The organism is Janthinobacterium sp. PSRC1-1 (assembly GCF_049897525.1).
Classification (GTDB): domain Bacteria; phylum Pseudomonadota; class Gammaproteobacteria; order Burkholderiales; family Burkholderiaceae_D; genus Janthinobacterium; species Janthinobacterium tructae.
Genome location: NZ_JAFCWK010000010.1, coordinates 170,784 through 216,745, shown reverse-complemented (window position 1 = coordinate 216,745; position 45,962 = coordinate 170,784). Strand labels below are relative to the sequence as shown.

General features: G+C 62.0%; 42 protein-coding genes (1 of these 42 only partly in view). 26 read left to right on the top strand and 16 right to left on the bottom strand.

Features of this window, described 5'->3' with window-relative positions:
- Positions 1–374: 374 nt before the first annotated feature.
- From ACP7DW_RS21360 to ACP7DW_RS21315, 10 genes are all read left to right on the top strand, one after another.
- A complete protein-coding gene (locus tag ACP7DW_RS21360) occupies positions 375–1,883 on the top strand; it encodes a DUF4080 domain-containing protein (RefSeq protein WP_426056400.1) in 1,509 nt (502 codons plus the stop codon).
- 57 nt (positions 1,884–1,940) lie between these two features.
- Entirely contained in the window at positions 1,941–3,074 is a 1,134-nt protein-coding gene (locus ACP7DW_RS21355) for an MlaE family ABC transporter permease (RefSeq protein WP_426056517.1), read from the top strand.
- Complete coding sequence (locus tag ACP7DW_RS21350; RefSeq protein ID WP_426056401.1) at positions 3,074–3,970, top strand: ABC transporter ATP-binding protein; 897 nt, start codon at positions 3,074–3,076, stop codon at positions 3,968–3,970. Before ACP7DW_RS21355 ends, ACP7DW_RS21350 begins: the two co-directional genes overlap by 1 nt.
- Positions 3,970–4,929, top strand: coding sequence for an MlaD family protein (locus ACP7DW_RS21345; RefSeq protein WP_426056402.1), 960 nt, complete (start codon positions 3,970–3,972; stop codon positions 4,927–4,929). The genes ACP7DW_RS21350 and ACP7DW_RS21345 overlap by 1 nt, the downstream gene beginning before the upstream one ends.
- Before the next feature lie 12 nt (positions 4,930–4,941).
- Positions 4,942–5,556 (top strand): ABC-type transport auxiliary lipoprotein family protein, encoded by a 615-nt coding sequence (locus ACP7DW_RS21340; protein WP_426056403.1) that lies wholly within the window; start codon positions 4,942–4,944, stop codon positions 5,554–5,556.
- Between the two features lie 10 nt (positions 5,557–5,566).
- Positions 5,567–6,754, top strand: coding sequence for a VanZ family protein (locus ACP7DW_RS21335; RefSeq protein ID WP_426056404.1), 1,188 nt, complete (start codon positions 5,567–5,569; stop codon positions 6,752–6,754).
- Between the two features lie 40 nt (positions 6,755–6,794).
- Positions 6,795–7,112, top strand: a complete 318-nt coding sequence (locus ACP7DW_RS21330) for a (2Fe-2S) ferredoxin domain-containing protein (RefSeq protein WP_034781335.1) — start codon at positions 6,795–6,797, stop codon at positions 7,110–7,112.
- Positions 7,113–7,147: 35 nt separating this feature from the next.
- Positions 7,148–7,801 (top strand): alpha/beta hydrolase, encoded by a 654-nt coding sequence (locus tag ACP7DW_RS21325; RefSeq protein ID WP_426056405.1) that lies wholly within the window; start codon positions 7,148–7,150, stop codon positions 7,799–7,801.
- Between the two features lie 113 nt (positions 7,802–7,914).
- Positions 7,915–9,060, top strand: a complete 1,146-nt coding sequence (locus tag ACP7DW_RS21320) for a D-alanyl-D-alanine carboxypeptidase family protein (protein WP_426056406.1) — start codon at positions 7,915–7,917, stop codon at positions 9,058–9,060.
- A 147-nt stretch (positions 9,061–9,207) separates the two neighbouring features.
- On the top strand, positions 9,208–10,134 hold the full coding sequence (locus ACP7DW_RS21315) for an aldo/keto reductase (RefSeq protein WP_426056407.1): 927 nt from the start codon (positions 9,208–9,210) through the stop codon (positions 10,132–10,134).
- A gap of 3 nt (positions 10,135–10,137) precedes the next feature.
- Here the strand turns inward: ACP7DW_RS21315 and pssA are convergent, their stop codons facing one another.
- Positions 10,138–10,908 carry a CDP-diacylglycerol--serine O-phosphatidyltransferase gene (pssA, locus tag ACP7DW_RS21310; RefSeq protein ID WP_289952685.1) on the bottom strand — a complete coding sequence of 257 codons (771 nt, stop codon included), beginning with the start codon at positions 10,906–10,908 and terminating at the stop codon, positions 10,138–10,140.
- Positions 10,909–11,146: 238 nt separating this feature from the next.
- Here pssA and ACP7DW_RS21305 point away from each other — a divergent pair, with 238 nt between their 5' ends.
- Both ACP7DW_RS21305 and ACP7DW_RS21300 read left to right on the top strand, forming a co-directional pair.
- Positions 11,147–12,100 carry a CAP domain-containing protein gene (locus ACP7DW_RS21305; protein WP_426056408.1) on the top strand — a complete coding sequence of 318 codons (954 nt, stop codon included), beginning with the start codon at positions 11,147–11,149 and terminating at the stop codon, positions 12,098–12,100.
- Between the two features lie 93 nt (positions 12,101–12,193).
- Positions 12,194–12,829, top strand: a complete 636-nt coding sequence (locus ACP7DW_RS21300) for an Hpt domain-containing protein (RefSeq protein WP_426056409.1) — start codon at positions 12,194–12,196, stop codon at positions 12,827–12,829.
- A 9-nt stretch (positions 12,830–12,838) separates the two neighbouring features.
- Here the strand turns inward: ACP7DW_RS21300 and ACP7DW_RS21295 are convergent, their stop codons facing one another.
- The 7 genes from ACP7DW_RS21295 to rpmH form a co-directional block, all read right to left on the bottom strand.
- Positions 12,839–13,039, bottom strand: coding sequence for a hypothetical protein (locus ACP7DW_RS21295; RefSeq protein WP_298400893.1), 201 nt, complete (start codon positions 13,037–13,039; stop codon positions 12,839–12,841).
- A gap of 92 nt (positions 13,040–13,131) precedes the next feature.
- On the bottom strand, positions 13,132–13,437 hold the full coding sequence (locus tag ACP7DW_RS21290; RefSeq protein WP_426056410.1) for a hypothetical protein: 306 nt from the start codon (positions 13,435–13,437) through the stop codon (positions 13,132–13,134).
- 10 nt (positions 13,438–13,447) lie between these two features.
- A complete protein-coding gene (gene mnmE, locus ACP7DW_RS21285) occupies positions 13,448–14,827 on the bottom strand; it encodes a tRNA uridine-5-carboxymethylaminomethyl(34) synthesis GTPase MnmE (RefSeq protein ID WP_096238198.1) in 1,380 nt (459 codons plus the stop codon).
- A 185-nt stretch (positions 14,828–15,012) separates the two neighbouring features.
- The gene (gene yidC, locus ACP7DW_RS21280) at positions 15,013–16,743 is read right to left on the bottom strand and encodes a membrane protein insertase YidC (protein WP_298400881.1); all 1,731 of its coding nucleotides are present in this window, start codon (positions 16,741–16,743) and stop codon (positions 15,013–15,015) included.
- Between the two features lie 11 nt (positions 16,744–16,754).
- The gene (gene yidD, locus ACP7DW_RS21275; RefSeq protein WP_071075105.1) at positions 16,755–17,015 is read right to left on the bottom strand and encodes a membrane protein insertion efficiency factor YidD; all 261 of its coding nucleotides are present in this window, start codon (positions 17,013–17,015) and stop codon (positions 16,755–16,757) included.
- The gene (gene rnpA, locus ACP7DW_RS21270; protein WP_072457608.1) at positions 17,012–17,464 is read right to left on the bottom strand and encodes a ribonuclease P protein component; all 453 of its coding nucleotides are present in this window, start codon (positions 17,462–17,464) and stop codon (positions 17,012–17,014) included. Before rnpA ends, yidD begins: the two co-directional genes overlap by 4 nt.
- A gap of 8 nt (positions 17,465–17,472) precedes the next feature.
- Entirely contained in the window at positions 17,473–17,607 is a 135-nt protein-coding gene (rpmH, locus tag ACP7DW_RS21265) for a 50S ribosomal protein L34 (protein WP_010401996.1), read from the bottom strand.
- A gap of 513 nt (positions 17,608–18,120) precedes the next feature.
- On the opposite strand from rpmH, the gene dnaA reads away from it, so the two are divergent.
- The 4 genes from dnaA (at position 18,121) to ACP7DW_RS21245 (ending at position 24,980) form a co-directional block, all read left to right on the top strand.
- Entirely contained in the window at positions 18,121–19,515 is a 1,395-nt protein-coding gene (dnaA, locus tag ACP7DW_RS21260; protein ID WP_034781304.1) for a chromosomal replication initiator protein DnaA, read from the top strand.
- Between the two features lie 272 nt (positions 19,516–19,787).
- Entirely contained in the window at positions 19,788–20,894 is a 1,107-nt protein-coding gene (gene dnaN, locus ACP7DW_RS21255; RefSeq protein ID WP_426056411.1) for a DNA polymerase III subunit beta, read from the top strand.
- Positions 20,895–21,047: 153 nt separating this feature from the next.
- A complete protein-coding gene (gene gyrB / locus ACP7DW_RS21250) occupies positions 21,048–23,546 on the top strand; it encodes a DNA topoisomerase (ATP-hydrolyzing) subunit B (protein WP_071075103.1) in 2,499 nt (832 codons plus the stop codon).
- 372 nt (positions 23,547–23,918) lie between these two features.
- On the top strand, positions 23,919–24,980 hold the full coding sequence (locus ACP7DW_RS21245) for a GGDEF domain-containing protein (RefSeq protein ID WP_426056412.1): 1,062 nt from the start codon (positions 23,919–23,921) through the stop codon (positions 24,978–24,980).
- Here the strand turns inward: ACP7DW_RS21245 and ACP7DW_RS21240 are convergent.
- Entirely contained in the window at positions 24,959–25,327 is a 369-nt protein-coding gene (locus ACP7DW_RS21240; protein WP_426056414.1) for a hypothetical protein, read from the bottom strand. The two genes, ACP7DW_RS21245 and ACP7DW_RS21240, sit on opposite strands and share 22 nt — an antisense overlap.
- Before the next feature lie 122 nt (positions 25,328–25,449).
- Between ACP7DW_RS21240 and ACP7DW_RS21235 the strand changes: the two genes are divergently transcribed.
- The gene (locus ACP7DW_RS21235) at positions 25,450–26,367 is read left to right on the top strand and encodes a hypothetical protein (RefSeq protein WP_426056415.1); all 918 of its coding nucleotides are present in this window, start codon (positions 25,450–25,452) and stop codon (positions 26,365–26,367) included.
- 160 nt (positions 26,368–26,527) lie between these two features.
- Positions 26,528–27,679 (top strand): AI-2E family transporter, encoded by a 1,152-nt coding sequence (locus ACP7DW_RS21230; RefSeq protein WP_298400828.1) that lies wholly within the window; start codon positions 26,528–26,530, stop codon positions 27,677–27,679.
- 13 nt (positions 27,680–27,692) lie between these two features.
- On the opposite strand, the gene ACP7DW_RS21225 is transcribed toward ACP7DW_RS21230, so the two are convergent.
- From ACP7DW_RS21225 to ACP7DW_RS21215, 3 genes are all read right to left on the bottom strand, one after another.
- Positions 27,693–29,411: a methyl-accepting chemotaxis protein gene (locus ACP7DW_RS21225; RefSeq protein ID WP_426056416.1), complete on the bottom strand. Its 1,719-nt coding sequence runs from the start codon at positions 29,409–29,411 to the stop codon at positions 27,693–27,695.
- Positions 29,412–29,814: 403 nt separating this feature from the next.
- Entirely contained in the window at positions 29,815–31,014 is a 1,200-nt protein-coding gene (locus ACP7DW_RS21220; RefSeq protein WP_426056417.1) for a toxin-antitoxin system YwqK family antitoxin, read from the bottom strand.
- A 40-nt stretch (positions 31,015–31,054) separates the two neighbouring features.
- On the bottom strand, positions 31,055–31,972 hold the full coding sequence (locus ACP7DW_RS21215) for a DMT family transporter (protein ID WP_426056418.1): 918 nt from the start codon (positions 31,970–31,972) through the stop codon (positions 31,055–31,057).
- 102 nt (positions 31,973–32,074) lie between these two features.
- Between ACP7DW_RS21215 and ACP7DW_RS21210 the strand changes: the two genes are divergently transcribed.
- The 5 genes from ACP7DW_RS21210 to ACP7DW_RS21190 all read left to right on the top strand — a co-directional run bounded on the left by ACP7DW_RS21210 (position 32,075) and on the right by ACP7DW_RS21190 (position 39,729).
- Positions 32,075–32,863: an AraC family transcriptional regulator gene (locus tag ACP7DW_RS21210; RefSeq protein ID WP_426056419.1), complete on the top strand. Its 789-nt coding sequence runs from the start codon at positions 32,075–32,077 to the stop codon at positions 32,861–32,863.
- Between the two features lie 116 nt (positions 32,864–32,979).
- On the top strand, positions 32,980–33,579 hold the full coding sequence (locus ACP7DW_RS21205) for a MarC family protein (protein ID WP_099764369.1): 600 nt from the start codon (positions 32,980–32,982) through the stop codon (positions 33,577–33,579).
- 33 nt (positions 33,580–33,612) lie between these two features.
- A complete protein-coding gene (locus ACP7DW_RS21200; protein WP_426056420.1) occupies positions 33,613–34,158 on the top strand; it encodes a DinB family protein in 546 nt (181 codons plus the stop codon).
- 324 nt (positions 34,159–34,482) lie between these two features.
- Positions 34,483–36,189 (top strand): methyl-accepting chemotaxis protein, encoded by a 1,707-nt coding sequence (locus tag ACP7DW_RS21195; protein WP_426056421.1) that lies wholly within the window; start codon positions 34,483–34,485, stop codon positions 36,187–36,189.
- A gap of 201 nt (positions 36,190–36,390) precedes the next feature.
- On the top strand, positions 36,391–39,729 hold the full coding sequence (locus ACP7DW_RS21190; RefSeq protein ID WP_426056422.1) for a DEAD/DEAH box helicase: 3,339 nt from the start codon (positions 36,391–36,393) through the stop codon (positions 39,727–39,729).
- A 156-nt stretch (positions 39,730–39,885) separates the two neighbouring features.
- Here ACP7DW_RS21190 and ACP7DW_RS21185 read toward each other — a convergent pair whose 3' ends face one another.
- Both ACP7DW_RS21185 and ACP7DW_RS21180 read right to left on the bottom strand, forming a co-directional pair.
- The gene (locus ACP7DW_RS21185; protein WP_426056423.1) at positions 39,886–41,286 is read right to left on the bottom strand and encodes a heavy metal sensor histidine kinase; all 1,401 of its coding nucleotides are present in this window, start codon (positions 41,284–41,286) and stop codon (positions 39,886–39,888) included.
- Positions 41,283–41,993, bottom strand: a complete 711-nt coding sequence (locus ACP7DW_RS21180) for a heavy metal response regulator transcription factor (protein WP_426056424.1) — start codon at positions 41,991–41,993, stop codon at positions 41,283–41,285. Before ACP7DW_RS21180 ends, ACP7DW_RS21185 begins: the two co-directional genes overlap by 4 nt.
- 141 nt (positions 41,994–42,134) lie before the next feature.
- Between ACP7DW_RS21180 and ACP7DW_RS21175 the strand changes: the two genes are divergently transcribed.
- Together ACP7DW_RS21175 and uraH are read left to right on the top strand one after the other, a co-directional pair.
- Positions 42,135–42,629, top strand: coding sequence for a GlcG/HbpS family heme-binding protein (locus ACP7DW_RS21175; protein WP_426056425.1), 495 nt, complete (start codon positions 42,135–42,137; stop codon positions 42,627–42,629).
- An 11-nt stretch (positions 42,630–42,640) separates the two neighbouring features.
- A complete protein-coding gene (gene uraH, locus ACP7DW_RS21170; RefSeq protein ID WP_426085164.1) occupies positions 42,641–43,051 on the top strand; it encodes a hydroxyisourate hydrolase in 411 nt (136 codons plus the stop codon).
- Between the two features lie 7 nt (positions 43,052–43,058).
- On the opposite strand, the gene ACP7DW_RS21165 is transcribed toward uraH, so the two are convergent.
- Positions 43,059–43,757, bottom strand: coding sequence for a glutathione binding-like protein (locus ACP7DW_RS21165; protein ID WP_426056427.1), 699 nt, complete (start codon positions 43,755–43,757; stop codon positions 43,059–43,061).
- 179 nt (positions 43,758–43,936) lie between these two features.
- On the opposite strand from ACP7DW_RS21165, the gene ACP7DW_RS21160 reads away from it, so the two are divergent.
- On the top strand, positions 43,937–44,350 hold the full coding sequence (locus tag ACP7DW_RS21160) for a hypothetical protein (RefSeq protein ID WP_426056428.1): 414 nt from the start codon (positions 43,937–43,939) through the stop codon (positions 44,348–44,350).
- Position 44,351: 1 nt separating this feature from the next.
- Here ACP7DW_RS21160 and ACP7DW_RS21155 read toward each other — a convergent pair whose 3' ends face one another.
- Positions 44,352–45,962: the 3' portion of a methyl-accepting chemotaxis protein gene (locus ACP7DW_RS21155; protein WP_426056429.1), read on the bottom strand. It continues 36 nt past the right edge of the window; the window shows 1,611 of its 1,647 coding nt (coding positions 37–1,647); its start codon lies beyond the right edge, outside the window; it ends in the stop codon at positions 44,352–44,354.

Sequence of the window (45,962 nt, the reverse complement as noted above, 5' to 3'; positions counted from 1 at the left end):
TCATTATTTCTTGTGAACATTTGATATTTTAAGTTAGACGCCAATCCGAAGATTGACGCTGCACTTACATCAAATGCCCACACTTATCGACTGTTAATTGTTAAAGAACGGTATTCGGTTACTGCTTTCGCGCTATCGACAAAGCGTTGTGTTTGTCAGCTGCGAAGAAGGAAGAGTATGAAGCATTTCACTACATCCGTCAACTCCTTCTTTTCCTGCTCATCGCCGTTTCCGGTGATCCTCAACTGCCGCATTTGACTGCGTCTCATTGGGGAGGCGAACTATAGCCAACTCCAGCCCAGGAAGCAAGCTTTATCCAGAGAAATCGTCGCGTGCAGCGTAAAATGGCTGTTTTTCCTCGATCCGCACCTGTCATGACCATCCTGCTCTCCACTTTGAACGCCCGCTACACCCACGCTTCGCTGGGATTGCGCTATCTGCTGGCCAATATGGGCCCGCTGCAAGCGCAGACGCGGTTGCAGGAATTCGTCATCGGCACGAAAACCACGGAACTGGTCGAGCGCATCCTCCTCAACAAGCCGCGCATCATCGGTTTTGGCGTATATATATGGAACGTCGAGGAAACCACCAAGCTGGTGGCCATGCTCAAGCGCGTGGCGCCCGAGGTCATCATCGTGCTGGGCGGGCCGGAAGTGTCGCACGAGGCGGGCGAGCAAGAGATCGTCAAGCTGGCCGACTACCTGATCACGGGCTGGGGCGACGTCACCTTCCCCAAGCTGTGCGGCGAGATCCTCAACGGCCCCAAGCCGCTGATGAAGATCCATGCCGGCGTGCAAGCCCCGCTGGCGGAACTGCAGCTGCCCTACGCTCTATATACAGACGACGATATCCGCCACCGCACGATTTACGTGGAAGCGTCGCGCGGCTGCCCGTTCAAGTGCGAATTTTGCCTGTCGGCGCTGGACAAGACGGCCTGGCCCTTCGCGCTGGAGAACTTCCTGGCCGAGATGGAATCCTTGCATGCGCGCGGCGCGCGCCTGTTCAAGTTCGTCGACCGCACCTTCAACCTGAACATCAAGACCAGTTTGAAGATCATGCAGTTCTTTCTGGACAAGATCGAGGCCAATCCGGACGACCCGATCTATGCCCACTTCGAGCTGGTGCCCGACCATCTGCCCGATGCCTTGAAAGAAGGCATCAGCAAGTTCCCGCCCGGCGCACTGCAGTTCGAGATCGGCATCCAGAGCTTCAATCCGGACGTGCAAGCGCTGGTCAGCCGCAAGCAGGACAATCAAAAGGCGGCCGATAACATCCGCTGGCTGTGCGAAGAATCAAACGCCCACTTGCACGTGGACTTGATCGCCGGCTTGCCGGGCGAGGATGAAGCGAGCTTTGCGGCCGGCTTCAACAAGCTGGTGGCCTTGAAACCGCATGAAATCCAGTTCGGTATCCTGAAACGCCTGCGTGGCACGCCCATCATCCGCCATACGGAAAATTACGGCATGGTGTTCGACCCGCACCCGCCGTACACCATCCTGGCGAATAAACAGCTCGATTTCATGAGCATGCAGCGCCTGGTGCGCTTCGCCCGCTACTGGGACCTGGTCGCCAACTCGGGCCGCTTCGCCAATACGGTGCAATGGATGCTGGGCGATGCGCCATTTGAAAACTTCATGGACTTTTCGAACTGGCTGTACGCCCACACGGACGCCACGCACCGCATCGCCATGGAGCGCCTGGCCAAGCTGGTGGCGCAATGGCTGCAGACGCGCGGCATGAGCACGGTCGAGGCCAATGCCCTCGTGGCCAGCGACTATGCGGGCGGCGCGCAAGCGGCCAACCACGCCAAAACCAGCGACCAGCCGAAGGCGCACCTGGAGGCGGCAATACCGCAGCGGCAGGCGCGCCATCTGGCCTCCTGAAAGCGTGACGATTGAACATCGGTGGCGGTCTGCGCCATTCTCCCTTAAACTGGCATGATGCCGACTGTACAATCGCCGAAACTGACCCTCTCCCAGACCAGCTCCCAACAGGGAGCCCTTGTCACTGCCAGCGGCACCTGGCAGGTGCACGCGCTGGCGCATGACAATGCCATCAAGGCCATCGACGCCCAGCTCAAGCCCTTGCAGGGCGACACCACCGTGCAATGGGACCTGTCGTCGATCGACAGCATGGACCATATCGGCGCCCAGCTGTTCTGGAATGCCTGGGGCAAGCAGCGCCCCGCGCAGCTGACCCTGGCGCCGTCGCAGGAAGAGTTTTTCCGGCGCATCGAAGAGACGGGCCCACTGGAGACGCCGCCTTCGCGCGCCAACCGCCTCACGCCCGTGATGAAGCTGGGCATGGCCATCCTGCTGTTTTTCGAACATTTGAAGGGGTTTATTGCCCTCGTGGGCCAGGTAACGCAGGATATCGGCCGCTTTGCGCGCCATCCGATGCGCGGGCCGTGGCGTGAAATTTCCGCCAATATCTTCCATGCGGGCTTCCAGGCGCTGGGCATCACGGCCCTGGTCGGCTTTCTGATCGGCGTCGTGCTGTCCTATCTGTCGGCGCAGCAGCTGCGCGCCTTTGGCGGCGACATTTATCTGGTCAACCTGCTGGGCATGAGCGTCATCCGCGAACTGGGGCCGTTATTGGCGGCCATCCTGGTGGCTGGCCGTTCGGGTTCGTCCATCACGGCGCAGTTGGGCGTCATGCGCGTCACGGAAGAGCTCGATGCCATGCTGGTGATGGGCATTTCACACGGTTTCCGCCTGATCATGCCGAAAGTGCTGGCCCTGGCCATTTCCATGCCCCTGCTCGTCATCTGGACGGATACGGCCGCGCTGATCGGCGGCATGGTGGCGGCCAAGGTGGAATTGAATCTGTCGGCGCGCTACTTCATCCAGAAGCTGCCGGACGCCGTGCCGCTGGCCAATTACATGATCGGCCTGGGCAAGGGCGTGATTTTCGGCATGCTGATCGCCCTTGTCTCCTGCCACTTCGGCCTGCGCATCAAGGCCAATACGGAAAGTCTGGGGCACGGCACCACCACCGCCGTCGTCACGGCCATCACCGTGGTCATCCTGGCCGACGCCGTGTTCGCCATCGTCTTCAATGGAGTGGGCTACTGATGGCGGACGACACCGATATCGCTTGTGGCACGGGCAAGGAAGGCCAGTTCAACCTGCATGGCGACGCGCCCGTGGTGGAAATCACCAATCTGTGGACCAAGTTCGGCCGCACTGTCGTGCACCAGGACTTGAACCTGGAAATCGAACGGGGCGAAATCCTCTCCATCGTGGGCGGTTCCGGCACGGGCAAGACGGTGCTGCTGCGCCAGATGCTGGGCCTGGAACATCCGGCGCGCGGCTGCGTCAAAGTCTTTGGCGAAGATATCAACAAGGCAAGTTCGGACCAGTTGCAGCAATTGCGCAACCACTGGGGCATGCTGTTCCAGCAAGGCGCCCTGTATTCGGCCCTGACCGTGTTCGACAACGTGGCGCAACCGATGCGCGAATTGCACGTGCTGCCCGAAGCGCTGGTGCACGACGCGGTATTATTAAAGATGAACATGGTGGGCCTGGGCCCGGAACATGCGCTGAAAATGCCGTCGGACTTGTCGGGCGGCATGATCAAGCGCGTGGCTCTGGCGCGCGCCCTGGCGCTGGAACCGAAGCTGCTGTTCCTCGACGAACCGACGGCGGGCCTGGACCCGGATCTGTCGGAAAGCTTTGTATCCCTGATCCAGTCGCTGCACCGCGAACTGGGCTTGACGGTGGTGATGGTCACGCATGACCTCGACACCCTGTTCGCCCTGTCCTCGCGCATCGCCGTGCTGGCGGAAAAACACGTGATCGCCATCGGCCCCACGCGCGAGGTGATCGAAGTCGACCACCCGTTCATCAAGCAATTTTTCCTCGGCGACCGCGGCAAGCGCGCACTGGCCGTCCTGGACGAGAAACAGGCGGCAGCCACGGCCGCGCAGCCAGGCGGCGACGCCGGCACTGACAAGAAAGCGGAAACGTAATGGAAAACAGATCACATGCCCTGATGACGGGATTTTTTACACTCACCCTGCTGGTGGCCGCCATCCTGTTCGGCGTCTGGTTCAATCGCGACCGCGTGGAAAGAGTGCCGTACCTGCTCGCCACCACCCTGTCCGTGCCGGGCCTGAACCCGCAGGCGACCGTGCGCTACCGGGGCCTGGAAGTGGGCAAGGTCGACGCCATCGACTTCGACACGCAAAAGGCGGGACAAATCCTCGTGCATATCAGCGTGGCGCCCGATACGCCCGTCACCAACACGACCTTTGCCAGCCTCGGTTACCAGGGCGTGACAGGCATCGCCTACATCCAGCTCGACGACGAGCAGGTGGGTTCCAAGCTGCTGGGCACCAGCAAGGACAAGCCTTCGCTGATCCCCCTGCGCGCCGGCTTGCTCGACCAGCTGGAAAAGCGCGGCAAGCGCATCCTCGACCAGGCCGAACAGATCACCAACAAGGTGAATAATTTGCTCAGCCCCGACAACCAGGCCGCCATGCTCGGTGCTTTCAATGAAGTGGGCAAGGCCGCCAAGGCTTTCGGCGCCATCCCGCAGCAGCTCGAACCGACCCTGACGCAATTGCCGCAACTGACGGAACAGACACGCCAAACCCTGACGGCCGTCAGCACGGCCAGCAAGAACGTGTCGGACCTGACGGCCACGTGGAAAAAACTGGGCAACGATATCCAGGCGCCCGGCGGCGTGCTCGACAAGGTCAATGGCACGGTCGAGCGGGTCGGCAATTCGGTGGAAACGGTGGCCAATGGCGTATCGCTGGAAGTCTTGCCGCAGGTCATCGAGCTGAGCGGCGAGGCGCGTTCCTCGATGCGCGCCCTGAAAACCACCATGAGCACGCTCAATGAACAGCCGCAGAGCATCTTGTTCGGCGCCCCAGACATCCCGCCCGGCCCGGGCGAGCCCGGTTTTTCGGCACCGGGCAAATAAGGAGAACACCGCATGCCTATCCCACGCAATCTCGGCGCACTGATCCTGGCCGCCGCCTTCCTGCTCGGCGGCTGCGCCAGCCGCGGCCCCGTGCCCACGTTCTATGATTTCGGCCCGGCCGCGCCGCAGGCGGCAGCGCCAGCGGCGGCGCCCGCCGTGCCCGTGCTGGTGATCGCCGACGCCAACGGCCCTTCCTGGCTCGACAGCCAGCGCATGTATTACCGGCTGCTGTACGCCGATGCGCAGCAATCGCGGCCGTACGCCTACAACCGCTGGAACACGCCGCCGCTGCAACTGTTGAGCCAGCGCCTGAAAACGCGCGTGGCGCAGAGCGGCGTGAAAGTGCTGTCGACCACGGACGCGGCCGCCGGCATGCCCCTGCTGCGCATCGACGTCGATGATTTTTCGCAGGCGTTTGACACGCAGACGCACAGCAGCGGCCATGTGTCGCTGCGCGCCTCGCTGTTCCGCGGCCACCGCCTGATCGACCAGAAAACCTTCAGCCGCAGCGGCCCGGCCGGCAGCGCCGACGCGCAAGGGGGCGCGCAAGCGCTGGCGGCAGCCTCGGACGCCATCGCCGCCGACCTGCTGGCCTGGCTGGGCACGCTGAACCTGTCGAAAGAGTGACCGCAGCACAATGACCGACCCCGCAGCTCCCGCCAGCCCGCCCGCGCCACTGCCGCCTGTCCGCTCGTCGCCCGTGTCGCGCGCGACCCTGCTCGCCTACGTCTTCCTGATCGTGTACGCCAGCTGGTTCCCGTTCACGGGTTGGCACAGCAATGGCCTGTCGCCGCTGACGTTCCTGGAAAACACGCGCATGCCCCGTTACTGGACGGGCTTTGACGTGGGCATCAATGTCGTCGGCTACATCCCGCTGGGCGCCTTGATCGTGTATTCGCTGTTTCCAAGGATCACGGGTTTCTTTGCCGTCATCGTCGCCAGCCTGTGCGGCATGTTGATTTCCGGCAGCATGGAGGCCGTGCAAACCTATCTGCCCAGCCGCGTGTCGTCGAATCTCGACTTTTATACGAACTCGGCCGGCTGCCTGATCGGTTCCATCATCGGCGCCCTGACGGCGCGCAAGCTGCTCGACCACAGCCATCTGTACCGCGTGCGCCAGCGCTGGTTTGCCCAGCACGCCAGCCAGGGCCTGGTGCTGGTGGCCCTGTGGCCGCTGGCGCAGATCTATCCGCAAGGCTATCTGTTCGGCCTGGGCCAGCTGCTGCCGATCCTGTCGGACTGGCTGTCGCGCCTGGTGGGCATGGAGATCGACCTGGCCACCTACCTGCGTCCCGATGTGATATTGACGGTCGAGCAATACTGGCTATCAGAAACCATCATCACGGCGTGCGGCATGACGGGCGCCGTGCTCACCTTGCTGTGCCTGCTGCGCCGCGCAGCGCCGCGCACCATCCTGATGCTGACGCTGATCGCCGCCGCCCTGACCGTGCGTTCGATGGCCAGCGCGCTGCTGTTTTCGCCGGAGAACGCCTTCGTCTGGATCACGCCGGGCGCCCAGGGCGGTTTCCTGATCGGCCTGATCATGCTCGGTGGCCTGGCGTTCGCGCCGCATGTGGCGCAGCGCCGCATCGCGGCCGCCACCTTGCTGCTGAGCCTGGTGATGGTGAATACGACGCCGATCAACCCGTATTTCATGTCGACCTTGCAAGGCTGGGTGCAAGGCAAGTTCCTCAACTTCAATGGCGCGGCGCAATTCCTCGCCTTGCTGTGGCCGTTCATGGCCCTGTGGTTCCTGTGCCTGCCCTCGCACCGCCTGAACCGGCAGGAGGACGTGCAGCGCCAGCGTCGCGAAGACCACCCATAAGCGCTATCATGGCGCATTGATGAATCAGCAGGAGCATAGTATGAGCGACGCACCGTATTTTGAACGCCACGTTTTTTTCTGCATGAACAAACGTGAAGACGGCCGCAACAGTTGCGGCGACCATGGCGCGGAAGCGGCGCAAAAGCATTGCAAGCGCCGCATCAAGGAACTCGACATGAATGGCGCGGGCAAGATCCGCATCAACCAGGCCGGCTGCATGGACCGCTGCGAAGAAGGCCCGTTGCTAGTCATCTACCCGGAAGCGACCTGGTACACCTATGTCGACACCAGCGATATCGATGAAATCATCGATACGCACCTGGTGGGCGGCAAGATCGTCGAACGCCTCAAGATTTAATGCCAATTTAAGAGAATGCCACCAGTATGAGCATCATGAACAGAAATTCGGAAAAATTTACCCTCGCCGGCCATGCAGGCAGCATGGAAGGCTTGCTCGATTTCCCGGCAGACACCCCGCGCGGCATCGCCCTCGTTGCCCATCCGCACCCACTGTACGGCGGCACGATGGACAACAAGGTCACGCAAACCCTGGCGCGCGCGTTTGTCGCCCTCGGCTACGTGGTGGCGCGCATCAACTTTCGCGGCGTGGGCGCCTCGGAAGGCGTGCACGACCATGGCGTGGGCGAGACGGACGACATGCAATTGCTGTATGAACACATGGTCGGCCTGTATCCGGGCTTGCCCGTGGCCTTGTCCGGCTTCTCGTTCGGCACCTTCGTGCAGTCGAAACTGCAGGAACGCCTGGCCGCCGCCGGCACGCCGGTCGAGCGCCTGGCGCTGATCGGCAGCGCGGCTGGCAAGTGGGCCATGGCCGACATTCCCGCCGACAGCATCTTGATCCACGGCGAACTGGACGACACGATTCCCCTGTCCGCCGTCTTCGACTGGGCCCGTCCACAAGACATTCCCGTGATCGTGATCCCCGGCGCCGACCACTTTTTCCACCGCAAGCTCAACCATATCAAGAACCTCGTGATTGCGCTGTGGCATGGTGACAAACCCGCAATAGCAGCAGATGATCATTGAAGTGTGGGCTTACTACCGCCTCCACGGCTATAATTGATCCGTTTTTTCCACGCGGCCATGCAAGTAGCAACGGCATGGCCCTCAGCCTTCATCTTTTTCGCAGACCAGCCTCCATGAAAAAACTCTTAGCGGCACTGGCCTCCAGTGTACTTTTCCTATCCGCCGCCTTCGCCCAGAGCGTTCCAGCCCCGACCATCGCCGCCAAGTCCTGGCTGTTGCTTGATGCTACCAGTGGCCAGATCATTGCTTCGCAAGATCCGGATGCGCGCATCGAACCGGCATCGTTGACCAAGATCATGACGGCCTACCTGACGTTTGCCGCCATCCGCGAAAAGAAACTGGCGCTGGACCAAAAAGTGAATGTCTCCGTGCGCGCCTGGAAAGTCGATTCGAGCAGCTCGAAGATGTTCATCGACCCGGCCACGCCCGTGTCGATCGACGACTTGCTGCATGGACTGATGATTCAATCGGGTAACGACGCCGCCGTGGCGCTGGCTGAAGCCGTTGCCGGCGATGAAGGCACCTTCGTCGTGCTGATGAACCGCGAAGCCCAGCGCATGGGCCTGAAAAACACGCGTTTTGCCAATCCGCATGGTTTGCCTAGCCCCGATAACTATTCCACCGCACAAGACTTGTCCGTGCTGGCCAAGCGCGTGATCGCCGATTACCCGGAATTCTACAAAATCGATTCCGTGAAAAGCTTTACGTACAACAAGATCACACAGCCTAACCGCAACCGCCTGCTGTGGCTGGACCCGACCGTCGATGGCATGAAGACGGGCCACACGGAAGCGGCCGGCTATTGCATGATCGCCTCGGCCCGCCGTCCGGGCGGCACCGGCGAGCGCCGCCTGATTTCCGTGGTGCTGGGCACCACCTCCGACCAGGCGCGTACGCAGGAAAGCCAGAAGCTGCTGAACTGGGGCTTCCAGAACTTCGATACGGTCAAGCTGTACTCGAAGGGCCAGGCCGTGGCCACGCCGGAAGTGTGGAAGGGCTCGAAAAGCACCGTGAAAATCGGCTTCGCCCGCGATGTGCTCGTCACCGTGCCAAAAGGCACGGCTGCCAAGATGAAACCGGTGCTGGAACGCAAGGACCCGCTGGTCGCGCCACTGGCTGAAAATGCGCCTGTGGGCAAACTGAAAATGATGGTCGACGACAAGGTCCTGCTGGAACTGCCTGTCGTGGCATTGGAAACCATCAACCAGGCCACGATCTTCGGCCGCGCCTGGGATTCGATGCGTCTGTGGATGAAGTAATTACTTCTTGTATTCCATGAAAAATGCCCGCAGATGTTGCGGGCATTTTTTTCGTCTGTCTCGCCGCCGCTTTCTCCACAGCATGCTGCAGCGTAGCTGGCTATAATCGTGGCGTATCCCTTCACGCCACCATCAGAAAGCCAGCCCATGAGCCATGTATTTCCCGCCAGCCTGCAAGCACCGCGCAGCCGTTTGAGTGCCAACGGCCCCGAACTGTCGCGCATCGTCGCCGGCATGTGGCGCATCGGCGAGTGGAATATGTCGGCGCAGCAGCGCCTGGCCTTCATCGAGCAATGCCTGGCGCTGGGCGTATCGAGTTTCGACCACGCCGATATCTATGGCGATTACAGTGCCGAAGGGCTATTTGGCGAAGCCCTGGCCCTGCAGCCGGGCTTGCGCGACAAGATGGAGCTGGTCAGCAAATGCGGCATCAAGCTGCTCTCGCCGCACCGCCCCGGTCATGCCATCCAGCATTACGACACGAGCGCGGCGCACATCACCAGCTCCGTGGAACAGACCTTGCGCCAGCTGCACACGGACCGCCTGGACTTGCTGCTGATCCACCGTCCCGACCCGCTGATGGATTTCGACGAGATCGCCGGCGCCTTCAGCCAATTGAAGCAAGATGGCAAGGTGCTGCACTTTGGCGTGTCGAATTTCAGCCGCCACCAGTTCGAGTGCCTGCACCGGCGTTTCCCGCTGGTCACGAACCAGGTGGAATGCTCGCCGCTGCACGTGGCGCCCCTGTTCGACGAAACCTTCGACGGCTTGCAGGACATGGGGGTGGCGCCGATGATCTGGTCGCCGCTGGCGGGCGGACGCCTGTTCCAGGGTGGCGATGCGAATGTGGAAAATTTACGCAATGTCATCAAGCAGATCGCCGACCAGCTGCAGCGCCCGTTTGCCAGCGTGGTGTTTGCGTGGATCATGCAATTGCCATGCCGCCCCCTGCCGCTGACGGGCACGGGCCGCATCGAAGCGGTGGGCGTGGCCGTGGAAGGCACGCAATTTTCGCTCAGCCGCAGCGACTGGTTCGCCATCCTGCGCGCCGCGCGCGGGCACGAGGTGGCATAGCATTTAATCGATCTCGTCCGGATCGTTGAATACTTGAGGTAATGCAATACCGCGCCAGCCCAGATACCACGCCAGGTTGAGCAGCAGGGTGGCGGCGATGTAGACGGCGAAGAACAGCGCAAAGAAACTGGTCTTCAGCCACACCAGCAGGGCGATGGCAAGGATCAGCACCAGCAGCGCGGCCAGGCTTTTCTTTTGCTTGGAGCTGGGGAAACGCAAGGTCGACACCATCAGGCTGCCCACACCGACGAGCAGCAGCATCAGCAGATAGCTGTGCAGCATGGAATCGATGGGCGCCGGCCAGGCCACCACCACGGCCGCCACGCAGGCGGCACCGGCCGTGATCGGCATGCCGACGAAATACAGCGGGTCGGTGCGCCCGACATTCACATTGAAGCGCGCCAGACGCATGGCGCCGCAGGCAACAAAGAAGAAGCTGGCCATGCCGCCAAAACGCAGCAGCAGCGGATCGTGCACGCCCATCTGCACAAAACCATAGCAGTACAACAAGACGGCGGGGGCACAGCCGAAATTCATCACGTCGGCGATGGAATCGAGCTGCACGCCGAACTGGGAACTGGTGTTCGTCAGGCGCGCCACATAGCCGTCGAGCGCATCGAACACGCCGGCCAGCACCAGCAGCGCTGCCGCCAGGCGGTAGGCATCCGCATCGCCCACCGGGGCGTTATCGACGGAAATGACGATGCTGGCAAAGCCGCAGGCTATCGACAGCAAAGTCACCATGCTGGGCAAGGCGTATTTGGCGCGCTGCAGGCGCGACTTGGGCAAGGTGTTCAAATTATGGGCAATCAAAGTAGCGGGAATGAGGCAATGCAGCGGCAAACGCCGCGCTGCGCTCATTCTACCCTGCGCAGCGGCGGGAGCGTCCGCGCACGAGCGCGCGACATATCTTTTCATGGATGCTCTACGGCAGATCAAAATGCCTTAGAATCGTTCTACCGGGCAACACGCCGGCCCCCACCGCTGTCCGCCCACCTATACAGGAGTCAACTTGATTGTCTCGTCACTGCGTTGGAAACGCTGGATATCCGCCCTGCTGAGTGCAGCCCTGTTGAGCGCCTGTGGCGGAGGCAGCAGCGACAGCAGCAATGCTGCGCAAAGCACCTCGACCCCGGCCGGGCAACTGGCACAGGAACCAGGCGCTCCCGCCCTCAGCAACAATATTGCCACCGATGGTTTCAACTGGTTCAACTACCGGCGCAGCCAGATCGGCCTGTCGCCACTGGCGCGCAACGGCTTGATCGACAGCGCTGCCCTGGGCCATTCCAGCTATCTGAACCTCAACAATACGGTGGCGCACGAACAGGTGCAGGGCAAGCCCGGCTTTACCGGCGTCACACTGGGCGATCGGCTGGCCAAGGCCGGCTACGTCGTCACGTCGCTGCAGGGCGAAGTCATCGCCGGCGCCGGCAACACGTCCGGCTTTTACCTGGCCGAAGAACTGGTCACGGCCATCTATCACCGCTTCGTCATTTTCGAGCCGCTCTTCAAGGAAGGTGGCGCGGGCGCGGCGGTCAGTGGCGCCGGCTACGCGTATTTCACCACCGACCTGGCAGGCAACCGCAACTATGGCCCCGGGCTGCCGGCGGGACAGATCGTCACCTATCCCTCCAGCGGGCAGCAGAAGGTAGCCGCCAGTTTTTCCAGCGATAACGAAACGCCCGATCCCGTGCCGAACCAGGATGTGGTCGGCTACCCGATCAGCGTGCATGCCAACTACGGCACGCCAGTCAGCGTGACGGCGTTCAGCGTGCGCCAGCGCGGCGCCGGCGCGGACCTGGCGGTGCGCCTGCTCACCAGCGGCAACGATGCGCATACGCCGGCCTCGGCCGCATCCATCATTCCGCTGGCGCCCCTGAGCGCGAACACCGGCTATGACGTGACTTTCATCGGCAAAGTCAATGGCGCGGACATCACGCGCAGCTGGTCATTCAGCACGCGCTAGCGTGGCAAGCGGGCGCAGTGTTGAGCACGACAGGATGTAAAATGGTGCTTCCTGCTTTACGACAGCGACAAGTTTTGGGGCTCTCTGCACAGCATGCTGAAACCACACGCCACTTGCGATGATGATGCCGCCCTGGCGGCATCCGACATGGTCCGTATTCTCGACGTCGAGAACGGACTGGGCCGCATCATGGGCGACCGCATCCTGTACCTGAAGATCCTGCGCCGCTTCCTGCATGACCACGGCACCACGCCGTGCCAGATCCGCGCCGAATTCGATACCGGCAACTATGCTTCCGCGCGCCTGAAGGCGCATACCCTGAAAGGCGCCGCCGGCATGATCGGGGCACGCCACGTGCACGGCCTGGCGACCACCCTGGAGTCGGCACTGCGTGCGCAGGCGCCCGACCTGGCCCAACAGATGCTGCAGCTGGAACTGGCGCAGGATCAATTGCTCGGCGCAGTCAGCAGCATGCTGGGCACGCCGGAGACCACCCACACGGCGGCGCAAGACGTGGCGCCCGACCCGGCCGCGCCGGCCATCCAGCTGCTGCTGGCGCGCCTGGCCAGCCATCTGCGCGAAGGCGATGGCGCGGCCATCGACATCCTGGAAAACTCGGCCAGCCTGCTGGCCGCCAGCCTGGGTGTGCACGTCTACCAGGAAGTGGCGGCCGCTGCGCATGAGTTCGACTTTGACGGCGCGCTGGCGGCGCTGCTGCGGCGGCGCTAGTCTCCACGCTCAAGGGTGGTATTGCGCCTCTTCCGCATACGCCACGCCACAACTCTTGCAACAGAAACGGCGCACGGCGTCTAGCGGCTTGTCGCAATACCAACATGCGCCTTTCGGCGGCAAGGAAGCGATCAATTCCGGCATGGCGGGCAGTGGGCGCGCCACTACCTCATCCCCGCATTCCACGACATCCGGCTGTTTGCTGTCCATGGCGCTTCCTTTCCTAGCGGCACTTCAAGGCCGCTCAGCAAGATTACGTCAGCGCAGTTTGGACTTCATGATAATTCTCAACGGGGCAGATGCTAGCCTTGCTTCCGATAGCTGCGCACCGCGTCATTGGCCTGTTCGTCAATAATTTTTTGCCACTTCGCCTGCCCCGCATACTTGGCAGCCAGGCGCTTCCACTGCCGTTGGGCAAGCCCGCACGATTGTTCGATGGCTTGCGTGATCTCGCGCTGGCGCGCCTTGTCGTTGTCATCCCACTCGCCGGCAAAATGCTCGCACATCTGGGCGTTCTCGACGAACCGGGCCACGTCGCGCGGCAGTTTTTCCTGGGCGCCAGCCAGCATAGGCAGGCAGCCCAGCATGAAAGCGAGCACAAGCTTCATCAACCGCTCCTTACTTGCCGATGCAGAAACGGCTGAAGATCACGCCCAGCAAATCGTCAGGCGAAAATTCGCCCGTGATGCTCGACAGCTGCACCTGCGCCAGGCGCAGCTCTTCGGCGAACAGGTCCAGCGACTGGTCGTCCTGCGCCGCGTGCGCGGCGGCGATGTCCAGGTGCTTGCCGGCCGACTTGAGCGCGATCAAATGGCGTTCGCGCGCCAGGTACAGCGATTCGCCCGTCTGCTGCCAGCCGGCAATGCGCAACAGCTCGGCGCGCAGCAAATCGATGCCGATGTGCTCGTGCGCCGACAGATACACGTGCGTGGCATCCGGCAAGGCATCCACGCCGGGCTTGTGGCCAGAGAGATCAATCTTGTTCCACACGCGCACCACGGGCACGCCTTCGGGGAAGGCGGCGACGATGCTTTCATCGGCCAGCGTGGGGCCATGATCTGCGTCAAGCAGGTGCAGGATGACGTCGGCCTTGCCGATTTCGCCCCAGGTGCGCTCGATGCCGATGCGCTCGACGGCGTCGATGGTGTCACCCGCGCTGCGGATGCCGGCCGTGTCGATGATGTTGAGCGGAATGCCCTCGATCTGGATGGTTTCGCTGACCTTGTCGCGCGTGGTGCCGGCGATCGGCGTCACAATCGCCACGTCGGCGCCGGCCAGCGCGTTCAGCAGCGACGATTTGCCCACGTTCGGCTGGCCGGCCAGCACGACATTCAAGCCTTCGCGCAGCAGCGCGCCCTGCGCCGCCTGCGCAAACACTTTATTCAGCGCTTCGATGACGGCCTTCAATTGGCCGCGCGCATTCGATTTTTCCAGGAAATCGATCTCTTCTTCCGGGAAGTCCAGGGTCGCCTCGACCAGCATGCGTAAACCCGTCACCTGCTCCACCAGCGCGTGGATCGTCTTCGAGAACGCGCCCGACAGCGATTGCGAGGCGGACTTGGCGGCCGCTTCCGTGGACGCGTCGATCAGGTCGGCCACGGCTTCGGCTTGCGCCAGGTCCAGCTTGTCATTCAAAAAGGCGCGGCGCGTGAATTCGCCCGGCTCGGCCAGGCGCAAGCCGTTGTCCTTGCCCGCTTCGAGCACGCGCGCCAGCAGCAGCTGCAACACGATGGGGCCGCCATGGCCCTGCAATTCCAGCACGTCTTCGCCCGTGTAGGAATGCGGGCCCTTGAAGTGGATGGCGATGCCCTGGTCGATGATGCTGCCGTCACTTTCCGTGAACGGCAAATAGGTGGCGTGGCGCGGTTTGAGTTGCTGCGCGCCGAACAGGGCCGTCATCAGGGGAGCGAGGTTTTTGCCGGAGGCGCGTACCACGCCGATGCCGCCGCGCCCTGGGGCGGTGGCGATGGCGGCGATAGGGGAAGAGTCGAGTTTCATGGGGATATTGTAATAGGTACGGCAAGGGAAGGTGCAGCAACGTAGGTCGGCTTAGCGCGCAGCGCGTAAGCCGACGCAGCACACGCTGGCGATAGTGTCGGATTACGCGTGGCCTTGCCACGCTAATCCGACCTACAAGAATTAAAAAGCCCGCACTAGGCGGGCTTTCTGTTCGCTGGCCGGAATTACTTGGCGGCAGGCGCGTATTTCTTGGTGATCACCCATTGCTGGCCGATCGACAGGACGTTGTTGACGACCCAGTAGAGTACCAAGCCCGACGGGAAGAAGAAGAACATCACCGAGAATGCCAACGGCATGAACAGCATCATCTTCGCTTGCATCGGATCGGCCGGGGCCGGGTTCAGCTTGGTCGTGATGTACATCGAGATCGCGTACAGCACCGGCAGGATGCACCATGGGTCATGCTGGGCCAGGTCGGTGATCCAACCGATCCATGGCGCGCCGCGGATTTCCACGGACGCGTTCAAGACCCAGTACAGGGCGATAAAGACGGGCATCTGGATCAGGATCGGCAGGCAGCCGCCCAGCGGATTGATCTTTTCCGTCTTGTACAGCTCCATCGTGGCCTGGTTCATCTTTTGCGGATCGCCTTTGAAGCGTTCGCGGATCGCTTGCATCTTCGGCGTGACCAGTTTCATCTTGGCCATGCTGCGGTAGCCGGCGGCCGACAGGGGGAAGAACGCCAGCTTGATCAGGATCGTGAAGGCGATGATGGTCCAGCCCCAGTTACCCAGCACGCTGTGGATCTGTTCCATGACCCAGAACATCGGCTTGGCGATGATGGTCAGCCAGCCGTAATCCTTGACCAGTTCCAGGCCAGGCGAGACGTTTTCCAGCAGATGCGCGATTTGCGGACCCGAGTACAGCTTGCTGTCCATGCTGGCCGTGGCGCCTGGCGCCAGGGTAGGCAATGGCAGCACGTTACCGATGGCGTACAGGTTGGGGCCGACCTTCTTGGTGAAGATGTCGCGCTTGACGTTCTCTGGCGGAACGAAAGCCGACACGAAGAAGTGTTGCGAAATCGCAAACCAGCCGCCATTCGCCGTGGCCGGGTGCAGGCCCTTCATGGCGTTGTCGTTGCCCTTCTTCTCGTCTTCCAAGGCCGCTTTTTCGATTTTCTCGAACGTCAGCTTCTGGTACTTGTCCTGTGGCGTGTACAGGGTCGGGCCCGTGAAGCTGCTGTTGAAGAACGAATCGCCGACCGGCTTGTTGCCGTCATGCGTCAGCTGCAGATACAGCTGTGGCGTGACGGGCGCCGCGCCCACGTTGGCCACGTCGTGGCGCACGTCGATGACGTAGTCGCCGCGCTTGAAGGTAAACGTCTTGGTCAGCTTGACGCCGCCTTCGACCGCTTCCATCACCAGTTGAATCTGCTTGCCATCGGCCAGGGTACGTACGCCAGGCTGCACGGTGAAACCGCTCGCATGGGTAGGGAAAGGACCGCCCACCAGGCCCGATTGCGCCAGGTAAGTATGGTTCGCGCCTTCGTCGAACAGCACTTCGTTTTGCTTGCCGTCATCAGGCTGACATACCTTGAACAGGCCGAAGCAGCCGCCGAACCAGCCCGGATTGCCCGCGCCCTTGAACTTCAGCAATTCCAGACGCTTGACCTGGCCGCCCAGGGTGTCGATGTCGACCTTGATGACGTCGGTGGTGATGGTAATCACTTCGCGCTTGAACGCGGCGGGATCGACAGCCTCACCCGGCAGGGCAGGCACGCCTGCCGCAGCTGGCAGGGCAGCCGTCTTGGCAGGGGTCGCAGGCGCCTTGGCGGTTTGTTCCGTGTTCGCGGAGAACATCGACGGCTTGCCGTTCGAGATCATCCATTCGTTCCAGAGAATTACCAGCGAGACGGAAAACACGATCCACAGGATGGTACGTTTATTGATATCCATTAGGGTATTTGTCAGGAGTGGTTGCAACCGCAAGCGGTCGTTGAAGATTGTTTAGGGTCGGCCGGCGGCACCGGGTCGACGCCCCCTTCATTCCAGGGGTGGCAACGGCACAGCCGCTTGGCAGCCAGCAGGCTGCCCTTGGCAGTACCGTGCACGCGCAGCGCTTCCATCGCGTAATGCGAACAGCTCGGATAGAAACGACAATTCTGTCCCAGCATGGGGCTGATCAGCAACTGATAAGCGCGCAGCAGGAACAGCAGCAGGGTTTTCATGGCGCGGACGGTGGTGGCGCAGCAACAGAACGGGCCTGGGCGGCGATTTGCGCCGCGAACAGGCGGCTCAATTCTTCACGCAGCTCGGCTTTGAGCTTGGTCGTGGTGGCCGGGCCATCCTTGCTGTTGACGGCGCGCGATAAACGCACCACGCAGTCGACCGGCGGCATCGCGCTGTTGCGAAACAGCTCGCGCGTGACGCGCTTGATCGTGTTGCGGGTCGCCGCGCGTGGCGCGAAACGCTTCGCCACAACGACGCCCAGCCGCGCATGCGGCAATTGATTATGTCGGGTATACAGCACAAAATGCGCTGTTTTTTGCGAAGGGCGCAAACGAAAAACGGATGAAAATTCATCCGTTTTAACGATACGCCGAACGCGCGCGAAGTCGTGTGAACCTTCGCGTTGATTGCCGACTGGAGTACAGCTAGCCACGCGATCAGCTGTCAACGACAAGCCTATACGGCCAGACGTTTGCGGCCCTTTGCGCGACGTGCGTTGAGCACATCACGGCCACCACGGGTAGCCATACGAGCGCGGAAGCCGTGCGTACGCTTGCGGCGAACGACGGAAGGTTGGTAAGTACGTTTCATGTTGGTCTCGCTAAAAACAAAAAAAATGCAAAATCGGGTCTGACGTCCCGTCAGTTTTTGGTGCCAATGACAATCGCGCACTTATGCCAAGGCACAAGCTGGCCAATCTCATCGCCCGCTTAATCCACGCTTAGTCCATATTGTCGTTCCAAATGAATAAACACGGAATACGGGCGGGGAACCCTGAATTATTCAGCATATGCCCCCCTCTTGTCAAGGATTGCCGTGATCGCCCGGAAATTTTCGCGCCGAACCCCATCCACCGGCACGCCCCCGCCACAGGCCGCGCCAGCACTGCCTGCATCGGGATAACCGGGGGATAAGTCGCCTCTTATACACACGGCGCCCCACCCCGCCACAGAAAAATAACAGCCGTGCCTGTGGATAACTTTGGCAGTCGGGAGTAGAATAGCGCGTTACGTGTGGCGAGCCCTCGCGCGACGCCGGCCTTGCAACACGGTGAACGCAGGGCAGAATCGATACGCCCTCCCACACCTTTTCACATAGACATACATGGATAATTTCTGGCAGGCCTGTTCCGCGCAGTTGGAACTGGAGCTGACACCGCAACAATTCAGTGCGTGGATCAAACCGCTTATCCCTCTCGATTACGAAGAGGGCAAGCTGCGCATTGCTGCGCCCAATCGCTTCAAGCTCGATTGGGTCAAGACCCAGTTCGCCAGCCGCATCACTGCGCTGGCCATACAGTACTTCGAAGCGCCCACGGAAGTGCAGTTCGTGCTCGACCCGCGTCTGGCCCTGCCGAAGAAACCCGTCACCGCCAGCACCCCGGCCAGCGATCCGAATGGCGGCGCGCCCAGCGCGCGCGCCGCGGAACCGCAGCCGAGCGTGCCGGAACTGAGCATCGGCGCGGCGCCGCGCCGCGAGCAGAGCCGCATCAACACCGACCTGACCTTCGACAGCTTCGTGACCGGCAAGGCAAACCAGTTGGCGCGCGCCGCCGCCATCCAGGTGGCGAACAATCCGGGCGTGTCGTATAACCCGCTGTTCTTCTACGGCGGCGTCGGCCTGGGCAAGACCCACTTGATCCACGCCATCGGCAACCAGGTGATGGCCGACAATCCGGGCGCGAAGATCCGCTACATCCACGCGGAACAATACGTTCGCGACGTAGTGACCGCTTACCAGCGCAAGGGTTTCGACGATTTCAAGCATTACTATCACTCGCTCGACATGCTGCTGATCGATGATATCCAGTTCTTTGGCGGCAAGAGCCGCACGCAGGAAGAGTTCTTCTATGCGTTCGAGGCATTAATTGCCGCAAAGAAACAGATCATCATCACCTCGGATACCTATCCGAAGGAAATCACGGGCATGGACGACCGCCTGATTTCGCGCTTCGACTCGGGCCTGACGGTGGCCATCGAGCCGCCGGAACTGGAAATGCGCGTGGCGATCTTGCTGAAAAAAGCCAAGCAGGAAGGCGTGACCTTCTCCGACGACGTGGCGTTCTTTGTCGCCAAGCACTTGCGCTCGAACGTGCGCGAGCTCGAAGGCGCGCTGCGCAAAATTCTGGCGTACTCGCGTTTCCATGGCAAGGACATCACGATCGATATCGTCAAGGAAGCCCTGAAGGACTTGCTGTCGGTGCAAAACCGCCAGATTTCCGTGGAAAACATCCAGAAAACGGTGGCCGACTTCTTCAATATCAAGGTCGCCGACATGTATTCGAAGCGCCGGCCCGCGAATATCGCCCGCCCGCGCCAGATCGCCATGTACCTGGCCAAGGAATTGACACAGAAGAGCCTGCCGGAAATCGGCGAGCTGTTCGGCGGCCGCGACCACACCACGGTGCTGCATGCCGTGCGCAAGATCGCGCTGGACCGCACCAAGAACCCGGAATGCAACCACGAATTGCATGTACTGGAGCAAACGTTGAAGGGCTAACAACACCTGACAAAACCTGCTGCGCGACGCGCTTTGCGGCCTGCGATGCTCACCGTGCTCTAGCACGGTTGCGCTTCTTAGCCACAAATCACTGCCGCTCGCTACGGTTTTGTTCGGCGTTAAGCACAACTTGGCAAGACTGGCTCAAAACGTGCTTTACCCTTATCATCTGGGAGGGCGCCGCAGCCGGTCTGTCGGGGCTCCCTATGGCAATAATTGTTAAATTAATACGTTAAGCATCGTACTGTTCAACCTATACATTGAGGATAAATATGCAATTGGTCAAAACCACCCGAGATACCCTTCTCCGGCCACTGCAGATCGTGAGCGGTATTGTCGAGCGTCGGCACACTATGCCGATTCTGGCCAATATCCTCATCCGCAAAGACGGTGAAAATGTCTCCTTCCTGTCGACCGACACCGAGGTGCAGATCACCACGCACGCGCAAATCGGTTCCGGCGCGGACGTGACCGGCACCACCGTGGCCGCGCGCAAGCTGCTGGACATTTTGCGTGCCCTGCCCGAATCGGGCGACGTCACGATGACCCTGCTCAACAAGCGCCTGACCGTGCAAACGGGCAAGTCGCGCTTCGCCCTGCAAACCCTGGCGGCGGAAGAGTTTCCAACCGTGCAACAGGCAGAAAGCTACAACGCGTCCGTCACCCTGCCCCAAAAAACGCTGAAGCACCTGTTCAACATGGTGCATTTCTCGATGGCGCAGCAAGACATCCGCTATTACCTGAACGGTTTGCTGCTGGTTCTGGATGGCAATCATGTCATCGCCGTGGCCACCGACGGCCACCGCCTGGCGTTTTGCCAGGTCGCCACCGAGCAGACGCTCGCGCGCCAGGAAGTGATTATTCCGCGCAAGACCATCATCGAACTGCAGCGCCTGCTGGAAGAGAACGATGAGCCGGTGCAGCTGGACATCGCCGCCAATCAGGTGAAACTGACCTTTGCCGACATCGAGCTGATCTCGAAGCTGGTGGAAGGCAAGTTCCCCGACTACACGCGCGTGATTCCAAAAGGCTACAAAAACGACTTCACCATCGGCCGCGATGAACTGCTACGCTCGCTGCAACGTGCCGCCATCATGACCAGCGACAAGTTCAAGGGCGTGCGCTGCATCATCACCCCGGGCAGCATGAAGATCAGCTCGACCAATGCGGACCAGGAAGAAGCCGTCGAAGAGCTGGAAATCGACTACGGCGGCGACTCCGTCGACATCGGCTTCAACGTGACGTATCTGCTGGACGTGCTGAACAACCTGAAATGCGAATACGTCAACATCGCGCTCGGTGATTCGAACTCGTCCGCACTCATCTCCATCCCGGACAATGCGGACTTCAAGTACGTTGTCATGCCGATGCGGATCTAAAGTCCACAGCCGTGACGTAGGTCGGATTAGCGCAGCGTAATCCGACATGCTGAATCGCCGTCTGTCGGGTTACGCCGTTCCGGCTAACCCGACCTACGCTCATCAGCCAGCAGCCCCGAATCAATCAGCAATCGTTATTTGAGAAAGCAGTCCATGTCCGAGAATCCACAAGACACCCCGATCCAGGCCAAAACGGAAGAATACGGCGCCTCCTCCATCCAGATCCTGGAAGGCCTGGAAGCCGTGCGCAAACGCCCGGGCATGTACATTGGCGACACCTCGGACGGCACCGGCTTGCACCATCTGGTATTCGAAGTGCTGGACAACTCCATCGATGAATCGCTGGCCGGCCACTGCACCGATATCCACGTCACCATCCACAGCGACAATTCGATCTCGATCACCGACAATGGCCGCGGCGTGCCGACCGGCCTGAAAATGGACGACAAGCACGATCCGAAGCGTTCGGCGGCGGAAATCGTCATGACCGAGCTGCACGCGGGCGGCAAGTTCGACCAGAACTCGTACAAGGTATCGGGCGGTTTGCATGGCGTGGGCGTGTCCTGCGTCAATGGCCTGTCGAAATTGCTGAAACTGACCATCCGCCGCGATGGCAAAGTGCATCACATGGAATTCGTGCGCGGCGTGCCGCAAGACCGCCAGATCGTCATGGTCGGCGACATCGCGACGTCACCGATCAAGGTCATCGGCGAGACGGACAAGCGCGGCACCGACGTGCATTTCTGGGCCGACGAAGAGATTTTCACGCATGTGGAATTCCACTACGAAATCCTGGCCAAGCGCATCCGCGAACTGTCCTTCCTGAACAATGGCGTCAAGATCAAATTGTCCGACCAGCGCACGGGCAAGGAAGAAATCTTCGCCTTCGAAGGCGGCACGCGCGGTTTCGTCGAGTACATCAACAAGGCCAAGTCGGTCTTGCACCCGACCATTTTCCAGGCCACGGGCGAGCGCCTGTCCGACCAGGGCACGAACATCTCGGTCGACGTGTCGATGCAGTGGAACGATGCCTACAATGAACAGGTGCTGTGCTTTACGAATAACATCCCGCAACGCGACGGCGGCACCCACCTGACGGGCTTGCGCGCGGCCATGACGCGCGTGATCAACAAATACATCGATGAACACGAGTTCGCCAAAAAGGCGAAAGTGGAAATCAGCGGCGACGACATGCGCGAAGGCCTGACCTGCGTCTTGTCGGTGAAAGTGCCGGAACCGAAATTCTCGTCGCAGACGAAAGACAAGCTGGTGTCGTCGGAAGTGCGCGGCCCCGTCGAAGAGATCGTCGCCAAGACCCTGGCCGATTACCTGCAGGAAAAACCGAACGACGCCAAGATTATTTGCGGCAAGATCGTCGAAGCGGCACGCGCCCGTGAAGCGGCCCGCAAGGCCCGCGACCTGACGCGCCGCAAAGGCATCATGGACGGCCTGGGCCTGTCGGCCAAGCTGGCCGACTGCCAGGAAAAAGACCCGGCCCTGTGCGAACTGTACATCGTCGAGGGTGACTCGGCAGGTGGCTCGGCAAAACAAGGGCGCGACCGCAAGTTCCAGGCGATTCTGCCGCTGCGCGGTAAAGTGCTGAACGTGGAAAAAGCCCGTTTCGAGAAAATGCTGTCGTCCGAGCAGATCACCACCCTGATCGCCACGCTCGGCACCTCGATCGGACCGGACGAGTTCAACGTCGAAAAACTGCGCTACCACCGCATCATCATCATGACCGATGCGGACGTCGACGGCGCCCACATCCGTACCCTGCTGCTGACCCTGTTCTACCGCCAGATGCCGCAACTGGTCGAACGCGGCCACATCTACATCGCGCAACCGCCGCTGTACAAAGTGAAATCGGGCCGCGACGAGCGCTATCTGAAAGATGACGCCGAAGAGGCGAGCTACATGATGACGGTGGCGCTGAACACGGCCGTGCTGGTGCCGCGCACCGGCGCGGAAGGCATTTCCGGCGAAACGCTGACGGAACTGGTGCGCAAGTTCAACCTGTCGAACACCATCATGACGCGTCTGACGCGCGTCATCGACCGCGCCGCCCTGACGGCCATCATGACGGGCGTGCAGCTGGACCTGTCGACGCTGGACCTGGCGGAAACCTCCGCCCTGGCCCTGCAGACAGCCATCAACGACAGCGCCGTGCGCGTGCATGTGCGGTCCGACGACTTGTCGGAAAAACACATGCTGCGCATCGAACGCATGCACCACGGCAACATCAAAGTGACGGCCATCGACGCCGACTTCGTGCAAGGCCCGGACTACGCCGTGCTGAGCAGCGGTGCCGCCACCTTCGAAGGCCTGATCGGCGAAGGCGCCTTCGTGCGCCGCGGCGAAGGCGAGCGCACGAAGGAAATCGCCGTGGTCGACTTCCACCAGGCCACGCAATGGCTGCGCGACGAAGCCGAACGCACCGTCTCGAAACAGCGCTACAAAGGTCTGGGCGAAATGAACCCGGATCAGCTGTGGGAAACCACGATGGACCCGACCGTGCGCCGCCTGCTGAAGGTACAGATCGAAGACGCGATTGCGGCGGATCAAATCTTCACGACCTTGATGGGCGACGACGTGGAACCGCGCAGAGCGTTTATTGAGAACAATGCGCTGCGTGCGGGGAATATCGACGTGTAAGCCAGCCTCCCTGGTTTCCGTTGCAGCCAAGGCGGCCCTCTTCAGGGCCGCTTTTTTTATGCGAGCCAGAATTTACGACAAGGCCGGCTTCCAGCTGGTCGAGGAAGAGGCGCATCACAGCGTTGGCAAGGACTTGGTCGGCCAGATGCTGGGGCGTGGCCGGTAAGCCGGCGCTTGCCAGCTCCTGATGTGAAAGCGACTGTGGCGGCGGCAGGACACTGGCCGCCGATTTCCTGGCCCATCTCCCCACTGCCCCCCAGAAACCAGTACACTAGTTCCTGAGCGCAACTACTTTTGTACGTGCGCCATGTCGCCTGCCGTTGCCGGGAGGCTTCCCTGCCGCAAGGCTTGTTGTCTGCCTGGACAAATGCAATGTTCACTTCGCGCAGCCTGTCTCCTGCCTTCTATTACCTGTTCTTTTCAGGAGAACGGGAGCAGCAGCAGCGCTTTTTCAAGGAACTGCATTTCATTTCGATAGCGATCCTGACGTTTGGCCTGGCTTGCTGGCTGGTCACGTTCAGCCTGCCCCTGTCGCGCGCTTCGCTCGATCATGCGCAGGCGGCACTGGGCGTGACGGGCATGCTGGTGGGGCTGTTGCTGACCGTGTATGCAAAATCCTTGCACGCCATCATCGTCAGCGGCAGCATCAGCGTGCTGTTCATCGCTTTCGGCTTTCGCGTGCTGATGCTGGGCACGGAAGATCCCGCTTTCTGGGTGTTGCCACTGGGCGTGATGATCACCTTGACGACGGCGCCCATCTTCAGCGGCATCGCGTATTACCTGGGCGTGTCGCTGTGCGTGTGGGCCATCGTGGGGCTGGGGCAGTTTCCCGTGCATGCGGGCCAGGCCGACCAGCATTGGCCCGTGCTGGCCGTCACCATCAGCGTGATCATCGGCCTGGCGCTGAATATCTATTTTCTCGTCTTGCGTATCCATAACTACCGCTCCCAGCGCGAACTGGCGACGATGGCCTACAAGGATGGCTTGACCGGGCTTAACAATCGACGCATGTTTACACAAAGTGCCCGCATCCTGCAGCGTACGGCGCACACACCCGCGTATTTTTTAATGATCGACATCGACGACTTCAAGCAAATCAACGACGTGCATGGCCATGAGGTGGGGGACGAGGTGCTGAAAAAGATCGCCGACGTCATCGCGGGGCTGTGTGGCGAACACCTGTGCGGCCGCTTGGGCGGCGAGGAATTCGCCATCATTTACCTGGGCGAAAAGAACGCGGCCTGCGCCTTTGCCGCGCAACTGGTCGACAGCGTCGAGGCGGCTTTCGTACCGGAACGCAAAGTGTCCGTCAGCATCGGCATGGCAGAAATGCTCAAGGAGGCGGACTTGTCGCACAGCTACCGGCGTGCCGATGAATCCTTGTACCAGGCCAAGAAAAGCGGCAAGAACCGCTACGTGCTCAACGCCGCCTGAACATCGCCGTTGGGCGTGGCATCGAGCAGCGCCAGCAAGGCTTGCGGTGAAATCTTCCACGGGTCGCGCTGCTCCGGGTCTACCTCATCCCAGCTGTCCTGGGCACCGATCTTGAGGATGGTCAAGGCAATGTGCTTGCTCTCAAAGAAGGCCAGCATGCGGCGGATCAGCTGGCTGACCCTGGCATGCTCGTCCGTAAATAAGGCGCAGGTATAGAAGCAGCCCTTCTCTCCCATGCGCAATTTCCTGGCCGCGCCGACACGCGAGTGGAGCACGTACTTGGACAGGAACTCGGTCACGACCTCATCGTCGACGGGAATACTGCAGGAAATGGTGATCTTGGCCATGGCAACGGGAACAGTGATTCAATCGCCAAGCTTAGCAGAATTGATTTTTTCCTGAAATGCTAAGATCGCGGCGCGCGCATGCCGGCAAGCGGATCGGCATGGCGTCTCGACAAGGATTGCCATTGAACACCCCAGGAAAATTCACTCTGCGCATGCTGTCGCTGTGCGCCGCCCTGTGCCTGCCGCTTTCCAGCATGGCGCAAGCCATTTCTGCCGAAGACGCCGCCTTCGTGGCGGCCACCGTGCCCGTGCCTTCGCCGCCGCTGCGTCTGAGCGCGCATCCCGAGATCCGCGCCGACGTGTTCAAGCTGCTCGGCTATGCGCGCGGCAGCTATACGCAGGACAATACCCTGATCGCGCGCCAGGTGCTCGACAGCATGCACTCGCTGGACGACATCACGCGCACCCTGCTGCCCGACGGACGCTCGGTGCTGGCTTCCATCGATGCCGGCACGCGCGGTGCATGGCGCGCCGCCATGCTGTTCGACCCGCAACGCAAGCTGTTGGCGCTGGGCCTCGTCAATGGCCATTGTGCCCCCGCCTGCCTGCCGTCCACGCATGCCGTGCTGACACTGTTCCTGCCACCAGGTGCAGAGGACGAGATGGCCGCGCCGCTGCTGGTGTGGGCGCGGCAGCGACCACCGATGCTGGCACAGGCTGCGCCGGAGCAGCGGCAAAGCATTGCTGCGGTGGAATACATTACCACCCGCCCCGGCCAGCCCGGCTGGGAGCCGCACGACGTGCCGCCCGGCTTTCCCGCCAGCCTGCTGCACCTGCTGTTGCCGAATGCGGAACTGAACAGCAGTTCCAGCGGCGACGAGCCCCTGCCCGATGCCAGCATCACCCTGCGCAGCTATGCCGATTTCCATTGGGTACTCAACACCTACGCCAAGCTGGCCAAGGGCGCGCAAGTGCAGGGCCATGACGACAAGGTGGTCTTCAGCGGCAGCGATACGAGCGGCCGCTACACGGTGACCTTGCGCGAGCCAGACAAGGAAAACGGCGTGTTGATCACCGTGGCCAGCTGGCAGACAAAATAAGCGTGAGCGCAGGGAAAACATTGCCATTACGCACAGGAGCATGGCATTTTGGCATTTTGCGGTATGATTTCGGGCCGTGCGGCGCGGCCCGCTCCCTGCCTTGCCCACACGGCCCTTCAAGCCAGCCACGCTTGCGTAGCATCCTGCCCTAAGGAATCATATGTTCGGTTTTAACTTGCGCGTCGCCAAGATGGTGTGGACGGCTTTCCTCATCGCCTTCCTGCTCTTTCTCACCTACAAGGTCTCGTCGACCCTGATCGTGGTGGTGTTTGCCGTTTTCTTCAGCTATCTCGTGTATCCGCTGATCGGGCTGCTGGAGCGCCATGGGCCGAAGCGCCTGCCGCGCACGGCCAATATCGGCATCGTTTTCCTGGTGGTGATCTTGCTGGTGGCGATACTGGGTTCCATCTTCGGGGCGCGCATCGAGGAAGAGGCGATCAAGCTCAGCGATCAGTTGCCGACCCTGCTTAAAGGCAATAATTTTGCCGAGCGCATCCCCTTGCCGGAATTCATGGAACCGTTGCGCGCGCGCCTGCTGTCGTTCATGCAGGCACAGCTGAGCAGCGGTACGGGACAAGCCATGCCGCTGGCGAAGGAACTGGGCTTGACCGTCATGCATGCGGCCAGCAACCTGATCTATCTGGTGCTGGTGCCCGTGCTGAGCTTTTTGCTGATCAAGGAAGGGCCGGACATGCGCGATGGCTTGCTGTCCCTGCTGAACCGCCCGAACAAGAAACTCTGGGGCGCCATCATCGATGACCTCGACATCTTGCTGTCGCGCTATGTGCGCGCCCTGCTGCTGTTGTCGATCGCCACGTTTGTGTCCTACAGCATCGCCTTTTCCCTGATGGGCGTACCGTACAGCCTGCTGCTGGCGGGCGCCGCCGCCTTGCTGGAATTCATCCCGTTTGCCGGCCCGCTGGCGGCCGCCGTCATCGCTGTGGTCGTGGCCGGTTTCAGCGGCTACGATCACGTTTTCTGGCTGATCGGCTTTATCGCCGCCTACCGCTTGTTCCAGGATTACGTGGTCAACCCGTATTTGATGAGCGAAGGCGTGGAAGTGAGCCCGCTGATGGTGATCGTCGGCTTGCTGGCCGGCGACCAGTTGGGGGGCGTGGTGGGCATCTTCCTGTCCGTGCCCGTGATGGCGGCCATCAAGATCGTCTTCGTGCGTGCGCGGGCGGCGCTGCAGGCGCGCCATGATGCGCATGAGAAAGCGGAACAGGCGGCAGAGGAAGCGCGCGCCCAGGCCTTGGCCGAGGCGGCGCGATTGCAGGAACAGGGCAGCAAGGTGGCCCTGGAAGCGCAGTAACTTAAGCCGTCACTTAGAACTCTTCCCACTCGCCGCTGTTGTCGGCGGCCGGTTTCGCTGGACGCGGCTTGGCGGCGGCAACCGATACCGGCGCCAGGCGCATTGCCGGGCGTTTCAAGGCTGTGCTGGCGGCGGCCACGACAGGCTTGCGCAAGGCGGGCTTGGCCGCTGCCGGGCCGCTGTGGGCGGCGTCGAGTTTGAAGATGCTGACCATTTCGGCCAGCGCCGCCGCCTGCTCCTGCATCGCTTCCGAAGCGGCTGCCGCTTCTTCCACCAGTGCCGCATTTTGTTGCGTCACGGTATCCATTTCCGCCACGGCTTGATTGATCTGGCCGATGCCCAGTTCCTGCTCGTGGCCGGCGGCGCTGATTTCGCCCATGATGTCCGTCACGCGGCGGATGCTGGCCACGATTTCGTCCATCGTCGTGCCCGTCTGGCTGACCAGCGCGCTGCCGGCACCCACATTCTGCACCGACGCTTCGATGAGCACTTTAATGTCCTTGGCGGCGCTGGCCGAGCGGTGCGCCAGGTTGCGCACTTCCGTGGCGACGACGGCAAAGCCACGGCCCTGTTCGCCCGCGCGCGCCGCTTCCACGGCCGCATTCAGGGCCAAAATATTCGTCTGGAAAGCGATGCCATCGATCACGCCGATAATGTCGGCGATCTTTTTCGACGATTCGCTGATGGAGCCCATGGTATTGACCACTTGCGCCACCAGCGCGCCACCCTTGACGGCCACGTCCGAGGCGGAGACGGCCAGCTGGTTCGCCTGGCGCGCATTGTCGGAATTCTGCTTGACGGTCGAGGTCAGTTCTTCCAGCGACGAGGCCGTTTCTTCCAGGCTCGACGCTTGCTGCTCCGTGCGGCTCGACAAATCCAGGTTGCCCGAGGCGATTTCATTGCTGGCCGTGGCGATGGCGCCGCTGCCGTCGCGCACGCCGCGCACGGTGGTCGACAGGCGTTCCTGCATCTGTTTCAGGCCGCCCAGCAAGGCGCCCATCTCGTCGTTGCGCGTGATGACGATGTCGTTGGCCAGGTTGCCGTCCGAAATGGCACCGAAATGGCGCAAGGCCTGGTCCAGCGGGTCGAAGATGGCGCGCAGCAGCAAGAAGCTGGAAATAATCGTCAGCAAGGCGCCGACGATCATGCCGCCGATGGCCATGGCCACCTGGGTCTGGTAGCTGGCCTGGCTGGTCGCATACATCGCGGCGGCAGAGCTGGCCTGGTATTGCGTCAGGGTTTCTGCCGCCTGGTCCAGGGTGCGGTAGAGAACCGACAAGCCCGTCATCATCAGCTTGTCCGCCTGCTCGATATTGTTTTCGCGCAAAGCCTTGCTCATGGCCAGCATGCCATTGTTAATATAGTCGTTGCGCTTCTTGTCCATGTCGTCGGACAGGCGCTTTTCTTCCGCACTTTGCGGCAAGTCCAGGTACACCTTCCAGGACTTGTTGGAAGCGTCGATGAATTGCTCGGAGCGCAACAGGATATCCTTGGCATCGGCCGCATCCGGGTGCACCATCACGCGGTCCATCGTGAAGCGGGCACGGCCGAGGGCGATTTGCGATTCGCCGATCGCCTGCGTCGACGCCAGCTGATTGCTGTAGACCTCATTGAGGTTGTTGTTGGCCGATTTCAGGCTGATGATACTCATCACGCCCAGCAAGGCGATCAGCACGCCCAGCACACTCATGGTGGCAATCAGGCGCATTTTTATTGTTATATTCGACAGCATGCAATTTTCCTTGGTAAGGGCGCAACCATGCCTGTGCATGCCGGACGGATAACGGCAAGCGCCAGATGGGCGGGGCAATTCTTAATTGTTCAGGACAAAGTTCGGTCGATGGAGCGTGACTGGCGGCTGGGGGAAGGCGGCCCGCTCATCATCGTCAGGAGTGAAATACGGGGCAACAGGGTTGAGGTTTCCTGTACTTTTAATTTCCTGATCGCAAGATACAGGGAAAGATTACCAGTAGCAACATCCAGCCGGGATTTTCACGCTTTGTAACAAGCGGATGATGTTTTTTGCGCAGAACTGGCATGCCGCAATCGTGCGCGGTCGCGCCGGCATGCCAGGTATGTTAATAGATGGTTTCCGTAATGAGCTTGCCGTCGAGCATGGCCAGCATCGCCTTCTTTCACGGCCCCTGTTTCACGTCGTCGACATACAGGCCGCCACCGCCAGGTTCGACCCACTGGCCCTGCTTCTTGCCATGCACATAGTTGCCCTGCCATTGCACCACGCCATCGATGCGGCGCTCGCTGGGACCGTCCAGGCGGTCTTTCACAAAATGGTCGTAACCGGTGAAGCTGTGCATGTCCGCTGCGCGCCATTCGGCCACGCCCGGGTTCACTTCCCAACGCCCCGTGCGCTGGCCTCGCTGCATCATGCCCGTGGTGGTTTCGTCGCCGCTTGCATACGTCCATGGTCCTTCCGCCTTGTCGTCGACAAAGGCGCCGGACGAGCGGATGGTGTTCGGCTCCTCGAAGTGCCATACGCCGGTACGCTTGCCCTGCGCATACAGGCCTCGGGCAAACACGCTGCCCACGCAGCCATGCACGTCGTATTCGATGAACGGTCCGTCCTGGCTGGCGGCAAAGCGCTGCGGCTGCGTTTCCCAGGTGATCCACTTGACGTGGTAACTGGGTGCGCGGCTCCCTTGCCAGCCCTTGCCCAGCAGATACGTGACGGTCAGAAAATGGCCATCCTTTTCCTGGAAGGTTTTTTTATAGGCAAACGCAGGCGCGTCGGTCGGTTTGCCCGGCAGTAACTCGCCATCGATATTGAAATAGCCGACCAGGGCGCCGTGCGCATGCTCGATGGCGTCGAATTCGGCCACGCCCGAAGGCGTGTAAGCGATGCTGTAATCGATCAGCTGCAAACGGGCCAGCGCCGCGCGTACCCGCGCTTCATCCATGACCTTGGCACCGCGCACGATGGCGTCCAGCACGGGCTGCAAAGTGCTCACCTTGAACATCTTGCCGCCGCTGCGCTCGTAGCGGTAGGCGTGCAAGCCATAGGCATGCGCACTGCGGCTGAGCACCAAGGTGGTTTCGCCTTCGCTGTCGAGGTCCAGCTGGAACACGGCTTCGATGCTGGCATTGCCATACTGGTCCAGGTTCATGCGTTTTTCGCTGATGCCATTGCACTGGCAGTAGTAACCGTTGACTTCGCCATTTTCCCGCAGGAAAGCCAGCACCACGCCGCCGTCGCGGCGCTCGACGGCGCTGGCGGTGGCCATGGGCACGCCTTCATAGAACCGTGCCGCCTGCGCCGGTGCCAGGGCGCCCAGCGCCAGCAGCGCCGCCATCGTGCTCATCCAAAATGTTTTCCGCATGCCAACTCCACTGCCCAAAAGCGCCATTATGCATGGCCGTTCAGGCCGTGCCGGACACCCCAGGACGGTAGCGGCCAAACAGGGGCCGCTGCACCGTCTGCGCCAGCAGCACGCCCAGCAGCGAGATGCCGCCGCCGACCAGGTGATACATATGCATGCTCTCGTGCAGCCAGACGATGGCCAGCAAGGCCGTCAGCAAAGGCAGCAGGTTGACATAGATACTGCAGCGGTTCGGCCCCAGCAGTTTCACGCCTTCGATCCACAGGTAGGACAGCACGATGGACGAGCCGATGCCCGCATAGCCGATCAATGGCAAGGTGGTGGCGTCCAGTCGGGCGCTGCCGGGCGGCAGCAGCAGGAACAGCGGCAGCATGCACGCCAGGGCCGCCAGCGCCTGGCAATAAATGGCTTGCCAGGCGGGAATGGACAGACGCCAGCGGCGCAGCAGCACGCCGTACAGGGCGAAGATCAGGCAGGCCAGCAGCATCAGCGCATCGCCCGCATGCACGCCTTGCTGCAACAGGGCCAGCATATCGCCGCGCCCTACCAGGTACAGCAAGCCGCAAAACGACAGCACGCCGCCAGCCGCCATGCCCAGCGTCAGGCGCTCGCCCAGCAGCAACACGCTGAGCAGGGCCGTCATCAGCGGCGCCAGCGCCGTGACGATGGCCATGTTGGTGGCCGTGGTACTTTCCGCGGCGCGGTAGGACAGGCTCTGGAACAGCGCCATCGACATCACGCCGCACAGCGCCAGCTGCCACCACTGGCGCCGGATGGCGGCGCGGTTGCGCCACAGGGGGAGAATGATAAACGGCGTCATCACCAGCAAGACCAGCACCAGGCGATAAAAGGTGATGGCCGTGGGGGCGATGCTGGACGCGGCCAGCTTCGAGACGACGACGTTGCCGGCCCACAGCAGCATGGCCAGAAACGGATACAGATAGGCGCGCACAGGCATGCGTAGCTCCATAAATGATTGCGGGAAACCATCATGCCGCAGGCGCGTCGCGCCTTCTCGCGCTAAGATGTCCATACCTATCGTAAAACTGACCCTGTTTTTATGGATTGCACCTCCCCCGCCTTTCAGGAATTGCTGCCCGTGACGGCGCGCGCCATGGCGCTGGCCGTCGACTATGCGCATGGCCACGTGATTTCCGTGCACCGCCACACGCATGCACAGTTGCTGTATGCCATCGAGGGCGTGATGACCATCGAAGCGCAGGGCGGGCGCTGGGTGGTGCCGCCCACGCGCGGCGTGTGGCTGCAGCCCGGCATCGCGCACCAGGTGCGCATGAGCGGCGCGGTGAAAATGCGCACCGTCTTCATCGATTGCGCCAGCTCGCCATTGCTGCCGCGCCACAGTTGCGTGCTCGACATCAGCCCCCTGCTGCGGCAACTGATCGTGGCGGCCGTCGACATCGCGCCCGATTTCACGCAAGGCAGCCGCGACTGGCATCTGCTGCAACTGCTGTTGCACGAACTAAACAGCCTGCCCGTGCTGCCCCTGCATCTGCCGCTGCCCTTGGATGCGCGCCTGCACGGCATTTGCGCGCGGCTGATGGCACAACCGGGAGAACAAGTGACGGTGGCGCACTGGGCACAGGAACTGGCAATCACCGAGCGCAGCCTGCACCGGCTGTTCCAGAAACAGACGGGCATGCGCTTTGGCCAGTGGCGCCAGCAGGCGCGGCTGCTGCGGGCACTCGAACAATTGGCGCACGGCAGCAAGGTCATCGACGTGGCGATGGACAATGGCTACACCAGCCAGAGTGCGTTTGCGGCCATGTTCAAGAAACATTTCGGCACCACGCCGACGGCGTTTTACCAGGCAAAAGTCATCGCCGCGTAAAAAAAATGCTGCTATGCATCAATAATCATGGGCGAGAGTCGCCGCTCTTGTTATCATCGCAAGCCTTATCGCACCGCGCCCATCCTGGCAGCGGTGTTGACCTCCATCACACCACCATGACACAGAATTTCTTCCAGACTTTTATCCTGCTCTTGCTCGTCACCGATCCGTTCGGCAACGTTTCCCTGTTCGTCAATGCCCTGAAACGGGTACCCATCGAGCGGCGCTGGAAAGTCGTGGTGCGCGAGTGCATGATCGCCTTCGGTATCTTGCTGCTATTCATGTTCTTCGGCCGCCATTTCCTGAACGCCTTGCAGTTGTCCGAAGTGGCGCTGCGCATCGGCGGCGGCGTGATTCTGTTCCTGATCGCCATGCGCATGGTGTTCCCACAACCGAACGCCGGCAATAGCGACCACGAGATGGCCGGCGAACCGTTCATCGTGCCGCTGGCCATCCCCGCGCTGGCCGGCCCGTCGGCCCTGGCCACCGTGCTGCTGTTTTCCTCGCATGAAGTCAATGAAGTGATCGCCCACGTGGCGGGCTTGACGGCCGTGGCTGTCGTCTGGCTGGCCGTCTTCCTGTGCGCCGAACGCTTGCAGCGGGCGCTCGGTCCAAGAGTCATGACGGCGTTCGAGCGCCTGATGGGCTTGATCCTGACGGCGATGGCCATTGAAATGTTGCTGGCCGGCATACGCGCATTTTTGAAGTCTGTGTAAAATCGCCTTTCATTCATTCACGGAGGTTGGTCCATGAGCCGTTGCGCCCACATTTGCCTGATGGCCGATTACAACCAATGGATGAATGCCAAGGTCTACGCGGCGGCGGCCGGCCTGGCGCCCGGCGAGCTGCAGCGCGAGCGGGGCGCCTTTTTTGGCTCCCTGCTGGCCACCCTGAACCACGTGATGGTGGGCGACACGCTATGGCTGCAGCGCTACGCCAAACATCCGGCCGGCTTCCCCCTGCTCGACCCCATCCGCGCCATCACGCCGCCCGCCTCGCTCACGCACCCGCTGTTCGCGGTCGAGGATTTTGCCGCCATGCACGCGCACCGGCTGTGGCTGGACCAGCTCATCATCGACTGGGCCGCCTCCATCCGCGAAGAAGACCTCGATCATCTGCTGGACTACCGCAACAGCAAGGGACCGAACCGGCGCGAATTCTTCAGCCTGCTCATGCATTTCTTCAACCACCAGACGCACCACCGGGGCCAGGCCAGCACATTGCTGTCGCAAGCGGGCGTGGACATCGGCGACACGGATCTACTGTTTCGCATCCCCAACCATATCGAGGACTGAGGGCAGGCGGCAGCGCCATGCCTTGCGCGCGCCAAGGCCCGCGTCATCCGACGCCGACACCGAAACTGCTGGTCTTCATCGATTTCCTGGCCATCCACATGTTTCCCCAGCGCTGATGTTTCCTGCTGACGCCGCGCTCGTTGTTTCCACACGACAACTTATTTAAGTTGTTACCATTTTTTGAATTTTTCGGAGACTTGATACAAGTTTTTATATTGCAGTGCGAAATTTTGAGGAACAATTACAAACTCCCCGCCGATACGTATAAACCCGTAGTCCAGGCTTGTCGACGTTTTCCCTCACTTCCGCACCACGAAAGCAATCATGTCACTCACACAATTCAAAATCGGCACCCGGCTCGGAATCGGATTTGCTGTCGTCCTCGGCCTGCTGGTGGCCGTCTTGCTCGTCGGCCTGTATTCCATGGGCCAACTGAGCGCACGCACGCACGACATCGTGGCCGACAAGAACGTCAAGATGGCGGCCGCCAACACCATGAGCGACAACGTGCGCAACATTACCCTGGCGATCACCAGCGTGGTGGTGGCGCCGACGGAAGCGCTGGTGCAGGCGGAACTGGCGAAAATCGGCGAAGCGCGCAAAAAATACGGCGCCGCCAAGGAAACCTTGCTAAAGAAAATCTCGACGGACAAGGAAACGGCGTTGATGGCCGAGCTGGACGCTGCCCTGAAATCGGGCGCGCCGCTGAACAACAAGGTCATCGAGCTGCGCAATGCGGGCCAGACGGAAGAGGCGATCGCCTTTTTGACGCAGCAGGCGGCACCGAGCCTGAAGATCGTGCTGGGCGCGCTCGACAGCCTGCTCGCCTATGAAGCGCAGCAGGCGGCGCAGGCGGCGACGGATGCCGAAACGCTGAGCGCCAGCGCGCGTGCCTACATGATTATCCTGGGCAGCGTGGCCGTGCTGCTGGGCGCTTTTGTTGCCTGGATCATCACGCGCTCGATCACCCATCCCATCAATGCGGCAGTGGCCGTGGCCGAAACCGTGGCCTCCGGCGACTTGTCCTCGCACATCGTCGTCAATTCCAGCGATGAAACGGGCCGCCTGCTGGGCGCCCTGAAAGCCATGAACGACAGTTTATTGGGCGTGGTGGCGCAAGTGCGCCATGGCACGGAGGCGATTTCCACGGCGTCGAGCGAAATTGCCGCCGGCAACCTCGACCTGTCGTCCCGCACGGAAGAGCAAGCCAGTTCGCTGGAAGAAACGGCGTCGGCCATGGAAGAACTGACGTCCACCGTGAAACAGAACGCGGACAATGCGCGCCAGGCGAACCAGCTGGCGAAAAGCGCGTCGGAAGTGGCCGTGCGCGGCGGCAGCATCGTCTCGCAAGTGGTCGACACCATGGGCACCATCAACGCCTCGTCGAAGAAAATCGTCGACATCATCGGCGTCATCGACGGCATCGCCTTCCAGACCAATATTCTTGCCTTGAACGCGGCCGTGGAAGCGGCGCGCGCAGGCGAGCAGGGCCGCGGCTTCGCCGTCGTGGCCACCGAGGTGCGCAACCTGGCACACCGCTCGGCCTCGGCCGCCAAGGAAATCAAGGAACTGATCGCCGCCTCGGTGGCCAACGTGGACACGGGTTCGCGCCTCGTCAATGAAGCGGGCCAGACCATGGGCGACATCGTCGACAGCATCGTGCGCGTGACCGACATCATGGGAGAAATCACCTCCGCCACGCACGAGCAAACCATCGGCATCGAGCAGATCAACATGGCCATTGCCCAGATGGATGAAGTGACGCAGCAAAACGCGGCCCTGGTGGAAGAAGCGGCAGCCGCCTCGCAAAGCATGCAGGAACAGGCGGGCGAGCTGGCGCACGTGGTGGGCTTCTTCAAGACAGGCAACCATGTCGCCAGCGCAGCCAGGCTGACGCCTGTGCGCGCAGCACCGGCAGCGCCAGCCATCGCACGCCCCGCAGCCAAGCCCGCGCCCGCGCGCCAGGCCGTCGCGGCAGCGCCGGCACGCCGCGGCAATGCGGCTGCCGAGAGCGAATGGGAAGAGTTTTAAAACACCAGTTTTAATACCAGAGTTTTAACACCCAGCAACATCGCGACGGGGGAAGGCCAGGCAGGAAGTTGCTGCCTGGCTTTTTTTCGTCCGCCATCGCCACTTTTTTTGCGGCAAAGCCCGCGCAATAGGCGAAAGTGCAAAACGCGCGCCGCGCATACGCTTTACAATCCTCGCTCGCTTTACAAAATATTGGTCATCATGAATCAGGCAGAACAGCAGCGCCTCCTGGCTATCCTGGAGTATTGGCACAAGATCGAATTCTTTATCCCGTTTGACCTGAATCAAATCACGGACGTTGAAGACCAGTCCACCGTGCGTCTTTTGCACCGCGAACAGCTGGCGCAATTGCCGCCGCAGTTCGCCACGCAGTGGCAAGTGCCTTCCGACCGCGAGATCGACGGCTTTTCACTGTTCCTCGGCGTGTTCGACAAGGCCGAAATCAACAAGGCTTGCCCGCCGGCCAACGGCCCGGAAAACATCGCCGACACAGAAAAAACAGAACTGCTGGGACGCTCGTGCTTTGCCCGCCTGAACCTCAATGCGCTGGGCGAGCCGCAGTTCGATCCCGTGTCCGTATCGACGTTACCGTGGGCGCTGGGCCGCGCGCGCACGCCGGACTGGTCGGGCCTGAGCCTGGACGCCTTCAGCGACAGCCAGCTGGTGCTGCAAGACAGCTTGCGCAATTTCGCGGCAAGCCGCGCCGCGCAACAAGTGACGGACGAGGCGGGCAATGTCGCATCGCCCCTGTCCGGCATGGAAATCGCGGCCCTGGCCGACCTGCTGCGCGACTGGGCCGGTTTCCACCCGTCCGCCGGCCAGCCGCTGGCCGTGCTCGAATTGCGCACGCGCAAGAAACGCGCCGCCGTGGCGGAAGGCGACCTGGCTGAGACCAGCCAGAACCGCACGCTGGACTTCGGCGACGCGGTGGAACCATCGATCGATATCCTCAACAGTTTTTACCTCGACGACCTGGAACAGATCATCCGCGCCGTGCGCGGCGGCAAGCTGCCCGCCACCGTCGCCGCCTACCTGACGCCGCTGGCGCAGGATGAGCGCATCGACCTGTACAGCCCGGCCGGACGCCAGGCGCTGGCCGCCATGCTCAATCCAGGCAATATGAACCGCGGACACTGGCTGGAAGACGCCAGCTACGCCATGAGCCTGATGCAGCAGTTCGCCATCCATGGCGCGCGCACGGGCTTGAGCGAGCGCGGCATCTTTTCCGTCAACGGCCCGCCCGGCACGGGCAAGACGACCTTGTTGCGCGAATTGTTCGCCGACAACATCGTGCGCCGCGCCAGCGTGCTGTCCTGCCTGGACCGCGCCGGCGACGCCTTCATCGGCAAGGTGGCCGTGGCCTTCGAAGGCGTGCGCGACCCGATCACCATCGCCCGCTTGCGGCCCGAACTGACGGGCTTTGAAATGGTCGTCGCCTCGTCGAACAATGCGGCGGTGGAAAACATTTCCGGCGACTTGCCGAAACCGAAACAGCTGGGCAAGGAATGGGCGCGCACGCGCTATTTCGAAAGCGTGGCGCGCCGGGTCGTGGCCGACGGCAATGGCGCCAACCGCGCCCTGGCCGAACAAGAGGCACCATGGGGCTTGATGTCCTGCGCGCTGGGCAATAGCGCCAACCGCCGCCGCTTCGTCAGCAATTTCTATGACGACGACTGGGATAAAACCACGGCGCGCAAGACGCCGAACGCACAGAATATCCGCCAATGGCTGGCCAGCTACCAGGGCGTGAGCTTCGCCCAGGCGGCGCGCGAGTTTCGCGAGACGGAACACGTGGTGGAAAAGGCCCTGGCCGAGCACGCCCAGTACGCAGCCCTGTGGCAAGCCGTGGGCACCTGCACGGAAGCCGACTTCATTGCGGCCAGCCAGCAGGCGCTGATTACTGCCGAGCAAGAGATGGATGCGGCGAATGGCGCCCTGTCCGGCGCGCTGGCGCAGCAGGACACCCTGCTGGCCAGCAAGAAGGAATTGCTGGAAGAGGAACGCCTGGTGGCGCTGACGCAACCGGGGTTCTTTGCCCGCCTGTTCCGCACCGCCCCGGCGCGCGCCTACAAGGATGCCGTCATCGCCAATGCCGAGGCACAGCGCCAGGCCGCGCGCGACGTGTCCGCCATCAAGCTGCTGCTGAAGGGCGAACTGGAGCCGCGCTGCGAGCGCGCCCGCAACAGCCTGCACATCGCCCTGCGCACGGCGCAGTCGCGCCAGCGCGAATGGGATGACAGCACGGAACTGCTGCGCCGCGCGCGCATGCGTTTCCCCACCATCATCGCCCCGGCCACCCTGGACGAGCTGGACGGCGACGCGCTGCAAATTGGCGGACTGTGGCATGAACCGGCGCTGGCGCGCCTGCGCTCGCGCCTGTTCGCCAAGGCCCTGGCCCTGCATGAAGCGTGGCTGGCGGAAGTGGCGAAGAAGGGCGGGCCCGGCTTTGGCGGCAACTTGCTGGCCGTATCGAAATTGCTGAAAAACAAGCGCGCCTATGACCAGTCGCACATCGCCATGGTCTGGCACAGCCTGTTCATGGTGGTGCCCGTCGTGTCGACCACGTTCGCCTCGTTCGCGCGCCAGTTCCAGGGCATGGGTCCGGAATCGCTGGGCTGGCTGTTCATCGATGAAGCGGGCCAGGCCGTGCCGCAGGCGGCGCTGGGCAGCCTGTGGCGCGCCAAGCGTGCTGTCGTCGTGGGCGACCCGCTGCAGATCGAACCCGTGTTCACGGTGCCGGGCCGCCTCGTGCAAACCTTGTCGGCCCTGTCGCCGCACACGCAGGATGGCAGTTACGCGCCAACGTCCGTGTCCGTGCAGACGCTGGCCGACAAGGCCAACCGCTATGGCGCAGTCGTCGGCGCCGGCAGCGCCCAGCCGCTGTGGATCGGCAGCCCCCTGCGCGTGCACCGCCGCTGCGTCGAGCCGATGTTTTCGCTGGCCAACAGCATCGCCTATGAAGACAAGATGGTCTACGGCTTGAGCGACCGCACGCCGCCGGCCAATGCGCGCGGCCTGACGCGAGGCCCGAGCCGCTGGATCGACGCCGTCGGTCCCGTCAGCTACAAGCAGGTGGTGCCCGTGCAGCTCGATTTCGTGCTGGAAGTGCTGCTGAAACTGTATCGCCGCGACGGTAAGCTGCCCGACATGTATGTGATTACACCGTTCAAGGCCGTGCGCAACGAATTGCGTTCGCGCATCGTCGATATGGACTGGGACCGTCGCCTCGGCTACGGCAAGGCACCGACGGCGCGCGAATTGCGCCAATGGAGCAGCCAGATGGTAGGCACCGTGCACACCTTCCAGGGCAAGGAACAAAGCGTGGTGATGCTGGTCCTCGGCGCCGACGACAGCACGGCCGGTGCCGCGCAATGGGCGGCGGCCACGCCGAACCTGCTCAATGTGGCCCTGACGCGCGCGCAACACCATGTGTACATCGTCGGCAACCCGCTGCTGTGGGGGCAGTTGCCGCACTTTGCGCCGGCGTGTGCACAATTGCCGCATACGGGCATGCATGAATTCCTCGTGGAAATGGGCTGACGGCCCCGAGACCATGCGGAACCACGTAATCCGACAATATTATTGGCGGCTCTTGTCGGATTACGCGTGGCTTCGCCTCGCTAATCCGACCTACCCTGCGCCGGAATGCGGCGTAGGTCGGATTAGCGTAGCGTAATCCGACACCACCCCAGTCAATTACGCCGGAAAAACCAGGGTAAACGTCGTGGCGGCCGCGTCGGACGCGACTGTCGCGCTGCCGCCGTGCAATTGCAGGATGGCCGTGACGATGGCCAGTCCTAATCCTGTGGAAGCGGCCGAGTCGCTGCGGGCCGGATCGGCGCGGTAAAAACGCTCGAACAGGTGCGGCAAATGGCGCGCGGGGATGGCCGTCCCCAGATTGGTGACGCTGAGTTCCATGCCCGCGCCCGTTTGATGCGAACGCAATATGATCGTGCTGCCCGGCGCCGCATGGCGGATCGCATTCGACAGCAAATTGCCCAGCGCGCGGCGCAGCAGTTGCGGCTCGGCCGTCACATTGCCGCTGCCGTGGCAGGCCAGCGCCAGCTCGCGCTCTTCGGCCAGGCCTTCAAAGAAATCGGCCAGGCGCAAAAACTCGTCCTGCACGGGCAAGGTCTGCTTGACGAGCACCATTTCATCCTGCTGCGCGCGCGCCAGAAACAGCATGCTGTCGATCATGCGCGACAGCCGTTCCAGCTCTTCCACATTCGACGACACCAGTTGTTCATACTCGTGCGCACTACGGGGGCGGGCCAGCATGACCTGGCTTTGCCCCAGCAGATTGGTGACGGGCGTGCGGAATTCATGCGCGAGATCCGCGGAGAACTGCGACAGCCGCGCATAGCCTTCCTGCAGCCGCGCCAGCATGGCGTTCAAGGCCTGGATCAGGGGCAGCAATTCCGTGGGCGCATCGCGCGCCTCCAGTTGCTGCTCCAGCTTGCCGGGCCGCACCAGGGCCGCATGCGCGGCGATATTGCGCAGCGGCCGCAAGCCCCGCAGCAACATCATGCTGGCCAGCACGGCCGCCACCAGCGCGCTGATGGCAACCGACACGACGATCTGCCAGCGATAGGCGGCAAACATGGCCGTGCGGTCGCCGTAGACGCGGGCCACGAAAATGTCGGCCATCTGCGCCGGGTCGCCGATGCGCGCGCTTGCCGCCACGACCCTGGCTGGATAGCCGTCGCGGCTGGTCCAGCTGACGATGTCGCTGTTTGTCACGGGCGCATCGACGGCCACGGGAACAGCATGCGCCACCGTCTCGCCATGCGGATTGACATCGATCAAACGCGTGCCATCGGCGCGCACGATGCGCACCAGCGAGTTCTCTTGCCCGCTCATGGTGTCGCGGAAATACTGGGGCCGCTCGCGGATGATGTCGAGGGTGCCCGCATTGCCGAGTAATTGCTGGATCTGCCGCAGTTTGCCCAGCAATAAAATATCGTCGCGGCGCTCGATTTCCGCCACAAAAGAGCGGTACAGATGCATGCCCAGCCCGGCCGACACGAGCGCCACGATCAGCACGAAGACGAGCGTGACGCGCAGGGTCAGCGAGCGGCGCAGTTCTGCCAGCTTCATGCGCTGGCGCCGCTGTCTGGCGCGGATGGCGCGCGCAATTCGCAGACATAGCCCATGCCCCGCAAGGTGTGGATCAGCTTGGGTTCGAACGGGTCGTCGAGCTTGCTGCGCAGGCGGCGGATGGCCGCGTCGATGACGTTGGTGTCGCTCTCGAAATTGATGTCCCACACTTGCGAGGCGATGATGGAGCGCGACAGCACCTCGCCCTGGCGCCGCGCCAATAAATGCAGCAAGCCGAATTCCTTGGCCGTCAGGGTGATGCGCTGGCCTTGCCGGCTGACCTTGCGTTTCATCACGTCGATTTCCATGTCGCCGATGCGGATCACGTCATCTTCACGCGGCGGTCCGCGCCGCAGCAGGGTGCGGATGCGCGCCACCAGTTCGGCAAACGCGAACGGTTTGACCAGGTAATCGTCGGCGCCCAGTTCCAGGCCTTTCACGCGGTCCTGCACTTCGTCGCGCGCGGTCAGGAAAATCACGGGCACGTCCGCGCCGCCTTCCTGCAAGCGCAGCGCGCGCAGCACTTGCCAGCCATCCATGATGGGCAGCATGACGTCGAGCACGATCAGATCGGGCGCGTCCGAACTCGCCATGTGCAAGCCGTCGCGACCGTTGCGCGCCAGGCTCACCGTGAAGCCGGACTCGGCCAGGCCACGCAGCAAATAGTCGCCCGTCTTCGGTTCGTCTTCAATGACCAGGATGCGCATGGGTGGGGCTTTCGTGTGAGATGTTGAAGCATTTTACGCCGCGCGCAGACCGCCGCGGATGATAAAAATGTCATGCGGCGATCATCTTCTCGTAGGGCAACACTGGCCATACTGGCGCCACCTTATTCAACGGACCGCCCCATGAAAACCCTGTTACTCGGCAGTACCCTGCTGTGCCTGCTGGCCAGCCCCGCCCACGCGCAGCTGCGCAAGGTCGATGAGCTTTCTCTGGCAGCGGCCAAGCAGCTGGCCGATGCGGCCATGGCCGCTTGCCAGGCGCAAGGACGGCACATCGTCGTCACCGTACTGGACCGTGGCGGCAATATCGTGACCGTGCAGCGCGCCGATGGCGTCGGCCCGCACAACACGCAGGCCAGCCGGCGCAAGGCCTACACGGCCCTGTCGACGAAAAACGATACCCAGGCACTGGCCGTGGCCGCACGCGGCAATCCCGACATGGCCAATTTGACGACACTGCCGGAACTGTTGCTGCTCGGTGGCGGCCTGCCCTTGCGAGCCAGGGGCGAAGTCGTCGGCGCCATCGGCGTGGCCGGTGGCGGTGGCGCCCTGCAAGACCGGGCCTGCGCCCATGCCGCCCTGGCCGCCATGCCAGAACTCGATTCCCCCACCCTTTGAAAGAGACAATGATGACTTACCTGAAGAAAATCAGCGCCGCCCTGGCCTTCGCCAGCCTGTCCGGCATGGCCCTGGCCGCCGCCAATCCCTTGAGCGTGCACATCCTCGACTTGCAGAGCGGCCAGCCGACGGCGGGCGTGACGGTGACCCTGGAGCAAAAGCGGGGGACTGACTGGAAGCAATTGAGCAGCGCCGTGACGAATGCGCAGGGGCGCATCGCGGCCATGTATCCGGCCGAGACGCCCATGCAGGCGGGCGATTACCGCATCGTGTTTCAAACGGGCGAACACTATGCGCGCCTGAAACAGGAAACCTTCTTCCCAGAAATTCCCGTGCAATTCCACGTGGAAAAGACTGACCAGCACTATCACATTCCCTTGCTGCTCAGCCCTTTCGGCTTTTCCACGTATCGCGGTAACTGACCGTTGATCAGGCTACCGTTTTCGCCGTCTGGCCGAACAGCACGCTTTTCGCATCGCCGCTGACGGTGGGCTGCACGTTGATTTCCGCCGCACGCGCATACGCGCGCACGGTGGCGGGACGGGCGGCGATGGCCGCGAACCAGCGCGCCAGGTGCGGAAAATCCTCCAGCGTCTGGCGCTGGCGCGCGTGCGGCACGATCCACGGATAAATCGCCATGTCGGCGATGGAATACGTGTCGCCGGCAACGAATGCGCGGTCGGCCAGGCGCTTGTTCAGCACGCCGTAAAGGCGGTTCGTTTCGTTGACGTAACGCGTGATGGCATACTCGATGGGTTCAGGCGCATATTGCACGAAATGGTGGTTTTGTCCGGCCATGGGACCAAGCCCGCCCATTTGCCAGAACAGCCATTGCATGACTTCGGCGCGCCCGCGCACGTCCGCCGGCAGGAACTGCCCGCTTTTCTCGGCCAGGTATTGCAAAATCGCCCCCGACTCGAACAGGGACAGGGGCGCGCCGCCATCTTCCGGTGCCTGGTCGACGATGGCGGGAATGCGGTTGTTGGGCGCGATGGCAAGAAACTCGGGCTTGAACTGCTCGCCCTTGCCGATGTGGACGGGAATGATGTTGTAGGGGATGCCCGCTTCTTCCAGGAACATCGTCACTTTGTGCCCGTTGGGCGTGGTCCAGTAATACAGGTCGATCATCGTCGTCTTTCAGCTCGTTGGCATGGGGAGGGCGTAACTATTGTCGCGCCGCAACTGGTGTGCATGGATATAATGCCACGTAAGCGAAAAACAAGACGGCACCCAGGCGGCGCAAGCTTTCACTCGCCCCGTCACGCAGGCATCCCGACATTCCAGAGCACAAACAAAGAAAGCCGACCATGCGCAAACTCCTGATCGTCATGCTGTCCGTCCTGCTGTCAGGCTGTGTCCAGGACTTCGCCATCTATATGTTCGACGGGCAAGAGCATTCCCTGACCGTGCGCCGCCAGCAACGTTATTTTTGGCAAGATAGCGTGGAAGTGCAGCTGATGGCCACCAATTTGCCGCAATGCCAGCGCCTGCATATCCTGTCCACCGATGCACCCGCCGACATCAAGGTGGAGCTGTTCGCAGCCGGTGATGGCCTGTGGAATATCCGCATGGGCAAACAGTTGTGGCAGGCGGAAACGAATACCTGCAATGCGCTGACGGAAATGGAAAACGACCCGAAAGCCGACCTGGGCCAACCGGTCGGGCAATTCGTGGTCGTCGATGACAAGCTGGAATTCGAGCCGGCGCCGCCGGCCCAGTAAATCAGCGCGCCGCCAGGCTGCGCTGCGGCTTTTTCGCCACGGCGCGTGGCGCGCCAGCCGAACTGCCCGCCAGGCGCGACGCCGTCGCCGGCTCCTGCGCCGACAGCTTGAAGCGCGTCACCAGTTGCGCCAGCACGGCCGCCTGGTCCTGCATGCTGGACGCCGCTGCCGCCGCCTCTTCCACCAGTGCCGCATTTTGCTGCGTCACGCTATCCATTTCCGTGATCGCCTGGTTGACGTGGCCGATGCCGGTGCTTTGCTCGTGCGAGGCGGCCGTGATGTCGGCCATGATGTCGGTCACGCGCGACACGGAAGCCACCACCTGATCCATGGTCGTGCCCGCCTGTGCGACGAGGGCGCTGCCAGCCGCGATGCTGTCGACGGAAGCGCCGATGAGTTCCTTGATTTCCTTCGCCGCGCCGGCCGAGCGCTGCGCCAGGTTGCGTACTTCCGACGCCACCACGGCAAAGCCGCGGCCCTGCTCGCCGGCACGCGCCGCTTCCACGGCCGCATTCAAGGCCAGGATATTTGTCTGGAAGGCGATGCCATCGATGACGCCGATGATGTCGACGATCTTGCGCGACGAGGCGTTGATGGTGTCCATGGTGCCGATCACTTGCGCCACCACGGCGCCGCCCTGGCGCGCCACGGCCGAGGCGGACTGCGCCAGTTCATTCGCCTGCACGGCATTGCCCGCGTTTTGCGTCACGGTGGAGGTCAATTCCTCCATCGAGGCCGCCGTTTCTTCCAGTGAACTGGCCTGCATTTCCGTGCGCGCCGACAAGTCCATATTGCCGCTGGCAATCTCGCTCGATGCCGTGGCAATCGTTTCGGCACTGTGGCGGATTTCGCTGATCGCGTCGACCAGGTTGGCCTGCATGGTTTTCATCGCATACAGCACGCTGTGGCGGTCTTTGGCGTGCGTGCGCACGACGCCGCTCAAGTCGTTATTCGCGATCTGGGCAGCCACGTCGGCCGCATATTCGGGATCGCCGCCCAGCGCATGGCGCAGGCTGCGGTTGATCGCCACGACGACGGCGGCCAGCAAGCCGCACACCAGCAGCAGTACGCCCAGCGAGGTGATCAGCGACTGGCGGAAGGCCGCGTCGATATCATCCATGTACACGCCCACCACGATGGTCCAGCTCCACGGCTTGTAGGCCACCACGCGGCTCATCTTCGGTTCGGCGTTCTTCTGGCCGGGACGGGGGAAATAATAGTGGACGAAGCCCTTGCCCGCATCGCTCTTGCCGACGGCAACGATGTCGCGGTACAGATAGGTGCCGTTGGCATCTTTAAAATCCGCCATGTTCTTGCCGTTGGTTTGCGGCGCGGCGGGATTCATCACGACAACGGCGTCGAAGTTGATGATGGACAAATAACCGGTCTCGCCAAAGCGCATGCTCTTGATGACGGCGCTGGCCTGCTTCTGCGCCTCTTCCTGCGTCAGGGCGCCGCTGGCGGCCAGGTCGCCGAACATCTTGACGGCGCCCAGGCCCAGATCGGCGGCATTACTCAGGTCGGCGCTGCGCTCTTCGATGCGGATCTTGCGAATTTCCAGGGCGTTATAGACAAAAATAACGGTGATGCACAACAGGCTGCAAATCAGGGG

Coding starts and splice junctions, on each gene's coding strand:
- ACP7DW_RS21360 (WP_426056400.1), top strand. CDS start 375: ATGACCATCCTGCTCTCCACTTTGAACGCCCGCTACACCCACGCTTCG.
- ACP7DW_RS21355 (WP_426056517.1), top strand. CDS start 1,941: ATGCCGACTGTACAATCGCCGAAACTGACCCTCTCCCAGACCAGCTCC.
- ACP7DW_RS21350 (WP_426056401.1), top strand. CDS start 3,074: ATGGCGGACGACACCGATATCGCTTGTGGCACGGGCAAGGAAGGCCAG.
- ACP7DW_RS21345 (WP_426056402.1), top strand. CDS start 3,970: ATGGAAAACAGATCACATGCCCTGATGACGGGATTTTTTACACTCACC.
- ACP7DW_RS21340 (WP_426056403.1), top strand. CDS start 4,942: ATGCCTATCCCACGCAATCTCGGCGCACTGATCCTGGCCGCCGCCTTC.
- ACP7DW_RS21335 (WP_426056404.1), top strand. CDS start 5,567: ATGACCGACCCCGCAGCTCCCGCCAGCCCGCCCGCGCCACTGCCGCCT.
- ACP7DW_RS21330 (WP_034781335.1), top strand. CDS start 6,795: ATGAGCGACGCACCGTATTTTGAACGCCACGTTTTTTTCTGCATGAAC.
- ACP7DW_RS21325 (WP_426056405.1), top strand. CDS start 7,148: ATGAACAGAAATTCGGAAAAATTTACCCTCGCCGGCCATGCAGGCAGC.
- ACP7DW_RS21320 (WP_426056406.1), top strand. CDS start 7,915: ATGAAAAAACTCTTAGCGGCACTGGCCTCCAGTGTACTTTTCCTATCC.
- ACP7DW_RS21315 (WP_426056407.1), top strand. CDS start 9,208: ATGAGCCATGTATTTCCCGCCAGCCTGCAAGCACCGCGCAGCCGTTTG.
- ACP7DW_RS21300 (WP_426056409.1), top strand. CDS start 12,194: ATGCTGAAACCACACGCCACTTGCGATGATGATGCCGCCCTGGCGGCA.
- ACP7DW_RS21295 (WP_298400893.1), bottom strand. CDS start 13,039: ATGGACAGCAAACAGCCGGATGTCGTGGAATGCGGGGATGAGGTAGTG.
- ACP7DW_RS21290 (WP_426056410.1), bottom strand. CDS start 13,437: ATGAAGCTTGTGCTCGCTTTCATGCTGGGCTGCCTGCCTATGCTGGCT.
- mnmE (WP_096238198.1), bottom strand. CDS start 14,827: ATGAAACTCGACTCTTCCCCTATCGCCGCCATCGCCACCGCCCCAGGG.
- yidC (WP_298400881.1), bottom strand. CDS start 16,743: ATGGATATCAATAAACGTACCATCCTGTGGATCGTGTTTTCCGTCTCG.
- yidD (WP_071075105.1), bottom strand. CDS start 17,015: ATGAAAACCCTGCTGCTGTTCCTGCTGCGCGCTTATCAGTTGCTGATC.
- rpmH (WP_010401996.1), bottom strand. CDS start 17,607: ATGAAACGTACTTACCAACCTTCCGTCGTTCGCCGCAAGCGTACGCAC.
- dnaA (WP_034781304.1), top strand. CDS start 18,121: ATGGATAATTTCTGGCAGGCCTGTTCCGCGCAGTTGGAACTGGAGCTG.
- dnaN (WP_426056411.1), top strand. CDS start 19,788: ATGCAATTGGTCAAAACCACCCGAGATACCCTTCTCCGGCCACTGCAG.
- gyrB (WP_071075103.1), top strand. CDS start 21,048: ATGTCCGAGAATCCACAAGACACCCCGATCCAGGCCAAAACGGAAGAA.
- ACP7DW_RS21245 (WP_426056412.1), top strand. CDS start 23,919: ATGTTCACTTCGCGCAGCCTGTCTCCTGCCTTCTATTACCTGTTCTTT.
- ACP7DW_RS21240 (WP_426056414.1), bottom strand. CDS start 25,327: ATGGCCAAGATCACCATTTCCTGCAGTATTCCCGTCGACGATGAGGTC.
- ACP7DW_RS21230 (WP_298400828.1), top strand. CDS start 26,528: ATGTTCGGTTTTAACTTGCGCGTCGCCAAGATGGTGTGGACGGCTTTC.
- ACP7DW_RS21225 (WP_426056416.1), bottom strand. CDS start 29,411: ATGCTGTCGAATATAACAATAAAAATGCGCCTGATTGCCACCATGAGT.
- ACP7DW_RS21220 (WP_426056417.1), bottom strand. CDS start 31,014: ATGCGGAAAACATTTTGGATGAGCACGATGGCGGCGCTGCTGGCGCTG.
- ACP7DW_RS21215 (WP_426056418.1), bottom strand. CDS start 31,972: ATGCCTGTGCGCGCCTATCTGTATCCGTTTCTGGCCATGCTGCTGTGG.
- ACP7DW_RS21210 (WP_426056419.1), top strand. CDS start 32,075: ATGGATTGCACCTCCCCCGCCTTTCAGGAATTGCTGCCCGTGACGGCG.
- ACP7DW_RS21205 (WP_099764369.1), top strand. CDS start 32,980: ATGACACAGAATTTCTTCCAGACTTTTATCCTGCTCTTGCTCGTCACC.
- ACP7DW_RS21200 (WP_426056420.1), top strand. CDS start 33,613: ATGAGCCGTTGCGCCCACATTTGCCTGATGGCCGATTACAACCAATGG.
- ACP7DW_RS21195 (WP_426056421.1), top strand. CDS start 34,483: ATGTCACTCACACAATTCAAAATCGGCACCCGGCTCGGAATCGGATTT.
- ACP7DW_RS21190 (WP_426056422.1), top strand. CDS start 36,391: ATGAATCAGGCAGAACAGCAGCGCCTCCTGGCTATCCTGGAGTATTGG.
- ACP7DW_RS21185 (WP_426056423.1), bottom strand. CDS start 41,286: ATGAAGCTGGCAGAACTGCGCCGCTCGCTGACCCTGCGCGTCACGCTC.
- ACP7DW_RS21180 (WP_426056424.1), bottom strand. CDS start 41,993: ATGCGCATCCTGGTCATTGAAGACGAACCGAAGACGGGCGACTATTTG.
- ACP7DW_RS21175 (WP_426056425.1), top strand. CDS start 42,135: ATGAAAACCCTGTTACTCGGCAGTACCCTGCTGTGCCTGCTGGCCAGC.
- uraH (WP_426085164.1), top strand. CDS start 42,641: ATGACTTACCTGAAGAAAATCAGCGCCGCCCTGGCCTTCGCCAGCCTG.
- ACP7DW_RS21165 (WP_426056427.1), bottom strand. CDS start 43,757: ATGATCGACCTGTATTACTGGACCACGCCCAACGGGCACAAAGTGACG.
- ACP7DW_RS21160 (WP_426056428.1), top strand. CDS start 43,937: ATGCGCAAACTCCTGATCGTCATGCTGTCCGTCCTGCTGTCAGGCTGT.